Origin of the sequence: Aeromonas sp. R10-2 (assembly GCF_040908445.1) — a bacterium.
GTDB lineage: Bacteria > Pseudomonadota > Gammaproteobacteria > Enterobacterales > Aeromonadaceae > Aeromonas > Aeromonas veronii.
On record NZ_JBFODS010000102.1, the window covers coordinates 1 to 55,414 of the forward strand.

Annotated in this window: 51 protein-coding genes, 6 tRNA genes, 1 rRNA gene and 1 riboswitch (1 of these 59 cut by a window edge); of the genes, 29 read left to right on the forward strand and 29 right to left on the reverse strand. The window is 60.7% G+C overall.

The genetic code is table 11. The annotated features are described in order from the left end of the window. A 5S ribosomal RNA gene (rrf, locus tag AB5Y97_RS19890) occupies positions 1-88 on the forward strand; the annotation flags it as partial. 627 nt (positions 89-715) lie between these two features. Here rrf and AB5Y97_RS19895 read toward each other — a convergent pair. Beyond that, a tRNA-Ser gene (locus AB5Y97_RS19895) sits at positions 716-803 on the reverse strand. Between the two features lie 197 nt (positions 804-1,000). Between AB5Y97_RS19895 and AB5Y97_RS19900 the strand changes: the two genes are divergently transcribed. Together AB5Y97_RS19900 and AB5Y97_RS19905 are read left to right on the forward strand one after the other, a co-directional pair. Then, positions 1,001-1,750 carry a DsbA family protein gene (locus AB5Y97_RS19900; RefSeq protein ID WP_042084194.1) on the forward strand — a complete coding sequence of 250 codons (750 nt, stop codon included), beginning with the start codon at positions 1,001-1,003 and terminating at the stop codon, positions 1,748-1,750. Positions 1,751-2,046: 296 nt separating this feature from the next. Next, a complete protein-coding gene (locus AB5Y97_RS19905; protein ID WP_201946956.1) occupies positions 2,047-2,949 on the forward strand; it encodes a sulfite exporter TauE/SafE family protein in 903 nt (300 codons plus the stop codon). Here AB5Y97_RS19905 and AB5Y97_RS19910 read toward each other — a convergent pair. Continuing rightward, the gene (locus AB5Y97_RS19910) at positions 2,864-3,679 is read right to left on the reverse strand and encodes a hypothetical protein (RefSeq protein ID WP_216956498.1); all 816 of its coding nucleotides are present in this window, start codon (positions 3,677-3,679) and stop codon (positions 2,864-2,866) included. The genes AB5Y97_RS19905 and AB5Y97_RS19910 overlap by 86 nt on opposite strands. 217 nt (positions 3,680-3,896) lie before the next feature. Then, positions 3,897-5,183, reverse strand: coding sequence for a glutamate-1-semialdehyde 2,1-aminomutase (gene hemL, locus AB5Y97_RS19915; RefSeq protein ID WP_017787643.1), 1,287 nt, complete (start codon positions 5,181-5,183; stop codon positions 3,897-3,899). Positions 5,184-5,427: 244 nt separating this feature from the next. Between hemL and clcA the strand changes: the two genes are divergently transcribed. From clcA to erpA, 3 genes are all read left to right on the forward strand, one after another. Beyond that, complete coding sequence (clcA, locus tag AB5Y97_RS19920; RefSeq protein ID WP_201946961.1) at positions 5,428-6,816, forward strand: H(+)/Cl(-) exchange transporter ClcA; 1,389 nt, start codon at positions 5,428-5,430, stop codon at positions 6,814-6,816. Positions 6,817-6,907: 91 nt separating this feature from the next. Further along, positions 6,908-7,603: a DUF6776 family protein gene (locus AB5Y97_RS19925; RefSeq protein WP_201946964.1), complete on the forward strand. Its 696-nt coding sequence runs from the start codon at positions 6,908-6,910 to the stop codon at positions 7,601-7,603. Positions 7,604-7,690: 87 nt separating this feature from the next. Next, positions 7,691-8,041: an iron-sulfur cluster insertion protein ErpA gene (gene erpA, locus AB5Y97_RS19930; RefSeq protein WP_005340225.1), complete on the forward strand. Its 351-nt coding sequence runs from the start codon at positions 7,691-7,693 to the stop codon at positions 8,039-8,041. 138 nt (positions 8,042-8,179) lie between these two features. On the opposite strand, the gene nhaC is transcribed toward erpA, so the two are convergent. Beyond that, complete coding sequence (nhaC, locus tag AB5Y97_RS19935) at positions 8,180-9,589, reverse strand: Na+/H+ antiporter NhaC (RefSeq protein WP_005357819.1); 1,410 nt, start codon at positions 9,587-9,589, stop codon at positions 8,180-8,182. A 301-nt stretch (positions 9,590-9,890) separates the two neighbouring features. Here nhaC and AB5Y97_RS19940 point away from each other — a divergent pair, with 301 nt between their 5' ends. Continuing rightward, positions 9,891-10,100 (forward strand): hypothetical protein, encoded by a 210-nt coding sequence (locus AB5Y97_RS19940; protein WP_005357820.1) that lies wholly within the window; start codon positions 9,891-9,893, stop codon positions 10,098-10,100. Here AB5Y97_RS19940 and AB5Y97_RS19945 read toward each other — a convergent pair. The 9 genes from AB5Y97_RS19945 to rsmC form a co-directional block, all read right to left on the reverse strand. Beyond that, on the reverse strand, positions 10,095-10,367 hold the full coding sequence (locus tag AB5Y97_RS19945) for a late competence development ComFB family protein (protein ID WP_005343036.1): 273 nt from the start codon (positions 10,365-10,367) through the stop codon (positions 10,095-10,097). The two genes, AB5Y97_RS19940 and AB5Y97_RS19945, sit on opposite strands and share 6 nt — an antisense overlap. A 109-nt stretch (positions 10,368-10,476) precedes the next feature. Further along, positions 10,477-10,562: transfer RNA gene (locus AB5Y97_RS19950), tRNA-Leu, on the reverse strand. 71 nt (positions 10,563-10,633) lie between these two features. Next, positions 10,634-10,719 (reverse strand) — tRNA-Leu (locus AB5Y97_RS19955). Positions 10,720-10,765: 46 nt separating this feature from the next. After that, positions 10,766-10,851 (reverse strand) — tRNA-Leu (locus AB5Y97_RS19960). Between the two features lie 44 nt (positions 10,852-10,895). After that, a tRNA-Leu gene (locus AB5Y97_RS19965) sits at positions 10,896-10,981 on the reverse strand. 53 nt (positions 10,982-11,034) lie between these two features. Further along, a tRNA-Leu gene (locus AB5Y97_RS19970) sits at positions 11,035-11,120 on the reverse strand. 128 nt (positions 11,121-11,248) lie between these two features. Further along, a complete protein-coding gene (gene glgA, locus AB5Y97_RS19975; protein ID WP_058058561.1) occupies positions 11,249-12,709 on the reverse strand; it encodes a glycogen synthase GlgA in 1,461 nt (486 codons plus the stop codon). Then, complete coding sequence (gene glgC, locus AB5Y97_RS19980; RefSeq protein ID WP_201946966.1) at positions 12,699-13,916, reverse strand: glucose-1-phosphate adenylyltransferase; 1,218 nt, start codon at positions 13,914-13,916, stop codon at positions 12,699-12,701. Before glgC ends, glgA begins: the two co-directional genes overlap by 11 nt. A gap of 151 nt (positions 13,917-14,067) precedes the next feature. Then, positions 14,068-15,096, reverse strand: coding sequence for a 16S rRNA (guanine(1207)-N(2))-methyltransferase RsmC (gene rsmC / locus AB5Y97_RS19985; protein WP_368158847.1), 1,029 nt, complete (start codon positions 15,094-15,096; stop codon positions 14,068-14,070). Positions 15,097-15,376: 280 nt separating this feature from the next. Between rsmC and dapA the strand changes: the two genes are divergently transcribed. Continuing rightward, a complete protein-coding gene (gene dapA, locus AB5Y97_RS19990) occupies positions 15,377-16,249 on the forward strand; it encodes a 4-hydroxy-tetrahydrodipicolinate synthase (protein ID WP_368158849.1) in 873 nt (290 codons plus the stop codon). A gap of 91 nt (positions 16,250-16,340) precedes the next feature. Here the strand turns inward: dapA and AB5Y97_RS19995 are convergent, their stop codons facing one another. Then, on the reverse strand, positions 16,341-17,309 hold the full coding sequence (locus tag AB5Y97_RS19995; RefSeq protein WP_368158850.1) for an inorganic triphosphatase: 969 nt from the start codon (positions 17,307-17,309) through the stop codon (positions 16,341-16,343). Between the two features lie 169 nt (positions 17,310-17,478). Here AB5Y97_RS19995 and AB5Y97_RS20000 point away from each other — a divergent pair, with 169 nt between their 5' ends. Beyond that, positions 17,479-18,159 (forward strand): TIGR00153 family protein, encoded by a 681-nt coding sequence (locus AB5Y97_RS20000; RefSeq protein WP_005340244.1) that lies wholly within the window; start codon positions 17,479-17,481, stop codon positions 18,157-18,159. 25 nt (positions 18,160-18,184) lie between these two features. Further along, positions 18,185-19,450, forward strand: a complete 1,266-nt coding sequence (locus AB5Y97_RS20005; protein ID WP_005343043.1) for an inorganic phosphate transporter — start codon at positions 18,185-18,187, stop codon at positions 19,448-19,450. A gap of 92 nt (positions 19,451-19,542) precedes the next feature. On the opposite strand, the gene AB5Y97_RS20010 is transcribed toward AB5Y97_RS20005, so the two are convergent. Together AB5Y97_RS20010 and metB are read right to left on the reverse strand one after the other, a co-directional pair. Next, a complete protein-coding gene (locus AB5Y97_RS20010) occupies positions 19,543-21,999 on the reverse strand; it encodes a bifunctional aspartate kinase/homoserine dehydrogenase II (protein ID WP_368158851.1) in 2,457 nt (818 codons plus the stop codon). After that, on the reverse strand, positions 21,999-23,171 hold the full coding sequence (gene metB, locus AB5Y97_RS20015; protein ID WP_368158853.1) for a cystathionine gamma-synthase: 1,173 nt from the start codon (positions 23,169-23,171) through the stop codon (positions 21,999-22,001). The genes AB5Y97_RS20010 and metB overlap by 1 nt, the downstream gene beginning before the upstream one ends. Positions 23,172-23,376: 205 nt before the next feature. On the opposite strand from metB, the gene metJ reads away from it, so the two are divergent. The 3 genes from metJ (at position 23,377) to AB5Y97_RS20030 (ending at position 24,887) form a co-directional block, all read left to right on the forward strand. Beyond that, positions 23,377-23,700: a met regulon transcriptional regulator MetJ gene (gene metJ / locus AB5Y97_RS20020; protein WP_005340251.1), complete on the forward strand. Its 324-nt coding sequence runs from the start codon at positions 23,377-23,379 to the stop codon at positions 23,698-23,700. A 41-nt stretch (positions 23,701-23,741) separates the two neighbouring features. After that, positions 23,742-24,476 (forward strand): AraC family transcriptional regulator, encoded by a 735-nt coding sequence (locus AB5Y97_RS20025; protein WP_201946974.1) that lies wholly within the window; start codon positions 23,742-23,744, stop codon positions 24,474-24,476. Positions 24,477-24,548: 72 nt separating this feature from the next. Further along, positions 24,549-24,887: a tRNA-binding protein gene (locus tag AB5Y97_RS20030; RefSeq protein WP_033113988.1), complete on the forward strand. Its 339-nt coding sequence runs from the start codon at positions 24,549-24,551 to the stop codon at positions 24,885-24,887. A 69-nt stretch (positions 24,888-24,956) separates the two neighbouring features. Here AB5Y97_RS20030 and AB5Y97_RS20035 read toward each other — a convergent pair whose 3' ends face one another. Then, complete coding sequence (locus AB5Y97_RS20035) at positions 24,957-26,228, reverse strand: aromatic amino acid transport family protein (RefSeq protein ID WP_201946976.1); 1,272 nt, start codon at positions 26,226-26,228, stop codon at positions 24,957-24,959. Between the two features lie 123 nt (positions 26,229-26,351). On the opposite strand from AB5Y97_RS20035, the gene AB5Y97_RS20040 reads away from it, so the two are divergent. Then, a complete protein-coding gene (locus tag AB5Y97_RS20040) occupies positions 26,352-26,669 on the forward strand; it encodes a hypothetical protein (RefSeq protein WP_201946978.1) in 318 nt (105 codons plus the stop codon). On the opposite strand, the gene cysQ is transcribed toward AB5Y97_RS20040, so the two are convergent. After that, positions 26,666-27,478: a 3'(2'),5'-bisphosphate nucleotidase CysQ gene (gene cysQ, locus AB5Y97_RS20045; RefSeq protein WP_005357849.1), complete on the reverse strand. Its 813-nt coding sequence runs from the start codon at positions 27,476-27,478 to the stop codon at positions 26,666-26,668. The genes AB5Y97_RS20040 and cysQ overlap by 4 nt on opposite strands. Positions 27,479-27,515: 37 nt before the next feature. Continuing rightward, positions 27,516-28,124 carry an ADP compounds hydrolase NudE gene (nudE, locus tag AB5Y97_RS20050; RefSeq protein ID WP_198303860.1) on the reverse strand — a complete coding sequence of 203 codons (609 nt, stop codon included), beginning with the start codon at positions 28,122-28,124 and terminating at the stop codon, positions 27,516-27,518. Positions 28,125-28,268: 144 nt separating this feature from the next. On the opposite strand from nudE, the gene yrfG reads away from it, so the two are divergent. Continuing rightward, positions 28,269-28,949: a GMP/IMP nucleotidase gene (gene yrfG / locus AB5Y97_RS20055; RefSeq protein ID WP_279498995.1), complete on the forward strand. Its 681-nt coding sequence runs from the start codon at positions 28,269-28,271 to the stop codon at positions 28,947-28,949. An 85-nt stretch (positions 28,950-29,034) separates the two neighbouring features. Here yrfG and AB5Y97_RS20060 read toward each other — a convergent pair whose 3' ends face one another. The 4 genes from AB5Y97_RS20060 to AB5Y97_RS20075 form a co-directional block, all read right to left on the reverse strand. Beyond that, on the reverse strand, positions 29,035-29,247 hold the full coding sequence (locus AB5Y97_RS20060; RefSeq protein WP_041209029.1) for a hypothetical protein: 213 nt from the start codon (positions 29,245-29,247) through the stop codon (positions 29,035-29,037). Positions 29,248-29,361: 114 nt separating this feature from the next. Then, on the reverse strand, positions 29,362-29,700 hold the full coding sequence (locus AB5Y97_RS20065; protein WP_335828094.1) for a DUF1294 domain-containing protein: 339 nt from the start codon (positions 29,698-29,700) through the stop codon (positions 29,362-29,364). Beyond that, complete coding sequence (locus tag AB5Y97_RS20070) at positions 29,697-30,287, reverse strand: sugar O-acetyltransferase (RefSeq protein WP_335876341.1); 591 nt, start codon at positions 30,285-30,287, stop codon at positions 29,697-29,699. The genes AB5Y97_RS20065 and AB5Y97_RS20070 overlap by 4 nt, the downstream gene beginning before the upstream one ends. 86 nt (positions 30,288-30,373) lie before the next feature. Continuing rightward, positions 30,374-31,636: a DUF4010 domain-containing protein gene (locus tag AB5Y97_RS20075; RefSeq protein WP_335876342.1), complete on the reverse strand. Its 1,263-nt coding sequence runs from the start codon at positions 31,634-31,636 to the stop codon at positions 30,374-30,376. Between the two features lie 215 nt (positions 31,637-31,851). Here AB5Y97_RS20075 and AB5Y97_RS20080 point away from each other — a divergent pair, with 215 nt between their 5' ends. The 6 genes from AB5Y97_RS20080 (at position 31,852) to cbl (ending at position 37,645) form a co-directional block, all read left to right on the forward strand. After that, complete coding sequence (locus AB5Y97_RS20080; protein WP_201946985.1) at positions 31,852-32,853, forward strand: sulfate ABC transporter substrate-binding protein; 1,002 nt, start codon at positions 31,852-31,854, stop codon at positions 32,851-32,853. A gap of 56 nt (positions 32,854-32,909) precedes the next feature. Further along, entirely contained in the window at positions 32,910-33,485 is a 576-nt protein-coding gene (locus AB5Y97_RS20085; RefSeq protein ID WP_181269280.1) for an alpha/beta hydrolase, read from the forward strand. 271 nt (positions 33,486-33,756) lie between these two features. After that, entirely contained in the window at positions 33,757-34,596 is an 840-nt protein-coding gene (gene cysT, locus AB5Y97_RS20090; RefSeq protein WP_201946986.1) for a sulfate ABC transporter permease subunit CysT, read from the forward strand. Continuing rightward, the gene (gene cysW, locus AB5Y97_RS20095; protein ID WP_159164382.1) at positions 34,593-35,483 is read left to right on the forward strand and encodes a sulfate ABC transporter permease subunit CysW; all 891 of its coding nucleotides are present in this window, start codon (positions 34,593-34,595) and stop codon (positions 35,481-35,483) included. Before cysT ends, cysW begins: the two co-directional genes overlap by 4 nt. A 23-nt stretch (positions 35,484-35,506) precedes the next feature. After that, entirely contained in the window at positions 35,507-36,574 is a 1,068-nt protein-coding gene (locus AB5Y97_RS20100) for a sulfate/molybdate ABC transporter ATP-binding protein (RefSeq protein ID WP_201946990.1), read from the forward strand. A gap of 123 nt (positions 36,575-36,697) precedes the next feature. Continuing rightward, positions 36,698-37,645: an HTH-type transcriptional regulator Cbl gene (cbl, locus tag AB5Y97_RS20105; RefSeq protein ID WP_201946995.1), complete on the forward strand. Its 948-nt coding sequence runs from the start codon at positions 36,698-36,700 to the stop codon at positions 37,643-37,645. Positions 37,646-37,703: 58 nt separating this feature from the next. Here the strand turns inward: cbl and gbpA are convergent, their stop codons facing one another. Both gbpA and AB5Y97_RS20115 read right to left on the reverse strand, forming a co-directional pair. Then, entirely contained in the window at positions 37,704-39,125 is a 1,422-nt protein-coding gene (gbpA, locus tag AB5Y97_RS20110; protein WP_201946997.1) for an N-acetylglucosamine-binding protein GbpA, read from the reverse strand. A gap of 65 nt (positions 39,126-39,190) precedes the next feature. After that, a riboswitch (cyclic di-GMP riboswitch) is annotated at positions 39,191-39,276 on the reverse strand. A 264-nt stretch (positions 39,277-39,540) separates the two neighbouring features. Continuing rightward, positions 39,541-41,223 carry a methyl-accepting chemotaxis protein gene (locus tag AB5Y97_RS20115; protein ID WP_368158859.1) on the reverse strand — a complete coding sequence of 561 codons (1,683 nt, stop codon included), beginning with the start codon at positions 41,221-41,223 and terminating at the stop codon, positions 39,541-39,543. A 276-nt stretch (positions 41,224-41,499) separates the two neighbouring features. Between AB5Y97_RS20115 and AB5Y97_RS20120 the strand changes: the two genes are divergently transcribed. Continuing rightward, a complete protein-coding gene (locus tag AB5Y97_RS20120; RefSeq protein ID WP_201947001.1) occupies positions 41,500-43,365 on the forward strand; it encodes a M3 family metallopeptidase in 1,866 nt (621 codons plus the stop codon). An 84-nt stretch (positions 43,366-43,449) separates the two neighbouring features. Here AB5Y97_RS20120 and AB5Y97_RS20125 read toward each other — a convergent pair whose 3' ends face one another. Next, on the reverse strand, positions 43,450-43,887 hold the full coding sequence (locus AB5Y97_RS20125; protein WP_368158861.1) for a hypothetical protein: 438 nt from the start codon (positions 43,885-43,887) through the stop codon (positions 43,450-43,452). A 100-nt stretch (positions 43,888-43,987) separates the two neighbouring features. On the opposite strand from AB5Y97_RS20125, the gene AB5Y97_RS20130 reads away from it, so the two are divergent. Further along, positions 43,988-45,280: a ferric reductase-like transmembrane domain-containing protein gene (locus tag AB5Y97_RS20130; RefSeq protein WP_368158863.1), complete on the forward strand. Its 1,293-nt coding sequence runs from the start codon at positions 43,988-43,990 to the stop codon at positions 45,278-45,280. A 15-nt stretch (positions 45,281-45,295) separates the two neighbouring features. Here the strand turns inward: AB5Y97_RS20130 and AB5Y97_RS20135 are convergent, their stop codons facing one another. Beyond that, positions 45,296-48,463, reverse strand: coding sequence for a S41 family peptidase (locus AB5Y97_RS20135; protein WP_368158865.1), 3,168 nt, complete (start codon positions 48,461-48,463; stop codon positions 45,296-45,298). A gap of 279 nt (positions 48,464-48,742) precedes the next feature. On the opposite strand from AB5Y97_RS20135, the gene AB5Y97_RS20140 reads away from it, so the two are divergent. The 6 genes from AB5Y97_RS20140 to AB5Y97_RS20165 all read left to right on the forward strand — a co-directional run bounded on the left by AB5Y97_RS20140 (position 48,743) and on the right by AB5Y97_RS20165 (position 53,396). Beyond that, a complete protein-coding gene (locus AB5Y97_RS20140; RefSeq protein WP_042084254.1) occupies positions 48,743-49,222 on the forward strand; it encodes a murein L,D-transpeptidase family protein in 480 nt (159 codons plus the stop codon). A 120-nt stretch (positions 49,223-49,342) separates the two neighbouring features. Then, positions 49,343-50,050 (forward strand): AzlC family ABC transporter permease, encoded by a 708-nt coding sequence (locus AB5Y97_RS20145; RefSeq protein WP_005348822.1) that lies wholly within the window; start codon positions 49,343-49,345, stop codon positions 50,048-50,050. A 1-nt stretch (position 50,051) separates the two neighbouring features. Next, positions 50,052-50,387, forward strand: coding sequence for an AzlD domain-containing protein (locus AB5Y97_RS20150; RefSeq protein ID WP_005340292.1), 336 nt, complete (start codon positions 50,052-50,054; stop codon positions 50,385-50,387). A gap of 122 nt (positions 50,388-50,509) precedes the next feature. Next, positions 50,510-52,036, forward strand: a complete 1,527-nt coding sequence (locus tag AB5Y97_RS20155; protein ID WP_368158866.1) for a YjjI family glycine radical enzyme — start codon at positions 50,510-50,512, stop codon at positions 52,034-52,036. Positions 52,037-52,046: 10 nt separating this feature from the next. Continuing rightward, a complete protein-coding gene (locus AB5Y97_RS20160) occupies positions 52,047-52,934 on the forward strand; it encodes a YjjW family glycine radical enzyme activase (RefSeq protein ID WP_201947012.1) in 888 nt (295 codons plus the stop codon). A 138-nt stretch (positions 52,935-53,072) separates the two neighbouring features. Further along, complete coding sequence (locus tag AB5Y97_RS20165) at positions 53,073-53,396, forward strand: DUF1820 family protein (RefSeq protein WP_005340296.1); 324 nt, start codon at positions 53,073-53,075, stop codon at positions 53,394-53,396. Positions 53,397-53,459: 63 nt separating this feature from the next. On the opposite strand, the gene AB5Y97_RS20170 is transcribed toward AB5Y97_RS20165, so the two are convergent. Both AB5Y97_RS20170 and AB5Y97_RS20175 read right to left on the reverse strand, forming a co-directional pair. Further along, entirely contained in the window at positions 53,460-54,392 is a 933-nt protein-coding gene (locus AB5Y97_RS20170) for a LysR family transcriptional regulator (RefSeq protein WP_201947014.1), read from the reverse strand. A 162-nt stretch (positions 54,393-54,554) separates the two neighbouring features. Then, on the reverse strand, positions 54,555-55,414 hold the 3' portion of the coding sequence (locus tag AB5Y97_RS20175; protein ID WP_201947016.1) for an amino acid aminotransferase. Its footprint extends 337 nt past the window's final position; the window shows 860 of its 1,197 coding nt (coding positions 338-1,197); the start codon falls outside the window, past its right edge; its stop codon occupies positions 54,555-54,557.

Here is a 55,414-nt window from a genome sequence, read left to right on the forward strand (position 1 = left end):
CCTGATCCCATGCCGAACTCAGAAGTGAAACGCGGTAGCGCCGATGGTAGTGTGGCATTCGCCATGCGAGAGTAGGACACTGCCAGGCACCCAATACAAGAAACCCCGCTCATCGAGCGGGGTTTTTTATTGGCTGCAATTCAGTAAGTCGCCTGATAATTGACCCATCTTATCTCTTCTCCTCTGTTCTTATTGTTACTCGTCGCTGTTTTCTGGTTCCACAAATAGCCCGATGTTCCGCTTGGTACTCTTTCTTCGCTGAACCGCTGTCGCTTTTTTCGGTGGCTCTGGCGTCGTCATATCCCGTGCATCCCATGATCGCCTATACGTCATGATCTTTTGCTTGGGCTCTCTGCTTCCTGAGTTAGCTGCCCCCTCTTTTTAAGCCGCAACCCCATCGTCCCTGCTTTTCTATGACGGTGTTAACCGGCCCTGACTTTATTCCGAAGAGGGGTTATTGGCGGTAGCAACATGCAGGAGCCGTGGTCGCTGCGTTGGGTCGTTGTTGTTTGGGGTAATAAGGAATTGGGAAGGGATTCGCGCAGGAACGCAGAGGTTCGATGTTGATAGGTGATCTTGTGGCAGCTGTTGAGCCCACAGGTGAGAAGATCAAGAAAGGAGTTGAAGAAGACTAATGTGTTGAGCTCTATGAGGAGTGGCAAGTCGTAGGCAAATAAAAAGCCCACGCAACATGGTTGCATGGGCTCGGTATGAATGGCGGAGGAGGTGGGATTTGAACCCACGGATGGTCGCCCATCGCCGGTTTTCAAGACCGGTGCATTCAGCCGCTCTGCCACCCCTCCGCAGCAGTGCGGCGAATATTACCATGCTGATCCGGCTTGTAAATCCCCGTCCGGTTTGATTGCTGGTTAATTGCGCGAAATGACATGAAAAAGTGGCAGTCAGGGCGCATCAAGCGCTTTTTTGGCCAGATAACTTGACTTGAAAACAGACTCAACCACTATAGTGGCCTCTATCATATCCTCTGCAAGATAACGTTATGACTATTAAAAATGCCCTGTTTTGCGCGCTGGCTGGCGTGACCCTGCTGGCGACGCCGGTACATGCAAGCGAGCTGACCAAAAGCGATGTCGAGCAAATCGTTCGCGACTATCTGGTCAAGAATCCCGAGATCCTGGTCGAGATGTCCAATGCCCTGCGTGCCAAGCAGGAGAGCCAGCAGGCCGAGAGTGACAAGGCGCTGATCAAGGCTCACTCCAAGCAGCTTTATGCCAATCAGGATCCCGAGATGGGGAATCCGAAGGCATCTCTGACCATTGTGGAGTTTTTCGATTACAACTGCGGTTACTGCAAGCGTGCCCATCCGCTGGTCAAGCAGCTGATGGCGGAAGATAAAGACATCCGGTACATCTACAAGCAGTTCCCCATTCTGAGCGAGTCCTCCTACTTCGCAGCCCGTGCTGCGCTGGCGGTCCAGCTGGGTCAGCCTGACAAGTACCAGGCGTTCCACGAGAAGCTCTATACCCATCAGGGCCCGCTCGCTGATGAAGCACAGGTCAAGCAGTTGGCTGTGGCGGCCGGTGTGGACTGGAGCAAGGTGGAGGCCAAGATCAAGGATGGCAGCATTGACCAGAACCTCGGTACCAACCGTGCGCTGGCTGAAGCGCTCGGTATTTCCGGCACTCCCGCCTTTATCATCGGTGATCAGATCCTGCGCGGTGCCCCCCGTGATCTGGCCAGCCTGAAGGGATTTATCAAGGACGTGCGTGCCGGCAAGAGCATTCAATAAGCGGTTGTCATGGTCGAGGGCCCAGCGCCCCGGCCAGATACAGAAAGAGGGTCGGTATCACTACCGGCCCTCTTTTTTATTATGTCCTTTGGCACAAGTGGTCGTCGCGAAAGGACCATAACAACGTGCTCAGGACCCGGCCTGTTGGCCTCAGTAACAAGTATTAGCAGAGTCGTTCGGAGTCGATTGATAAATATTTCGCCTCGCAGAGGTGTGTCATGAGCATTGCTTAATTCCGGTCAAGATTTTTTCTGCTGCTTGCCTTAGAATCGCCGCCCGTTGCAGGAGAAACCCCTATGTTAGTTGATATTTTACGGCTGGTTTTTATAGCTGGAGGCCTCGTATTCATCTTTATGCTGGTGCAAGCCTGCTGGCGGAAGAAGCAGAGTGGATCCTTTGAGGCGACCCCCTTCTGGCCGGTGGCGTTGATCGGTGGGGTTGCCAACTTTCTCGATACCCTGGGGGTGGGCAGCTTTGCGGTAAAGACCGCCTGTTACAAGCAGTTCAAGCTGATCGATGATCGGGTGCTGCCGGGTACCCTAAATGGGCAGTGCGTGCTGCCGACCGTGACTCAGTCGCTGATCTTCGTCGGCGCAGTCGCAGTGGAGCCGCTGACGCTGATCAGCATGATGATGGCCGCCGCAGCTGGCGCAGCCTGGGGCGCTCGTCATGTGGCCTCGTTTGATCGGCAGACCATCCGGTTGGTGATGGCCATCTCCTTGCTGGTCGTCGCAGGGCTTATCTTTGCCGGTCTGCTGGGTCTTTTCCCTGTAGGCGGCGATGCGATGGGGCTCAGCGGCTACAAGTTGGCGATCGCCCTGCTCGGCAACTTCATCTTCGGAGTGCTGATGAATGTCGGTATCGGCCTGTTTGCTCCCTGCATGACGCTGGTTTATCTGCTGGGGATGAATCCGCTGGCGGCGTTTCCCATCATGATGGGCTCCACCGCCGTGCTTAGCGTTTTCTCCGCAGGCACCTTTATCCGCAAAGGGGCGTTTGATGCCAAGGCGGTGCTGGCGGTAGCCATCTTCGGTCCCATCGGTGTGGTGCTGGCAGCCATGCTGGTCAAATCCATGGATATGGCGATGCTGAAGTGGCTGGTTGCCTTTATCGTCATCTATACCTCCTGGACCATGTACGCCTCCTGGCGGGCGGCGCGTCGCTCCCCTGTGCAGCTGACGGTGGAGAGCGCAGGCTAGCCTGTACCAGTGCCGCTTCGGCCTTGGCCCCCAGAAAGACATAGAGGCCCAGCGCCAGCAGCAAACCCACCGCGCACCCCATCACTCCGACCGCAGGCCAGAGCAGCTCGCTCTGGCCGAGCGAGCCTTTGAACAGCAGCAACAGTCCCTCGATGGAGACCGCGATCAGGATGGCGGCGATAAAGCGGGTGATGGTGCGACGAATGGCGCTGTGGCGGAAGATATCCTTATGCAGCAGTACCTCCTCTTCCAGAATGGTCTTGCCCAGATCGAACACCGCCAGTGCCAGCGTCAGGAAGATGATGGCGCTAAAGGCGCCGAGCTGGTTCTGCTGCTCGCCGCACAATAGCTGGTAGAGCTGCTCCAGCCCGTGCCAGATGAGCGTCGCGACGATGAGAAACAGCGCCATGCTGAGCACCACATAGACCGCCTTGAACCAGGGCATGGCGCGGCGGCGCTCCCTGTCTCCCATCAACCAGCCAATCAGCTGATTCAGACAGACGGTGATCTCCCGTCCTTGCCCCTGCACGATAAGGTGCAACCGGTTATGGGCGGCCGGTGCCGCAGGCTGGATGCACATCGGCCCCTGATAATGGTCAATGCTGACGACAAAGGGATACCCCTTGAGCGAGACAAGGGGGGCGCTGAGCAGCCCCTGCAGTAGCGGGGTCAACTCCTCCTGATACTCCTGATAGCGCCGCAGCACATCGATGGGGCTCATCTCTGCCATATGGACCTCGGTGACGTGGGCTCTTGTGGTGAATGTGCAAATAGTGGGCCTACTTTATGACAGGGATGGCAGGGCAAGTTGCACCAGAGGATGACAAAACGACGGATGACGAGGGGGAATGCACCAGAACTGGGCGTATCGATGCCCTGTCTGGTGATCGCTGCACAGCAATAGATAAGGGCCCATGACGGGCCCTTCTGCGACAACCTGCGGCGATTTAGCCAGCCAGCTTGGCGAAGCTGCGCTCGGCGGCAGCCAGGGTATGTTCGATCTCCTTGTCGCCGTGAGCCAGAGACAGGAAGCCCGCCTCGTAGGCGCTCGGCGCCAGATAGACGCCCTCTTCCAGCATCAGATGGTAGAAGCGCTTGAAGCGCTCCATGTCGCAGCGGGTCACCTGCTCGTAGCGGGTGATCTCTGGCTCTTCGGTGAAGAAGAAGCCGAACATGCCGCCCACGTAGTTGATGGCGAGCGGGATGCCGTGCTTGGCGGCGGCGGCTTTGAGCCCTTCGGCGACCCGGGCGGTCTTGTCGCTCAGCTGTTCATAGAGGCCCGGCTCCAGCAGCAGATCCAGCATGGTGAGGCCGGCGGCCATGGCCACCGGGTTGCCGGAGAGAGTGCCTGCCTGATAGACCGGGCCGGTCGGAGCGATGTGCTGCATCACCTTCTTCTTGCCGCCGAAGGCGCCCACCGGCATGCCGGCACCGATGATCTTGCCGAGGGTGGTGAGATCCGGGTCGATGTTGTAGTGGCCTTGGGCGCCGCGCAGGGAGACGCGAAAACCTGTCATCACCTCGTCCAGGATCAGCAGGGCGCCGAACTCGTCACAGATGGTGCGTAGCCCTTCCAGGAAACCGGGCACCGGCGGGATGCAGTTCATGTTGCCGGCCACCGGCTCGACGATGATGCAGGCGATCTCGCTGCCGTATTGGCTGAAGGCTTCGCGCACCGAGTCCAGATCGTTGAACACGCAGGTGAGGGTGTGCTTGGCAAAGTCGGCCGGCACGCCCGGGCTGTTGGGTTGACCCAGGGTCAGGGCGCCGGAGCCGGCCTTGACCAGCAGGGAGTCGGCGTGGCCGTGGTAGCAGCCTTCGAATTTGACGATCTTGTCGCGGCCGGTGTAGCCGCGGGCCAGCCGGATGGCGCTCATGGTCGCCTCGGTGCCGGAGTTGACCATCCGCACCTGCTCCATGGAGGGGACGATCTGGCGTACCTTCTCGGCCATCAGCACTTCGATCTCGGTGGGGGCGCCGTAGCTCAGTCCTTTCTCGACGGCCTTGATGACGGCAGCCTTGATGGCCGGGTGGTTGTGACCCAGCAGCATGGGGCCCCAAGAACCGATGTAATCCACGTAGGCCTGGCCGTCCACGTCATAGAGGTAGGCGCCATCGGCGTGATCGATGAAGCGGGGTGTGCCGCCGACCCCATTGAAGGCGCGGACCGGTGAGTTGACGCCGCCCGGAATGGTCTGGCGGGCCTGTTCAAACAGCTGATCTGATTTTGACATGGATCATCCTTAATGGGATTTTGGTCGTCACACAAGGGATTGCAGCCGATTGAGACTCGGCAGGTCGGAGCATCAGGAGTATGCTTTGCGCTCTCGCCACCCGGACTCTCGGTCTGCTCCCGTGACAAAAATTTAACGGGCCGACTATAGCAGAAAGCCCCAGCCCTGGGCAGCCGAGCAACGCGCCGGGTGATCCTGATCTCAGCTAGCTGACGATATGGTTTTTCCAAGTTGGTGTAACAAGATGGCGCAACAAGCTCTCTCCTCTGAAGCCGATACCTCTGCGCGGGGGCCGCTTTCCCGCATTATCCGGCAAGACAAGATGCCCTTGCTGGTTCTGTTGCTGGCGGCGCTGGTCGGCACCCTGGCCGGACTGGTGTGCGGCCTGTTCGAATCGGGAGTCCACTGGCTGGCAGAGCAACGCATTGCCTTGCTGGCCGACCGTCCCTGGTGGCAGCTCGGTCTGCTCGGCTTTGGCTTCAGCGCCTTGCTGGGATTTGTCGGCTACTTCCTCACTCATACCTTTGCCTCGGAAGCGGGCGGTTCCGGCATTCCCGAGATCGAGGGGGCGATGGATGATCTGCGCCCGGTGCGGTGGTGGCGGGTGTTGCCGGTCAAGTTCTTCGGTGGCATCTGCACCCTGAGCTCCGGTATGGTGCTGGGGCGGGAGGGACCTTCGGTACAGATCGGCGGCAACCTCGGCAAGATGGTGGCGGATATCTTCCGGCTGCCCAAGGAACATGGCCATGCCCTGTTGGCCGCCGGTGCGGCGGGCGGTCTGGCTGCTGCCTTCAATGCGCCGCTGGCGGGCATCCTGTTCGTGATGGAGGAGATGCGACCGCAATTCCGCTACTCCTTTCTGGCCATCAAGGCGGTGGGGATCTCCGCCATCATGGCGACCCTGATGTTGCAGAACATGAAAGGGCAGGGAGCGGTGATCACCTTGCCCCACTACGATGCGCCAGCCCTCAAGGCGCTCTGGCTGTTCCTCTTTATGGGGGCCACTTTCGGGGTGCTCGGTTTTGTCTTCAACAAGTTGGTGCTGGCCTGTCAGGATGGCTATCTGGCGTTGCATCAGAACAAGCGCCACCGTTTCGTGGCCATCGGCATGCTGGTCGCCGGGACCTTTGGGGTGCTGTCGCTGTTTGCCCCCTCGGTGACGGGGGGCGGCACCGAGCTTATTCCCCATCTGATGGGGGATGAGTATGCGATGGCGAGCCTGTTCCTCATCTTCTCGGTGCGGCTGGTCGCGACCCTCATCTGCTTCTGTTCCGGTGCCCCGGGCGGGGTGTTTGCGCCGACCCTGGCGTTGGGCACTCTGTTTGGCGTGGTGTTCGGCCATCTGTTTCATGCGGCGTTTCCGGAGCTTGGCATCGAGCCCGGCGCCTTTGCCATCGCCGGAATGGGGGCGCTGTTTGCTGCCACAGTGCGTGCTCCCATCACGGGCATCGTGCTGGTCACCGAGATGACCGACAACTATCAGCTGATCCTGCCGATGATGATCACCACAGTCGGTGCGACTCTGGTTGCCCAGTGGCTGGGTGGCCGACCGATCTATTCCCAGATCCTAGAGCGAACTTTACGGCTCGCCGCGCGTCAAAAGCGGGGTGATGGCAGCGCCACGGCCAGTTAATTTTTCCCTTTATCGCCAGTGACCCCGGTCCGGGCGGTATAGTGAAGGGAGAGGCGCTGCCGTAAATGGCGTGATAACGGGATGAGGGGCTATGTCCAATCTATTGAAGTTATTGGTCGTGTTAGCCGTTGGCGGGCTCATCGGTTACTTTGTCGGTAACCGCCAGGAGCTGGCCCAGAGCAGCCTGTTGGTGGTGCAGCAGGAGACGCTGGATCGTCAGGGCAAGGCCATCGGCCAGCTCAAGACCGAATTGGGGGTGAAAGATACCCGGCTGGCGACCCAAAAAGCGGCCTTCGAGCAGTTGCAGACCACCTTGAAGAGTCAGGAGGCGCAGGTGCAGGAGCTCAAGCGCCAGCTGGCCTTTTTCGAGCGGATCATGCGCCCCACCGGCGAACAGGTGGGGGTGGTGATCGATAACCTGACCTTGCAGGAGACCAGCATTCCCGGTCGCTACCACTATCGTCTCGCCCTGACCCAGCCCGCCAAAAAGCGGGAGCTGTTTCGTGGTCAGGTGCAGATCCGGGTTGAGGGGAGCCTGGCTGATAAGCCGAAGACGCTGACCGGTCGCGATCTCGGAATGAAGGTGAGCGAGTGGCGTTATGCCCTGCGTTATTTCCAGCTGCTGGAAGGGAATTGGCAGTTGCCGGAAGGCTTTGTGCCGGATCGGATCCGTGTCACCATCAACAAGGATGGCAGGCAACCAGCGCAAGAGCTGCTGGTTGAGTGGGGCGAGGTGATCAAGCCGCTGGTCGCCACACCGCCTGCTCCGGTTCCCGCGGCCGGTTAAACGTGGTGAATACTTGAACTGAATGGTCGGGTATTGGATAATTTCGCGGTTTCCATGTTTGTGGATCTAATGGTTGTGAGGTCAGTAATGAGTGCAGTAGCAGAAGCCCCGCTGCCCATCCAGATGACGGATGCGGCGGCCAACAAGGTGAAGAACCTGATCACCGAGGAAGAGAATCCCGAGCTGAAGCTGCGGGTATACATCACGGGTGGGGGCTGCTCCGGTTTCCAGTATGGCTTTACCTTTGATGAGAAGATCAACGACGGGGACACCGTAGTCGAGAAGAATGGCGTCACCATGGTGATCGATCCCATGAGCCTGCAATATCTGGTAGGCGGCAGTGTGGATTACACCGAGGGTCTGGAAGGTTCACGCTTTACCGTGACCAACCCCAATGCCACCACGACCTGTGGCTGTGGCTCCAGCTTCTCCATCTGATCGGCGTATCGGTCTGATGAAACGGCTCTCGGCAACGAGGGCTGTTTTTGTTTGTGGTGATCAGTGTGCTCCATCAAACAGCATTTCTCTGAAACAACAAAGGCGCCTTGATGGCGCCTTTGTTGTTTGCAGGATGGCTTAGCGGGAGCTTGCCGCCGCGACCAGCGGGATCCGGTTCACCGCCTTGCCCATGTAGGCGAGGGTGATGGTCACAATGATGCAGGTGAAGCTCAGCCACATGTAGGGGAGGTAGTCGAGGGTGGCCACTCCCAGTACCCCGGCCATGAAGATGCCATTGTCGCTCCAGGGCACCATGCCGCAGGTGAGGGTGCCGCCAAACTCGGCGTTGCGAGAGAGGTTCTTGCGCGCCAGTCCCAGTCGGTCGTAGTTCTTGGCCATGATCTTGGGGGTCAGGATCAGCGACACATACATGGCTGAGCCGAACACGTTGGCCAGAAACGCGGTGCCGATGGTGTGGCTGGTCAGGCTGCCGACGCTATTGATGCGCTTCTCGAAGGCGCTGGCGATCACTTCCAGAATGCCAACCTTCTCCAGCAGGCCGCCAAACCCGAGACCGAAGATGATGACCGCGACCGAGCCCAGCATGGACTCCATGCCGCCGCGACCGAGAATGTTGTCGATAAAATCGATGCCGGAGGTGATGGCAAACGGACTATAAGCTGAGTGCATCGCTTTGACCGGATCCATGCCCTGGAAGGCGATGGCCCAGATCAGGCCCAGCAGGGCGCCGAAGCTGATCACCGGGAAGGCGGGCTTGCGGTTGGCCAGCAGACCCAGCACCAGCACCACGGGGACTATGGCCAGCGGGGTGATGTTGAACTGGTTGTCGAGAGCCTCCATCACCAGATTGACCTGCTCCAGGCTGACATTACCCGAATACTGCATGCCCACCACGGTGAACAGCACGGCGGTGATGACATAGGAGAGCAGGCTGATAGGCAGCATCCCCTTGATATGCTCCACCACGTCGACGTTGGACATGGTCGAAGCCAGCACTACTGAGTCGGAGAGCGGAGAGAGCTTGTCACCAAAATAGACGCCGGAGAGCACGGCACCGGCTACCAGCGGCGCAGGCACGCCGAGGCTGTGGCCGATCCCCATCATGGCGATACCGGCGGTGGCGGCAGAGCCCCAGGAGGTGCCGGTGGCCAGCGAGGTCAGGGAGCAGATGATCAGGGTCGCCAGCAGGAAGATGGACGGGTGAATCACCTTGAGGCCGAAGTAGATGATGCTGGGGACTATGCCACCGGCAATCCAGGTGCCGACCAGAGCACCGACGGAGACCAGGATCAGGATGGCCCCCATTCCCTTGGCAACGCCGTCAACGGCTGCCTGTTCCAGGGATTTGTAATCGTGGCCGAGTTTGATGCCAAGCCCCATAATGACGAACCAGGCGATGAACAACGCCAGCTGGATCGGCAGATCGAGCACGCTGGTGAACGAGAATGCCAGGGCCAGGAAAATGGCCAGACAGGCAAACACCTGTGCCATGCCCGGTAGTCGGATGTGGTTTTGTTGGTTTTGCATAGATACTTCCTAAACTCTTGCTCGCCAAGGTCACTCCCTCTCGTCCTGTGGATACATCGATCCCGAGGAGGCAACCCAAAAAGAGGCCGCAATCTACCACAAACCCGGCGGGTTAAAGCCCCATCAAATTGGCAAAAATGCACATTTGATTGAAAAAATCACAAATTAGTTGATCTCATAACCCGTTTTTGAGCGGCCTGTTGACACAAAGGGGCACATACGAAGCTTGCCTGTGACGCCACTTGCATCCCCATCAGATGAAGATGATAATTATTATCAATTGTTGATTGGGGAGAAAACAATGCGCTGGATATTGCGGGGGATGATGTTGCTGGTGGCGGTGGCCGTACTCGCATGGGGTCAGGATAAAGAGTACGGCACCTGGAGTGCCGGTTTTCTGCTGGCTGCCTGGGTGATGCTGGAGCCCGGATTGCGGCCCGCCTTGATCTTGCTGCCAGTGGCCGGGTTGACCGGTATCGTCACCCTGCTCTGGCAGCAGCCCTGGTTATGAGCTTTTGACGGGAGCCTGCTTGATCTTCTGCTGTGCCACCTTGAGCGATTCGACCACCAGTTTCTCCATTTCGGTACGCTTGGCGTCGGTCAGGAAGTAGATCATGTCGACATTGTGGCGAATATAGTGGGCCGGAAGCTGGTTGAGGGTGAGGCAGCAGAGGTCGGCCATCTGATCGCTGTTGAGCTTTTGCTGCAGCCCCTGTTTCTCAATCTCCTTGAGCACCAGATGTTCGTAAAAGTTGTGAATGTCGGTATCCAGTATCATATGCGTTCCTTGGCATGACGATGAGCGGGGAGTCGTCAAAAGCATAGCCATAACAAGGAGTAAAAACAAAAGGCCCATCACTTTCGTGATGGGCCTTTTGCGTAATGAATGGTGCGAAGAGAGGGACTCGAACCCTCACATCCGTGGGACACTAACACCTGAAGCTAGCGCGTCTACCAATTCCGCCACCTTCGCACACTGATTTTCTCCAGCTGGTTTTTAAATGCGGTTGGAGCGCATTGCTCTGTGTTTACATGTCAGAATCATGGTGCGAAGAGAGGGACTCGAACCCTCACACCCGGGGGGCACTAACACCTGAAGCTAGCGCGTCTACCAATTCCGCCACCTTCGCACATTCGGGTTTCCAGTCTGTATTTACATGCTGTCTGGATAAAGCATGGTGCGAAGAGAGGGACTCGAACCCTCACATCCGTGGGACACTAACACCTGAAGCTAGCGCGTCTACCAATTCCGCCACCTTCGCACATTGTGTTACCAGTTTTGATTTACATGCTGTCTGGAGAAGCATGGTGCGAAGAGAGGGACTCGAACCCTCACACCCGGGGGGCACTAACACCTGAAGCTAGCGCGTCTACCAATTCCGCCACCTTCGCACATTCGGGTTTTCTAGTTGGATTTACATGCTGCTGAATCAGCATGGCAGTATTGGTGCGAAGAGAGGGACTCGAACCCTCACATCCGTGGGACACTAACACCTGAAGCTAGCGCGTCTACCAATTCCGCCACCTTCGCATCACTGCGGAGGGGGATTCTATAGAGTTTTGGGGGGGCGTCAACAGCCAAAGGGGACTTTTTTCGCTGTTGACGCCCAAAGTGGCGCCAAGGGTACAAAACTTCAGCAATTAGCCGACGTCTGGCATTCAGTAACGGCCCAATGCGTTCTGATACATCCGTTCATACTGGGTGACTGAGTCAGGCCAGTTGAAGCGGGTGCTCATGGCATTGCGCTGCACCTTGGCAAAACGCTCTTTGTCCTGCAGGAAATAGAGCAGGCTGCGGCGCATGGTATCGAGCAGGATGGCGGCAGTCGGATCGTTAAAACAGAAGCCGGTGGCATGCTCGGGATCGGCATCCCAATCCACCACGGTATCTTTCAGACCACCCACGGCGCGCACTAGTGGCAGGGTGCCATAGGCGAGACTGTACATCTGGTTGAGGCCGCAAGGCTCGAACAGAGAGGGCATCAGGAAGAAGTCGGCACCGGCTTCGACCAGATGAGCCAGTCGATCGTCATAGGTGTTGATGAAGGCGAGCTTGCCCGGATAATCCCGGGCCATGGTTTGCAGTTGCGTGGCGAGCGCAGGATCGCCAGAGCCGACGATCACCACTTGTACCTGATGGTGGAGGAATTTCTCCAGCGCAGGGAGCAGCAGGGGAACGCCCTTCTGCTCGGTCAGGCGGCAAACCATGCCGTAGATGGGCAAGTCCGCCACGGCCAGCCCCGCCTCCTGCTGCAGGCTCTCTTTGCAGATCTGTTTGCCAGCCATGTTGTCGATGCTGTAGGTCGCAGGCAGGAATTCGTCGAACTCAGGATCCCAGTCCTTGTAGTCGCAGCCGTTGAGGATGCCGCAGAGATCTGCCGCCCGCTGCTGGAAGATATGCGCCATGCCGTGGGCGCCGAGGTGAGTCAACAGCTCCTGGGCATAGTTGGGACTGACCGCATTGATCTTGTCGGCGTAGAGCACCCCGCATTTGAGCAGATTGACGTGGCCGTAGTCGTAGTTGATGCGGCGTTCGTAGTCGGCGATCTCGGGCATGGCCCAGAACTGCTCCCGCCCGAATACTCCCTGAAACGCCGCATTGTGAATGCTGATCACGCTGCGAGTCTGCTGGAAGAAGGGGTTGTGGGCGTGACGGGTTTTAAGCAGCAGTGGCAGCAGGCCGGTGTGCCAGTCATTGCAGTGGGCGATATCCGGGGCAAAGCCGAGCTGCTCGCAGGCATGGAGGGCCGCGGCAGAGAAGAAGGCAAAGCGCTCGCCATTATCCGGATAGGCCTGATTGTTCTCGGCGTAGAGCTGGGGACGATCGAAATATTGCGGGCAATCGAGCAGATAGACGCAGACGCCATCCAGCTCCATCTGGTAGATGCGATAACCGATATCCGGCAGCCCGGGGTGGGTTGGCAACCAGCGAGAAGCGACCAGTCTGGCCTCATCCCGTCGCTTTATCGTCTTGTAGAAGGGGAGCATGATCCTGACATCATGCCCCTTCTGGGCCAGGTACATCGGCAGGGCTCTGGCGACATCGGCCAGGCCCCCGGTCTTGACCAGCCCCTCAACCTCCGAGGCAACAAACAGGATTTTCAGTGGGTTAATAGCCAACTCTTGCTCCCTTAGGTACCACCACGATACCGCCTTCGGATACGGTAAATCGCTCTCTATCGTGGTCGAGATTTTCACCGATAACGGTGCCGGGCGCAATTTCAACGTTTTTATCTATGATCGCGCGCCGGATGGAGCACCCTTCACCAATCTTCACATCCCCCAGCAGCACGGATTCACTGATATGGCTGCACGCGCCGATATTGCAGCGGAAACCGAGGATGGATCGCTGGATCTGGCTGCCCTGAATGAAGCAACCGGCGGAGATCAGCGAGTTGGCGATCTTCACCTTGCACTCGTCGCTGTCGATGAAGGTAGCAGGCGGCAGCGCCGGATAGTGGGTGTGCAGGGGCCACTTGCGGTTATAGAGGGAGAAGGGGGGATTGTCGGCCACCAGGTCCATGTGCGCTTGCCAATAAGAGTCGAGGGTGCCCACATCCCGCCAGTAGACGTGCGGTTTCTCGCCGGGGATGACGTTGGTGCTGTAGTCGTAGACATAGACGGGCGCGCGCGGGTAGAGGCTCGGGATCACATCCTTGCCAAAGTCGTGGCTGGAGTTCTCCTCGGCGGCATCCCGCTTCAACTCGCGGCAGAGGGCATCGGTCTCGAAGATGTAGTTTCCCATGGAGACCAGCGCCTGGGTCGGATCGCCGGGAATGTGCTTGGGCTGCTTTGGTTTTTCCTGAAAGCCGATCATCCGCCCTTCGGTATCCACCTCGATCACCCCGAAGGCGCTCGCCTCTTCGATGGGCATGCGAAGTGCCGCGACCGTCATGGCGGCGCTCTTCTGCTTGTGGAAGGTGACCATCTGACTCACATCCATCTTGTAGATGTGGTCGGAGCCGAAGATGCAGACGTGATCCGGTTCGGCTCGCTCGATAAAACCGAGGTTCTGGTAGATAGCATCGGCGGTGCCGTCATACCAGCGTTTGCCCATCCGCATCTGGGCCGGGATAGGGTCGATAAAGCGGTCGGTGATGCCGACGATATTCCAGCCCTTCTTCATGTGCAGGTAGAGGGACTGGGATTTGAATTGGGTCAGTACATAGATGCGCAGAAAGTCGGCGTTGACGAAGTTGTTGAGGACAAAGTCGATCAGCCGGTAGCTGCCACCAAAGGGGACGGAAGGCTTGCTGCGGGTAGTGGTCAGAGGCTGCAGGCGAGTACCTTCGCCACCAGCCAGGATCATGGTCAATATGCCTGCCATCGTATTTCTCTCCCTGAATGAACAACATGAAAAGGTTTTCAAAGCTCGGCATAAAAACACCCCTAAAGGGGTGGTTTTTGTCGTGCTCTTAGTACCTTACCAGATCCCGTATGGGGCTCTCTAGCTGTTTTCTTGTACTGCTTACACTTAATTACACTTTGCTCAGATAGACCTTGAATTTGGCATCACTGCTGATCACTTCAGTCCGTTTGAAGTGTGTCTCCAGTATAGGCTGGTAGCGCAAGAAGGCGTTGGCAACAATGGTCAGCGAACCATTTGGCAGCAAAAATTCCGGCGCCTTGGCCAAGAACTGTTCGGTTGCCGCATAGAAGGTTTTGAGACCCGCATGGAATGGCGGGTTGGAGACGATGTGCTGGAAACGGGTGGAGACATCCGAGTAGACATCGGAAGCGGTGACCTTGCCCTGCAGACCGTTGATCGCCAGGGTGCGGCGGCTCGATTCGAGTGCCAGTGCGCTGATATCCACCATGTTGACTTGCAGATCCGGATTGCGCTTGGCCAGCACAGACCCAATCACTCCGGCGCCACAACCGAAATCGAGCAGCTCGCCCTTCAGCGGCGGCACGGCGGCCAGCAGCATCTGGGTGCCGAGGTCCAGCTCGGCGGCGCTGAAGACGCCGGGCAGCGCCAGCACGGTCAGCTCGGTATCACCCGCCTTGCACTGATAGCGGCCAAACCAGCTATCCAGATCGAACGGGGCGACCGGTTGGCTCAGCTCACCGTGATAGAGGGAGCAGCGGCGCGCCGAATCGCGCTTGACCGGCTTTTCGCCATAGGGGGCCAGCAGCTTGTCGGCGCCATTGATGCCGCCGCGGTTTTCACCGGCGAGGAACAGATCTGCACCCGCTTCCAGCAAGGGGGTCATCATGGCCAGCAGATATTGTGCCTCGGCCTTGGCCTTGGGCATCAGCAGTAACAGGGCATCGAAGCGGGGGGCACCACCTAGCTGGTGGTCAAACAGGATCGCCTCGCCGAGGGCGGCCTGCTGGCTGCGGTAGTAGCAGTAATCGGTGGTAAAGACGGTCAGGGTCTGGGCCAGGCTCGCCAGCTGGCGGGGGTAGTCATCCTCCAGCGCGCCGCAGACAAGTAGCCGCTTGCCGACAAAGAGGGCTTGGTTTCGTTCCAGCATCTGGCTGACGGCACTGATAGGGCTGCTCATCGGGTCTCTCCACGCAATTTTGGGCGGCCATTATACATAGCCCCTTTCGCCTTGACATTTATGCCGTGTTCCCGAAATATGCCCAGACACCATTTTTTGACCAGAGATGACGAAATGCGGTTCAACGGGTTGAAACGAAAGCACAAAAAAAGCCTGAAATTCGGGCCTGCCGACGTTCGCGCGTAACCTCTCATCCCTGAGAAGCTTCAAACCCCGGTTGCGCACATCGTACCGGGGTTTTTTATTGCCATATGCGCGTCATTTAGGAGAAGGAGATCCCATGTTTCAAGGTTCAATCGTTGCGTTGATCACCCCGTTTCGACAGGGAAAGCTGGATGAAGAGGCGCTGCTGCGTCTGGTGGAATGGCATATCGAGCAGGGTACTCACGGCATTGTGCCGGTGGGTACCACGGGTGAGAGCCCGACCCTGACCCACGACGAGCACTGCCGGGTGGTGGAGCTGGTGGTCAAACAGGTCGCTGGTCGCATTCCGGTGATTGCCGGGGCCGGTTCCAACAATCCGGTCGAAGCCATCGAGTACACCCTCCATGCCGAGCGTGTGGGGGCTGATGCTACTCTGCATGTGGCCGGTTACTACAACCGCCCCAATCAGGAGGGGCTCTACCACCACTTCAAGGCGGTACACGATGCCACCGCCAAGCCGATCATCGTCTACAACATTCCGCCGCGCGCCATCGTTGACGTGCAACCAGCGACCCTAGCCCGTCTGGCTAAACTGCCGCGCATTGCCGGGGTAAAAGATGCCACCGGCGATCTGGCCCGCCCCTGGACCGAGCGCCAGCTGATCAAAAAGCCCTTCGCCTGGCTCTCCGGTGAAGATGCCACGGCTGTGGCCTATAACATCGGCGGTGGTCAGGGCTGTATCTCGGTGACTGCCAACGTGGCCCCCAAGCTGGTAGCCGAGGTGCAGAACCTCACGCTGGCCGGCAAGTGGCAAGAAGCACGCGAATTGCAAGACAAGCTGATTCCGCTTCATCAGGCGATGTTTGCCGAGCCGAGCCCGGCCGGTGCCAAATATGCCGCTTCCCTGCTCGGTTTCTGCAGCGAGGAGTGTCGCCTGCCGGTGATGCCACTGTCGGAAGCGACCCGCGAGCGCATTCGCAGCGCCATGCAGCAGCTCAACCTGCTGTAGTGCAAAACGGGTGAGCCAAGGCTCACCCGTTTTGTTTTCGGCTTTTGTTTCCGGTCTTTATTTCCGACCTTTAGTACCGGTATGGCCACGCTCAGGCTGCGTGATGCAGCCAGGCGGCGATGGCCAGCTGCAACTCGACATATGCCGGATAGAGGAAGAGATCGGCCAGTTCGGCAGGCCACTCGTTTTGCTCGCCCGATTGGGCTTGCAGATGTGCGTGCAGGCTGGTCAGTGCTGGCATCCAGGTGGCGGGTTGTGGCAGTGTGGCCGCACTGCGGGCGACCAGATCGATCCCCTGGCACAGGGCCGCGAGTGCCTGCTGTTGAGCATCTTCATCCTGCGGATGCTCCAGCCAGAGCTGCTCGTGATGCTGCCAGTGACGCAGCCCATCGCTTACCCCCGTTGTGCCATCCATACCTTCATGTTCGACCAGCGCCTGCAGGGCCAGCGGTTTGCCAAGACCAGCCAGTCGATAGCCGCGCTGGGCCTTGGATTGGGCGCCGAGACGCAGTCCACCAAGCTTGGCGAGGCGTTGGGCCAGTGCAAACAGCGCCGCGGTAGCGCCTGATTTGAGCTCCAGTTCCAGTTCGTTGATGGTGGTGCTGCCCTGACTGCCGACTATCTCTCCCTGATCCCAAGCCAGTTCAATCTCGGCCCCCTCGAAGGCGATCAGCCAATGGCGGCGCAGGAAGTCGGTACGAAACTGGGGGACCAGCTGCTGCTGAATGTGGTCACGCTCGGTCAGGGTCGGCCAAATTTCATCGGGAAAGGCCGAGAGGGTCGGCAGATCGCCGCTTACGGGAGCGTTGTACTCGGGTCTGGCATGCAGGCCGCCCACCACCTGGCCACGGCATTTGATGGTCTGCTCGGCGAAGGCGTCGCAGCGGCGAATGCGCAGCCCCATATCCAGCTGGCGCAGAGCCAAGGTCGGCGTATCGAAATAGACGTTGCCGAGCTGCTGTTGTGATGATTCTTTAATCTCAAGAGAATTCAGCAGGTTGGATAACTCGGGTTGAATGTCGCGGGCGACAAAAAACTTTATCTCGATCTCAGTTTGCATAGTCATTCCGGGCTGGCAGGCAACTTTGGGGGGCAGGATTCGGGTCGCGGGGATATAATGCCCGCGAGACGACTAGATTAATTCGCGGTTTAATTGAGGGCGCAGTTCGGTTACCATGCGCGCCTCATAAAATCGTATCGAGTGTTTTTTCACCGACACAGGTTTGGCCATGCCAGTAAATACTATTTTGGGGCTTTTTGCCAAGTCCCCCATCAAGCCGCTGCAGAAGCATATCGTCAAGGTTCACCAGTGCTCCCAGCAGTTGGTTCCTTTCTTTGACGCCGTTGCCGAAGACCGTTGGGAAGATGCCGAGAAGATCCGGCAGCAGATCGCCCAACTGGAAAAAGAGGCAGATACCCTCAAGCGTGAAATCCGTCTGAAACTGCCTCGCGGCCTGTTCCTGCCGGTTGCACGTACCGACCTGCTGGAGCTGTTGACCCAGCAAGACAAGATTGCCAACCGTGCCAAGGATATCTCCGGCCGCATGCTTGGTCGTCGCATGGAGTTCCCCGCCGAAATGCGGACGGATTTCATGGCTTACCTCAAACGTTGTATTGATGCGACCGCTCAGGCCGAGAAAGCGATCGGGGAGCTCGACGAGCTGCTCGAGACCGGCTTCAAAGGACGGGAAGTGGAAATGGTTGCCGAGATGATCCATCAGCTGGATCTGATCGAGGACGATACAGACACCATGCAGATCGGACTGCGCCAACAGCTGCAAGCGGTTGAGCACAATTACAATCCGATCGATGTGATGTTCCTTTACAAGATCCTCGAATGGGTAGGTGACCTGGCAGATCAGGCCGAGCGCGTAGGCGCCCGTCTGGAACTGATGCTGGCTCGTTCGTAATCGACTGACTGGGTAAACACTATTAATGGACATTATCGCGAATTACGGCACCACTCTGGTGCTCGTGGCGGCCTTGTTCGGCTTTTTGATGGCTTGGGGCATTGGTGCGAATGACGTAGCCAACGCCATGGGCACATCGGTCGGCACCAAATCCCTGACCATTCGTCAGGCGATCATCATTGCCATGATCTTCGAATTTGCCGGTGCCTATCTGGCCGGTGGCGAAGTGACGGCCACCATCCGTAACGGCATCATCGACAGCAATGCGTTTGTCGATAGCCCGGACCTGCTGGTGCTCGGCATGATCGCCTCCCTGCTGGCGGCAGGCGCCTGGTTGATCCTCGCCTCCTACTTCGGCTGGCCTGTTTCCACCACTCACTCCATCATCGGCGCCATCGTCGGTTTCGCTGTGGTGAGCATTGGCCCGGAAGCGGTGCAGTGGAGCAAGTTCGGCGGCATCGTCGGCTCCTGGGTCATCACCCCGGCCATCTCAGGTGTCATCGCCTACTTCATGTTCATCAGCGTGCAGAAGCTGATCTTCAACACCGATGACCCCCTGAACAACGCCAAGCGCTATGTGCCGTTCTACATGTTCCTGACTGCGCTGGTGATCTGTCTGGTGACCATCAAGAAGGGGCTGACCCACGTCGGTCTGCACCTGAGCGATGGTGAGGGCATTCTGCTCTCCATCGCCATCTCCATCGCAGTGGCGTTTGCCGGCTGGATCTACATTCGCGGCCAGAAGTACAACCCGCAGGATGACAGCAAGATGCACTTCGCCAACGTGGAGAAGGTGTTCGGCATCTTGATGGTGATCACTGCCTGTGCCATGGCCTTTGCCCACGGCTCCAACGATGTGGCCAACGCCATTGGCCCGCTCTCTGCGGTGGCCTCTATCGTGGCTTCCGGTGGCGAGATTTCCAGTCAGGCTGCCATTGCCTGGTGGATACTGCCGCTGGGCGGTATCGGTATCGTGATCGGTCTGGCGACCATGGGCGAGAAGGTTATGGCGACGGTCGGTACCGGCATCACTCACCTGACCCCGAGCCGTGGTTTTGCTGCCCAGCTGGCGACTGCCGCGACCGTAGTGATTGCCTCCGGTACCGGTCTGCCCATCTCCACCACCCAGACCCTGGTCGGTGCTGTGATGGGGGTCGGTCTGGCGCGCGGTATTGCGGCGCTGAATCTGGGGGTACTGCGCAACATCGTGGTCTCCTGGATCATCACCCTGCCTGCAGGTGCCATTCTGGCTATCGCCATCTTCTACGTGCTGCAGGCCTGCTTCTCCTAATCGAAGCGGCATTCAGCAAAAAGCCCGAGTCATCGACTCGGGCTTTTTTATTGTGCGAGGGAGCTGAGGTGCTGCTCCCTTTGCAATCTGCCTTAGAGGCTGTCGCAGATCTGCCACAGATCGTACTGGATAGCGGCGGCGGTCACTTCCCGACCCGCCCCCGGCCCCTGGATCACCAGCGGGTTGGTGCGATAGCTGTCGCTCTCGATGGCGAAGATGTTGTCGCACGGCAAGAGGTTGGCAAACGGGTGATGGGGCTCCAGCGCCTCCAGTCCGACCCGCGCCTTGCCGTCATGCTCGAAGCGGGCCACGTAGCGCAGTACCTTGCCGAGGCGCTTGGCCCCTTCGAAGGCGGTCTGGATCGGGCCATCCAGCTCTTTCAGTCTGTCCATGAACTGATCGGCGGTCACCTTGCGCAGCGTGACGGGTACCAGATTCTCCAGCTCGATATCGGCGGAGTCGAGCTCGAAGCCTGCTTCCCGCGCCAGAATAAGCAGCTTGCGCCGCACATCCTGACCGGAGAGATCTTCGCGGGGATCCGGCTCGGTCAGACCGTGCTGCCACGCCTCGTCCACCAGCTCGGAGAAGGGGCGTGAGCCGTCATACTGCTGGAACAGCCAGGAGAGGGTGCCTGAGAAGATGCCGGAGACCCCCTGAATGCGGTCGCCGCTCTGGCGCAGCATCTGGATGCTGGACTGGATCGGCAGCCCGGCGCCCACGGTGGCGTTGTAGCGCCACTGCACCTGATGGTCGCGACAGGTCTGCTTGATGCGCTGGTAGAACTCGCTGTCGGCGGCACCGGCAAACTTGTTGGCGGCGATGATGTGAATGCCGAGCTGGGCGAAGTCGGGGTAGTAGCGGCTCACCGTTTCGCTGGCGGTCATGTCTAGTGCAATCAGCGCATCGAAGCCGTGCTGCTCAAGCTGGGAGAGCAACTCCGGCCAGATCAGCGGCTTGGGGTTGAAGTTGTCCTGTACCTTGAGGGGGTTGAGCCCCTCTTCATCGAGCAGGCCCCCTTCCGAGCTGAACACCCCGTAGAGGGTGAGCGCCAGATTGAGCTCATGTTCCAGCCGTGCCTTTTCACGGGCGTAGAGGCTGAGCCAGTGGCCGCCGATATTGCCCTTGCCGAACACCACCAGTCCGACCCGGGTCGGGCGGCTGAAGAGGGCGCTGTGCAGGGCGATGAGCAGCGGCTCCAGCACTACCTGACGCAGCACGGCCACCAGACTTAGGCCATCTCTGGCCACCTGTACGAACTCCAGCGGTTGATCTGCCAGCAGCTGATAGAAGCGGTGACACTGCTCCGCGTTGTCGGTGACACCGGCACCGACCAGCGCCACCAGACTGTACCCCTCTTTCTGGATGAGGCCAGTGAAGCTCCCTTGCAGCTGGAAGTCGCGCAGCAGCTCGAAGGCGCCTTGTGCTACCTCAAGGGTGTAGGCGAGGCGCAGGATCCGGCGATCCGGCTGGCGCTGCAGGGTGAGCGGGTTGAGGCGGTGGCGGGCCAGATGGGCCTCGATGGTGGCCACCGTCTGCTCGTAGTTGGTCTGCGGCAGCACCTTCAGCTCGATGAGGGCGATCTGATCCACCGAGGAGACGATGCGGGCGCCACCGGAGCGGGGGGCGCGGCGCAGGATATGGGTGCAGCCCTCGTCCGGGTTGTAGCTGCAGCGCAAAGTGAGGCGCTGGCGGCTGTCGGCCACCGGTTGCAGGGTGCGCGAGTGCAGCACCGAGGAGCCAAGACGGGCCAGCTCGTTGGCTTCCGCGAGGCTCAGGCGTTCCAGCAGACGCGCTTCTTTCACCCGACGCGGGTCGGCGCTGTAGACCCCGGCCACGTCGCTCCAGATGGTGGTGGATTCGCCGTCCGCCAGCAGCGCCAACAGGCTGGCGCTGTAGTCGGATCCATTGCGACCGAGCAGCAGGGAGCGCCCCTCCATGTCGGCAGCGATAAAGCCGGTTACCACGATACGACCGGCATGTTCGGCCAGTCGCGCCTTGAGCAGCTCGCTGGAGAGCGCAGTATCTACCTTGACCAGAGCGCCATCCTCGGCGCGCAGGAAGCTGCGGGCATCGAGCCAGATAGCCTTGTCGCCGCGGCTGGTGAGCAGGGCAGCCAGCAGGCGAGCCGACCACACTTCGCCAAAGGCGAGCAGGCCGTTGCGGGCGAAGCGGTCAAACTGCCCCTCCAGCGTTTTGGCGATCAGCTGCATGTCGTCGGCCAGCTGCTTGCTCAGATCGAGCTGCAGCTCGCCCTCCAGCAAGCCGTCGATCAGGCTCTGCTGATAGGCCTGAAGGGCGGAGATGGCTTCACCAGCGGCTTCATCACCCGCTTCGGCCAGCTCCACCAGCTGGATCAGTCGGTTGGTGGTCTTGCCGGCGGCGGAGACTACGATCAGCTCGTCGCCACCCACCTGTTGTTCAACGATGCTGGCGACCCGGCGATAACAGACCGGATCCGCCAGACTGCTGCCACCAAATTTGTGGACGTGACGCCGCTTCAATCCTGCATCTGTGGCCACCGCGATCTCTCCTTGTTGCTGCTGTTCCATTACTTCGCTACCTGTTCTGCCTGCTGCGCCTGTTCAAAAGCCTGAGCCAGATCGGCCACCAGGTCTTCACCGTGTTCAATACCGACCGACAACCGCAGCAGCTGGGCGCTGATACCTGCTGCCTGTTGCGCGACCGGGGTCATGGCCCTGTGGGTCATGCTGGCCGGATGGGCCACCAGACTCTCCACCCCGCCGAGGGACTCGGCCACCGAGAAGAGGGTGAGGGCCGCGAGGAAGGCGCGAATGCCTGCCTCGCTGCAATCGAGTTCAAAACTTAGCATGGCGCCGAAGCCGGACTGTTGACGGCGCGCAATGTCGTGGCCCGGATGGCTCGGCAGGCTGGGGTGATAGATGCGTTTCACCAGCGGCTGCTGTTGCAGGAAGGCGAGGATGCGGTCGGTGTTCTCCTGATGGGTGCGCAATCTGGGGGCCAGAGTGCGCAGACCGCGCAGGGTGAGGTAGGAGTCGAACGCCCCGGAGGTGAGCCCCAGACAGTTGGCCCACCACACCAGCGACTCGGCCAGTGCCGCCTCTTTGGCAATCGCCACCCCGCCCACCACGTCGGAGTGGCCGTTGATGTACTTGGTGGTGGAGTGCACCACCACGTCGGCACCGAGGGCCAGGGGTTGTTGCAGCAGGGGGGAGAGGAAGGTGTTGTCCACCACCACCTGCGCACCCACCTCGTGGGCGGCGCTGGCGATGATACTGATATCTACCACTCGCAGCAGCGGGTTGGAGGGGGTCTCGACCCATACCAGTGCAGGCTTTTGCGCCAGCGCGGCGGCCAGTGCTGCCTCATCCCCCTGATCGACAAACTGTACCCGGTAGTGGCCCTTGGCCGCCAGATACTCAAACAGACGCCAGGTGCCGCCGTAGCAGTCGTGGGGGGCGAGCAGCAGATCCCCCGCCTTGAGCAGGGCAGTGGTGACCAGATGGACGGCGCCCATGCCGGTGCCGGTGACCACGGCGCCAGCGCCCCCTTCCAGCGCCGCCAGCGCGTCCGCCAGATTGGTGCGGGTTGGATTGCCGGAGCGGGCATAATCGTATTGACGGGGCTCGCCAAAGTCGGCAAAGGTGTAGTTGCTGGAGAGGTAGATGGGGGGCACCACGGCACCGTGCTGTGTGTCTGTCTCAATCCCGGTGCGAACCGCCAGGGTGGCCTTGTGGGTCATATCACTCTCCTTGATGTCTCTTTACACGCAGGCATCTTGCTGCCACGCGCCATCCCGCCATTGCGGGCTCATGGTCAACCACACTACGCCAGCTTAAAAAAGCCGTCAACACTTCCAGACGTCCAAATGGCTTTGCTGTTGGATTGCCATTAATTTCCTTAAGGGTTAAAATCCGCGCTCACGGCTAAATGAGAACAGGTGAGTCATGGGAACAGAGTGGAACGGCGACTACGTCAGCCCCTACGCGGAACACGGTAAGAAGAGCGAACAGGTCAAGAAGATTACCGTCTCGATCCCGCTCAAGGTGTTGAAAGTGTTGACCGATGAGCGCACCCGCCGTCAGGTGAACAACCTGCGTCATGCGACCAACAGCGAGCTGCTCTGTGAAGCCTTCCTGCACGCTTTCACCGGCCAGCCGCTCCCTTGCGACGAAGACTTGCGCAAGGATCAACCGGACAGCGTCCCGGCCGAAGCGCGTGCCATCATGGAAGCGCTGGGCAAAGAGATCGAAGATTTCGACAAGGAATAATCCCCAATGACGCGGCCCTGGCCGCGTCATTGCTATCTGCCATGTCCCGCTTCAGCCTGCGCCACTATCACCACCACGTCTGCAGCCATAGCCACGACTTTGCCCAGCTGGTGATCCCCCTCGACGGCCCCCTCGAGATCGAGGTGCAGGGCCGGGGGCGCAGGCTTGCCCCCGGTTCTGCCTGCGTCATCGCCCCCGGCGAGCGGCACGATTATGCCGCCGATCCCGCGCTTTCGTTTCTGGTGCAGGAGAGCGACTGGCTACCCGGGGATCTGGCGGCCTGCCCCTTTATCGAGCTGGATGAGCCCCAGCGCCACTACCTCGCGTTTCTGCACCGCATGGTGGCCGAGGGGCGGCAGGTGGCGGGCATGGAGCAGGTGTGGCTCTCCCTGCTGGCTGAAGGGCAGGGGATGCAGAGAGCAGCCATTCCACGCCTTGCCGCTCGCATCCTCAAGGTGCAGCGCCATATCGATGCCAACCTCGCCGCCCCGCTGACCAATCAGCAACTCGCCGCCATCGCCTGCCTTGGCCAGAGCCAGTTCAAGCTCGCTTTTCGCCAGCAGTTGGGGGTGAGCGTCTCCCACTACATTCGCAGTCGGCGCATGGCGCGGGCGCGCACCCTGCTTGCCGGTACGCAACTGCCCGTTGGCGAGATTGCCAGCCGCTGCGGCTACCAGAATCAGGGGGCCTTCGGCGAGCGCTTCCTGAGTGAGACCGGGCTCACTCCGTCCCTCTGGCGCCAGCAAAACGGCCACCTGCCGCAACGAAACGGCTGATCGCCGAAGACGGGATGCTCTATTTGGGCCATGCTGCGGGTCATGCAAGGTGCACGATAAACAGGAGCCAAAATGGAGACGATTAGCTGGCAGGATTTCGAGATGGTGGAGCTGAGGGTGGGCACTCTGGTGCGGGTCGAGCCGTTCCCCGAGGCGCGCAAACCGGCCTACAAGGTGTGGGCGGATTTTGGCCCCGAGCTGGGGATACGCAAGAGCAGTGCCCAGATCACCGCGCTCTACCAGCCAGAGCAGCTGGTGGGCCGCCAGATCATCGCCGTAGTCAACTTCCCGACCAAGCAGATCGGCCCGTTTCAGTCGGAGTTTCTGCTGACCGGTTTCTATCGGCCGGATGGCGCCGTAGTGATGGCTATTCCCGAGCAGGCCGTGGAGAACGGCGCCAAGCTGGGCTGAGTTCACACCCGAACAGAGACAAGAGAGGCGACCCCGGGGTCGCCTCTCTTTTTTGCTTGTTGCTCGCCGTTACTTCAACAGGCTGAAGATCAGCGCCGATACCGCCAGCGAACCGGTCAGCAGGATAAAGCCGTTGGTCCATCCGTGACGGAAGCGGGCCAGCGCCTCCACCTTGTAGATGGCAATCACCGGCATGATGAACAGGATCATGGCGATGACCGGGCCGGAAAGGGTCTCCATCAGCCCCAGAATGCCCGGGTTGATGACTGCAGCACCCCAGATGGCGAAGAACATCAGGGCGATACCCAGCTTGTCCGCCTTGGCCAACGGCAGGCCGGTGGGCTTGGCGATCAGGCTTTTCAGGCTTTCACGGGCACCGAGGAAGTGGCCGAGGAAGGAGGAGCTGATGGCGATAAAGGCAATGAGCGGCCCCAGAGTCACAATCACCGGGTTGTCGGTGATGTTGGCGAGATAGGAGAGCACGGAGACGTTCTGGGCCTTGGCTTCAGCCAGTTGGGCTGGCGAGAGGCTCAGCACGCAGGAGAAGACGAAGAACAGCACGAAGCCTACCAGCATTACTGTGGTGTTGCGCAGGATCAGGCCGCTCTTGGCTTCTGCCTGCTCGCCATATTCACGACGCTGCACGTTGGCAAAGCCGGAGATGGCGGCGGCGTGGCTGAAGGCGAACACGGTGACCGGCAGCGCCAGCCAGACGGTATTGAGGAAGCTGACTCCCTCAAACGCGGTCACTTCCGGCCACTGCCACTGAGGGATCAGGTAGCAGGAGAGGGCCGCCAGAATGGCCGCCAGCGGATAGACCATAAAGGCGAAGGCGCGCAGCATCGCTTTCTCACCCGCCAGCATCACAGCGATCATGGCGAACACCAGCACGCCGGAGAGCATCACCCGATCCGGGGTCGCCATGCCGAGCTGGTTGACCATGAAGCTCTCCACCGTGTTGGTCAGCCCGACCCCGTAGATGAGCAGGATCGGGAAGATGGAGAGGAAGTAGAGCGCCGAGATGAGGCGACCGGCCATTTTGCCGAAATGCTCCTCCGCCACTTCGGTGAAGTCGGCGTGGGGGCGTGACGAGGAAAGCACGAAGCGCGCCAGCCCGCGGTGGGCGAGGAAGGTCATGGGACCTGCCAGTACCGCGACGATGACGAGAGGCCAGATGCCGCCCAGGCCCAGATTGATGGGCAGGAACAGGATGCCGGCGCCAACGGCGGTGCCAAACAGACTGATGACCCAGTGGGTGTCGTGACGGCGCCAGCGGGTGGTGCTGGACGTGGTGGAGCCGGAACCGGATAGCTCCTTGGTAGCCTCTACAGATAAACTCATTACTAATTCACTTTTTGTTAGTGTTTTAATCTGAGTTCATTGTGGTTTATCGGGATTTAATTCTCAAAAAGCGAGACTGAAACATATCACTGCCATTGCGGGGTTTAGCCAGCGAGATTGGGAATGGAATCTGGATCGCAGAATGAAACAAAACTGATATTGGTGATTTTTGTGAAATATAAAACCAAAATTTTATCCACTGTCATTTTTTTATTTTGGCTAATCAGGTGTTTTCAGAATTACGTGAAAAATCGTACCATTTCTCGCCGACCGATTGTGATGTTTCACTATCATTTTGCCGCTTTGCCAGCGTATCACGCTGTTCAAGAGCGCCTTGACCAGCGGATCACACCGGCCATCACCCGGGGCAACTTCCCTGAAAAAGCAGGTGGCCATCGGGCCGCCTGCTTGTCTGGTGTGATGATATCGCTATCCGCCTAGTGGGCCAGAATGTTGCCCCAGGCGAGATCCGGATCTCCCATCACGATAAAGTCAGGGTTCTCCAGCGATTCGGTTTCGTTGTAACTGAGTGGCTGCAACGCCAGGCTGAGGATGCGGCCACCGGCCGCCTCGACGATGCACTGGGCGGCGGCGGTGTCCCACTCGCCGGTGGGGCCGAGCCTTACGTAGCAATCGGCTGCCCCTTCCGCCACCAGACAGGATTTGAGGGAGCTGGAACCAAGCGGGATCAGCTCGTAGTTGATGGCCGGGTTGAGGCGGCGGGTGAGGTTCTCCAGCTTCTGGCGGCGGCTGATGGCGACCACCAGCGAGTCGGGCTGGTCATGCTCGTGGTGCATGGCGCTGATGGGCAACACCTCGCCATTCACCTCCTTGAAGGCGCCGTAGCCGCGCACTGCCCAGTAGAGCACGTTGGACTCGGGAGCATAGATGACCCCGAGCACCGGCACATTGTCCCGCACCAGGGCGATCAGGGTGGCGAAATCGCCGCTACCCGCGATAAATTCGCCGGTACCGTCGAGGGGATCCACCAGCCAGTACTGCCGCCAGTTGGATCGCTGACTGAAGGGGATGTCGGCCGCCTCTTCGGTCAGCACGGGAACGTGGGGAGTGAGCGCCGAGAGCGCCTGTTTGAGGTAGGCATCGGCAGCAAGATCGGCACTGGTGACCGGGGTCGCATCCTCCTTCAGCTGACGCTCGAACTGACCGCCATGATAGATGTCGTGAAGGATCCTTCCGGCTTCGCGGGCAATCTCCTTGACCCCCGGCACCCAGGCCAACAACTCCTGCATCTCGTTATCCTCTGTCTGTTAACTGCCCGTCTGCGGGCTACTCTGCCTGCTCCGCCAGCCACTTTTGGGCCAAGAGCAGGGCACTGATGCTGCGCGACTCGGTGAAGTCGGGTCGCGCCAGCAATTCGTCGATCCGGTTCAGCGGCCAGGGGATCACCTCCAGCGGCTCCGGTTCGTCGCCGATCCGCTGCTCGGGGAAGAGATCCCGGGCCAGCAAAATGTCCATCCGGCTGGAGAAGTAACCGGGCGCCAGCGACACCTGCTTGAGCAGGGTCAGGCTGTTGGCGCCAAAGCCCGCCTCCTCCATCAGCTCCCGGTTGCCTGCCTCGAAGGCATCTTCGCCCGGGTCGATCAGCCCCTTGGGAAAGCCCAGCTCGTAGGAGTGGGTGCCCGCGGCATATTCGCGCACCAGCAGCAGGGTGTGGGCATCGAACAGCGGCACCACCATGACTGCACCCCGGTTGCCGCCGCGCATCCGCTCGTAGACCCGCTCTTCGCCATTGGAGAACTTGAGGTGGAGGGACTCCACTCTGAACAGCCGACTCTCGGCGACGATCTCGGCCTTGAGGATCTCCGGTTTGCTCTTGGGGTGATCCAGTTGGTCGGCTGAGATGTGCTCGGGTTTGCTCTTGTGGGGGTCGCTCATCGGACGCTAGCTGCTCGTTAAAAAATCGTGCTTCAAGAGTAAACGACTCTCACACCGAACACCACGGGCCAGGGATGGCAAAGGGGGAGGAAAAATCCGTTATACTGCCGCCCCGTTTTCCGAGATCCGCGATCAAGAGGCCCGATGCCACACTCCCGCTCCATCACCTTGCCCTGGCACCAGATAAATACCGTCTTGCTCGATATGGATGGCACCCTGATCGATCTGCATTTTGACAACCACCTCTGGCAGCAGCTGGTGCCGGAGCGTTACGCCGAGCGGCTCGGTCTGCCGCTGGATGAAGCCAAAGCGCAGATCGACGTCCACTATCACGCCGTCAACGGCACCCTCAACTGGTACTGCGTGGATTACTGGAGCGAGACCCTGGGGCTCGATATTCGCGCCCTCAAGCAGGAGCTGCTGGCGAAGATCCAGTGGCGTCCCCATGCCATCCCTTTTCTGGCCGAGCTGCGCGCCGCGGGCAAGCAGCTGGTGCTTTTCACCAACGCTCACCCCGCCAGTCTGTCGGTGAAGGATGCGCAACTCGGTCTTGCCGACCATCTGGATCTGATGGTGAGTACCCACGAGCTGGGCTGGTCGAAGGAGAGCCAGCACTGCTGGCAGGCGCTGGCCGAGCGGCTGGCGTTCGATCCGGCCCGCACCCTGTTTGTGGATGACAGCGAGCGGATCCTGCGGGCCGCCGCCGACTATGGTATCGGCTATCAGCTGGCGATCCAGAATCCGGATAGCTGCAAGCCGGAGCAGAGCATCACCGCTTTTCCGGCGATCCGCGACTATGCCGAGTTGCTGCCGCTGGCAATCTGAATTTGTTGAAACGAGAGAGGGCTGCATCATGCAGCCCTCTTTCTTTGATTTGAATTTTGGTTATCTGACGCCTGATGGCGAAAAATCACAGCTCCCGGAACGGGCGCCGTTTCTCTTCCTCGATGACGATCGCCTCCAGATTGGCGATCCGCTCCTGCAACTCTCTGATGATCATATCCTGCCTGCCGAGGCGGTCGGTGATGCGGGCATCCCCCATCTGATAGCGAGCCCGCTTGCCGAGATATCCGAACAATACGCTGATAAATACGATCAGGACTATGCCTGTCCACATGGTCATGTCACGACTCCTTGTCGTCTATAGACGGCGAAAACGCTGATGAGATCTGCTCTGTTTTCTCACAGCCGCCGGGCGGCCGCAATGGGGCCCATTGTCCCTTTGTGACGTAGACAGCTATTGCTGCCAGAGTGGCCGACCGACCCAGAGCGCCCACAGGGTGAGGTGCAGCAGCACGATAAACCAGAAGATCAGCCGGTAGCTGCGCTTCTGGGTCTTGTGACGCAGCCACTGGCGGGCCACCAGTGCACCCGGCCAGCCGCCGCACAGCTCCAGCAGGTGCAGGCGGGATTCGGGAATGCGCCACTCGCCCCGCACCGCCTGTCGCTTGTCCCAGGCGTAGGCCGCCAGCGTCAGCAGACTCATGGTCAGCAGTGCGGCCAGTGGCCACCACTGCTGACCATCCAGGCCGAGCCAGAGGGTCCAGCCCAGTGGCAGCAGCGCCAGCGCCATCATTGAGCCAGCTCCCAGCAGCGCTCCTCATCCTGCTTGAGGGTGCGGATCACCCTGGCCGGATTGCCCACTGCCACCGAGTCGGCCGGGATGTCGCGGGTGACCACGGCGCCGGCACCTATGATGGAGCGCGGCCCTATGGTGACGCCGGGGCAGATGATGGCGCCGCCGCCGATCCAGCAGTCATCGCCGATCCGTACAGGCTTGTTGTAGGCAGTCCAGTTGCGTCGTTCCAGATAGTTCATGGTGTGGGTGGCGGTGTAGATCTGCACGTTGGGGGCCAGCAGCACATGGCTGCCGATATGCACTTCACCCAGATCGAGAATGGTGACGTTGAAGTTGAAGAAGGTCTTCTCGCCGATATGAATGTTGCGACCGAATTCGCAGGTGAACGGCGTGCTGATCCAGCAGGAGTCGGGGCAGTGGCCAAAGAGCTCGCGGCAAATCTGCTGGCGCAGAGGGCCATCTCCCGCCGATGAACTATTGAGCCGGGCCAGCAGCGCCTGACCGCGGATCCGGTCGTTGGCTATCTCCTCGCTCTGGCTATCCAGTGCCCCGCCTGCCAGTACCTTGTCCCAGTCGCTCGCCATTGCTACCTCCTCATGCTGCAAGAGCAGGCAGTATACGTGACTCTCAGGGGCGCCGTCAGTCTGTCACTTGTTGCAGGTGATCCCCGTCAACCTGTGGGCCAGACGAGGGGCAGGATCAGCAGGGCCGAGACGAAGTAGGGCAGCAGCACCCGCAGCCCCAGACTGCGACCGCCGATGCCAAGGGCCAGCAGCCCCTTCACCAGCGAGTTGACCAGCCCGGCTAGCAGAATGCCGCGAGCGGCGACCTCCAGCGCCAGCTCCTTGTGGGAAAGCTGGGAGAGCGACAGCGTGATGGCGTCCACATCGGTGATCCCCGACACCAGCGACAGCAGATAGACCCCGGAGTTGCCCACCTTGTCTTGCAGCAGCGTTGCCATAAAGCCGATCAGCGCCAGCAGCAGGCCGAACTTGATGGCGGTGGCAAGATCGAGCGGGTTGCTGGTTTCCGGCTGTACCGGGCCGTCAGTCAGCTCCTCGCGCTGGCGCCAGAACCAGAAGGCAAAACCGTAGACCGTGGTCGCCAGCAACACGAGCGGGGCGGCGAGGCGCATCGCCAACTCGTTGTGGATGAGCAACACCAGCACCAGCAGTCGCAACCACATGGTGGCCCCCGCCAGCAGGATGCCGGTAGCCAGCAGTCGCTCCAGCCCCCCTTGTTCCTTGTTGAGGCGGGCGAACTGCAGGGTGAGGGCGGTGGAGGAGGCCAGTCCTGCCAGTATGCTGGTGAGCACCAGTCCGGCACGGGTGCCGAGCAGCCGCACCGCGAAGTGGCCACAAAACGAGATGCCGGCGATCACCACCACCATCAGCCAGATCTTGAAGGGGTTGAAGGCATCAAGCGGCCCCATCTCTTCGTTGGGCAGCACCGGCAGCAGCACCAGCGAGATGAGCAGAAAGCGCAGGGTGGCGTGAAACTCGGTTTCGCTGAGAAACAGCATCCCCTGCTGGATCTTGCCCTTGAGCCCCATCAGCAGGGCCGCCAGTACGGCGCAGGCCACCGCCTCGCTCGGGCTCAGCAGCACCGACATCAGACCGAGCAGGTAGGTGAGCAGCATGGCCACCGAGCTGGTGAGGCCAAACTCCCCCTGCCAGCGCTGGGCCAGCCAGACCGAGAGGCCGCAGCCGATCACCACCGCCAGCAGGCCGAGCAGCGGCAGCCAGGGGCCCAGGGTGGGCAGCAGCAAACCGCACACCCCGCCGAGCAGGCCGATGAGGCCGTAGGTACGCATCCCGGCGATGCGCTGGTTATCCCCCAGCTGGCGCACCTGCCAGCCCCGCTCCAGTCCGATAATCAGGCCGATGGCCAGCGAGACCAGGGCTCCGTTGACCGGTTCTGCATTGATCCACATGGCGGCTTCCTTTCGCATCGTTGCAGCCTGATCCCATGATGGCACAGCGAGCAAGGGGGCAGAGGGGCATGGCTCACAGAGTCTGCGTCCGGCTCCCGGTGCGGGTAGCTGAGCTGATATGAGCAAAAGAGATAAGCAAAGAGTTATTTCTTTCTTCTGGGCATAACAACTCCACGGCATGCTGTTCTCAACCCAACAAGATATGGAGTATCACCATGAAACTGCGAATGACCGCCCTGACCCTGTTCTCTCTGCTGGCATTTGGTCAGGCCAATGCCGCCGAGATCCGCCTGCTCAACGTCTCTTACGATCCGACCCGCGAGCTGTTTCAGGAGTACAACGCCGCCTTTGCCAAGGAGTGGAAGGCGAAGACCGGCGACGACGTGGTGGTGAGCCAGTCTCACGGTGGCTCCGGCAAGCAGGCCCGCGCTGTGGTGGATGGACTGGAGGCCGACGTGGTATCGCTGGCGCTGGCCTACGATGTCAACGCCATCGCCAAGGAGGGGCTGACCGCTGCCGACTGGCAGAGTCGCCTCGGCAACAACGCCTCGCCCTATACCTCCACCATTGTCTTCCTGGTGCGCAAGGGCAATCCCAAGCAGATCAAGGATTGGGATGATCTGGTGCGCAAGGATGTCGCCATCGTGACCCCCAATCCCAAGACCTCCGGCGGTGCCCGCTGGAACTATCTGGCCGCCTGGGGTTATGCCCTGAAGAAGAGCGGCAGTGAAGAGGGGGCCAAGCAGTTTGTCGGCGATCTCTTCAAGAACGTGAAGGTGCTGGACTCAGGCGCCCGCGGTGCCACCACCAGCTTTACCGAGCGTGGTCTCGGTGACGTGCTGCTGGCGTGGGAGAACGAAGCCCTGCTGGTGCTTGGTCAGGCGGGTGCCAGCGACAAGTTCGAGCTGGTGGTGCCTTCGGTCTCCATTCTGGCGGAGCCGCCGGTCGCGGTGGTGGACAAGGTGGCCAGGAAGCACGGTACCGAAGCGGTGGCCAAGGCCTATCTCGATTATCTCTACTCTGACGAGGGGCAGCATATCGTCGCCAAACATCACTATCGCCCCAGCAACCCGGCGATCCTGAAGGAGACGGCAACCCAGTTCCCGCAGCTTGCCTTCTTTACCGTCAAGGATCTGGAAGGGGATTGGGAGAAAGCCCAGAAGAAACACTTCGCCCAGGGCGGTCTGTTTGACCAGATCTATCAGCCGGGTCGTTGATAGCTTCGTTATCCATCACTGAACTGGCCCCTGTGCCAGCCGATAGGAGCACCAAGATGAACAAGATCCTCCTGGTTCCCGGTCTGCACAACAGTGGGCCGGATCACTGGCAGAGCCGCTGGCACGATCATTTTCCCCAATGGCAGCGGATGACAGGGCTGCCGTGGGACAAGCCGGACCTCAGGGTCTGGAGTGCCAAGCTGGCGAGCAAGCTGAAACGTCGCCGCAGTCGGGTCCATCTGGTGGCTCACTCCTTCGGCGCCCTGACCGCCATCGCGGCGGCCCGCTTGCAGCCGGAGAAGGTGGCCTCGATCTTTCTGGTGGCGCCCGCCGATCCTGACCGTTTTGGTATTGCGGATGAGGCCTTGGCCGGGCCGCTGCAGGTATCGGCCCAGCTGGTGGCCAGCCGCAATGATCCCTGGATGAGCTTTGAACGGGTCGAATACTGGAGCCGTCAGTGGCAGGTGCCGCTGTTCGATGCCGGTGAGGCGGGCCATATCAATGCCCAGTCAGGTCATGGGGACTGGCATCAGGGGCTGCATTTGCTGGGGGCACTCTACCGCCGTGGTGAGCTGGTGGTGGCACCGGTCAAGACCGCATCGTCCCGGCCGGTCGTACTGGGCTTTCGCTAGGTATCTGTGAAGTGGTTGGAGGGTTGGCGAGCGCGCTGTTCGCTGGCTACTCCATGCCCCCGTTCTTTGAATGCTCCGCTCCGTATTGCTCCATTTCTTAGGTCTTTTATTTATATAAAAGACCTTTTTTTATTTGGAGTGCGCCAAGAGCCTTGTGACTCTGCGGTTAGACAAAAAAGTGATTAGCAAAGTCGCAATTGATGTTTGTTGCCGATGAGGGGAGTGAGCAGAATCACCATATCGAAAATTATTCATAACAGATGGATGTGTTATGCGATTTGGTTCTTATTCTGTCCTGCCCGGTTTTGGCCCCACCTTGGGGTTCAGCCTGCTCTATCTGGGCCTGCTGGTGCTGTTGCCGCTCTCGGCGCTGGTGCTGTTCGCGGTGAACAATCTGACCCTGGCCGAGTTCTGGCAGGTGATCGGTTCGCCGCGGGTGCTCGCCTCCTTTCGTCTGAGCTTCGGGGCTGCCCTGGTGGCGGCGCTGCTCAACGCCCTGTTCGGTCTGATCCTGGCCTGGGTGCTGGTGCGCTACACCTTTCCCGGTCGTCGTCTGGTGGATGCGCTGATCGACCTGCCATTCGCCATGCCGACCGCCGTTTCCGGCATCGCCCTGTGCGCCATCTTCGCCCCCAATGGCTGGATCGGCCAATTGCTGGCGCCGCTCGGCATCCAGCTCGCCTACAACCCCATCGGCGTCGTTATCGCACTCACCTTTATCGGATTGCCGTTTGTGGTGCGCACCCTGCAGCCGGTGTTGCGGGAGGCTGAAACCGAACAGGAGGAGGCCGCTGCCAGCCTCGGCGCCGATCGCTGGCAGACCTTTATCCGGGTGCTCTGGCCGACCCTGATCCCGGCCCTGCTCACCGGCTTTGCGCTGGCGTTTGCCCGCGGGGTAGGGGAGTACGGTTCGGTCATCTTTATCGCCGGTAACCTGCCGATGGTCTCCGAAATCGCGCCGCTGATGATCATGAGCCACCTGGAGGAGTATGACTACGCCGGTGCCTCCGCCATCGCCGTGGTGATGCTGCTGATTTCGTTCATTTTGTTACTGCTAATCAACAAGTTGCAGGCCTGGAGCTGGTCTCGCATCGGAGGGAGCCGGATATGAGTTCATCTGCTATCGCTATTGAGGCGGCCTCTGTGGAGGTGACCCCCGCTCGCAAGGCGCCGGTCGTGATCCGTGAACCCCAGTGGGTCAAGTGGCTGCTCATCACGGTTGGTCTCTGCTGGTTTGCCGCCCTGTTGCTGCTGCCGTTGGCAACCGTCTTTATTCAGGCGCTGACGCCGGGGCTGGCTTTTTTCTGGCACGCCATCAGCGAGCCGGACGCTCTGAGTGCCCTCGGTCTGACCGCGCTGGTGACGCTCTGCGCCGTCCCCCTCAATCTGCTGTTCGGGATTGCTGCGGCTTGGGCCATCGCCCGTTTCCGCTTCCCCGGTCGGCAGCTGCTCATCACCATCATCGATCTGCCCTTCTCGGTGTCACCGGTGATCGCCGGTCTGATGCTGGTGTTGATGTTCGGCAGCCGCGGCTGGTTCGGTGACTGGCTGAGCGAACACGACATCAAGATCATCTTCGCCACCCCGGGGATCATCCTGGCCACCACCTTCATTACCGTGCCCTTCGTAGTGCGCGAGCTGCTGCCCCAGATGGAGGCGCGCGGCCCGGAAGAGGAAGAAGCCGCCATCATGCTGGGGGCGAGCGGCCTGCAGATGTTCTGGCGCGTCACCCTGCCCGGCATTCGCTGGAGCCTGATGTACGGCCTGCTGCTCTGTACCGCCCGCGCGGTCGGGGAGTTTGGCGCGGTGTCGGTGGTTTCCGGTCATATTCGCGGCCAGACCAATACCCTGCCGCTGCATATCGAGATCCTCTACAACGAGTACCAGACCGGCGCCGCCTTCGCGGTGGCAAGCCTCTTGGCTCTGTTCGGGATCTTCACCCTGCTGGGTGAAACCCTGTTGGCCCGGCTGCGTGCCCAGCCCACCAAATCTCACTGAATCACCGTTTTAAAGAGGCAGCCATGAGCATTCAGGTTCAACAACTCAACAAGCATTTCAATCAGTACGCGGCGCTGGCAGACATCAACCTCGACTTTCACGACGGTGAGCTGGTGGCCCTGCTTGGCCCCTCCGGCTGTGGCAAAACCACCCTGCTGCGGATCATCGCCGGGCTGGAGCAGGCCGACAGTGGCAGCGTGATCATCCGCGGTGAGGACGCCTCGGATCTCCATGTGCGCGAGCGCAACGTCGGCTTCGTGTTCCAGCACTATGCCCTGTTTCGCCATATGACGGTGTTCGAGAACGTGGCGTTTGGCCTGCGGGTCAAACCGCGCAGTGAGCGCCCGGCCGAGGCGGCCATTCGCGCCCGGGTCAAGGAGCTGCTTGATCTGGTACAGCTTAGCCACGTGGCCGAGCGCTATCCGACCCAGCTCTCCGGCGGCCAGCGTCAGCGGGTCGCGCTGGCCCGCGCGCTGGCGGTACAGCCCAAGGTACTGCTCTTGGACGAGCCCTTCGGTGCCCTCGATGCTCAAGTGCGCAAGGAGCTGCGCCGCTGGCTGCGCGAGCTGCACGACGAGCTGCACGTCACCAGCCTGTTTGTGACTCACGATCAGGAAGAAGCCTTGGAGGTAGCGGATCGGGTAGTGCTGATGAACGCCGGACGGGTCGAGCAGATCGGCACCCCGGCCGAGGTCTACGACCAGCCTGCCAGCTCCTTCGTCCACAGCTTTCTTGGCAGCGTGAACCAGTTCCGCGGTCGGGTGGCGGAGCAGGGATTCGGTGTCGGCGAGCAGCTGCTCGGCGGGCCGTCGGCTTCTCATCTTGCTCACGGCAGTGCCGCCATCGCCTATGTCCGTCCCCATGAACTGGATATTTTGCCAGCCGATGCGCCGGGCGGGATCCGCGCCACCATCACCCGTCTGCTGCCCATGGGGCCACGCATTCGGGTGGAGCTGCGTGGTGACGGTGAGACCAAAGGTGCCCATTACGAGGCGGAGCTGACCAAAGAGGCAGCCAAGCTGTTTGCGCCGGGGCAGGGGGTGAAGCTGGTGGCCAGACAGGCGCAGTTCTATCCCGACTACCAGATTTGATGCTGTGTTGCGGGCGGTGTGGCCGCCCGGTTCAGGCTGTTAGCTGGGCGTGATCCCGGCCATATAACAAAAATGAGGGGGGTGACCAGCTTGTGTCGCCCACCCTTCGCAGGAGGCGACAAGGTGAATTTTCAGCAGTTACGTATTATCCGGGAGGCAGCGCGGCGGGATTACAACCTGACCGAGGTGGCCAATGCCCTTTTTACCTCGCAATCCGGGGTGAGTCGCCATATCCGCGAGCTGGAAGAGGAGCTCGGTATCGAGCTCTTTATCCGCTACGGCAAGCGGCTGCTCGGTATGACCGAGCCTGGCAAGGAGCTGCTGGTGATTGCCGAGCGCATTCTCAATGACGCCAACAACATCCGCAAACTGGCCAGCACCTTTGCCAACCGCGACTCGGGCCGCTTGCTGGTGGCGACCACCCATACCCAGGCCCGCTATGCCCTGCCGCGGGTGGTGAAGGCGTTTCGCGAGCAGTTCCCGCTGGTACAGCTGGAGCTTCGTCAGGGCAGCCCGGAGGAGATAGTGCGGCTGGTACAGACCGGCGAGGTGGATATCGGCATCAGCAGCGAGCAGCTCGACAAGAGCGAAGGGGTGGTGGCATTTCCCTACTACCGCTGGCACCACAATATCGTGGTACCCGAGCAGCACCCTCTCGCTGGCGAGAGTGAGCTGACGCTGGCGGCGCTGGCCAACTGGCCCATCATCACCTATCAAGCAGGGTTGACCGGGCGGGTGCGGGTGGACGAAGCCTTTGCCGAGGCGGGCATCGAGCCGCAGATCCTGTTGACGGCGCAGGACTCAGATGTCATCAAGACCTACGTCGAGCTGGAGATGGGGGTCGGCATTCTGGCCGATATGGCGTTCGATGCCCTGCGGGATCAGGGACTGGTGCAGCTTGACGGCAGCCATCTGTTTGCCCCGCACACCGCCTGGATTGGCCTCAAGCAGGGGCAGTTCCATCACAACTTCGCTTGGCAGTTTATCCAGCTCTGTAACCCCGAGCTGGCGCTGGCGGATATACAGGCCCGCGCCATGGGCTGCGAGCCCGCCCTCGACTTCCAGATTTGAATCGGAAGAGATGACAGAAGGGGAGCCAATGGCTCCCCTTTTGCTATCCGGTGGCGAGTTACTTCACTTCATCCCACGCCATCTGCCAGTGGGAGCCGATACCCGGCTCGTACTGGGTGGCAGTGGTGGTCCACTGCTGGCAGTAGCCGCTGTAGGGGAAGGGCTTGCACTGATAGACCTTGCCATTTTTCGGCTGCTGAACCTTGGTACCGGCGGTGTAGGACTTGATGTTGTTCGGGAAGACGAAGTCATATTCGCCGCTGCTCTGATCCTTGAACATCAGATCCATGGTCTGCTGGATGGTCTCGCCGCCCGCTTTCGGGGTGGCCTTGATCACCAGCTGGTGGTGACCTGCCTTGAGCCCTTCCAGCGCCATGGTAAAGGAGTGGCTGCTGTCTTGGATATCTGCACTGCTTTCACCCTTGGCCACGCCGCCGTGGTCATAGAGGGTGTTGGAGACGGCCAGATCGCCCTGTGCGGTGACGGTGAAATCGAGAGTTGTCTTGCCGTTTTCCAGCACATAGTCGCTGGCCAGACCGCTGACGCTGATGCTGTCCACTACCGGCGGCTGCAGCTGTTGCAGGTCAATCTCGACTCGATCCAGTTTGCTGTCTCGATGCAGATAGACGGGGTTCATGCCGTAGATCGGATTGAACTGGCCATCGGCTCCTTGCTGACCGGCGCGGATCAGGCTCTGCTCGGCGTTGATCTTGCTGGCGAGGGCATGGGCCCAGTTGTTCTTCTGGCCCTGCTCGGCGGTGGTGATGGTCAACACGGTCTGCAGATCGGGGCGCTCGCCGTTGGCATCGAATACCCGGGTCATCGCCTTGTCACCCACTGCGAGGTCGATGGAGGGGTAGATGGTGCCTGCCTGGCTCCACTCCAGCGGCGGCTGACTACCATCTTTGAACTTGGCATCGATGATGTTGTAGAAGCTGTTGCTGGTGTCGCCCACTTCCCACACGCCGAGGATCACTTGATAACTGGTGCGCTCCGGCAGGATACAGTTATGGGTCACCTGCTTGGGCGGCTGTACCATGTTGCCATCGATGACGCAGAAGGGATTAAGGTCAAACGAGGCACGGGTGAGCGGCTGGTTGGGGTTCCAGTCCTGCTTGGTGAGGTAGTAGCGCCAGTTGCGGGTGACGTGGTTTGCGGTGAAGGTCCAGCTGATGGCGAAGGGGCCGGGCTGTACTTCACGCTTGGTCCAGCGGTCGCTGGTCTGGATGTTCAGCTCGCTCCAGCGCGGGCTGCCCGCCGAGGCGATTTGACCATCCTGCGGGCCGGTTTGCGGGAAGCCTGATGGGCCCTCCACGCTCTGGGGTTCCCACTGCACGCCGCCACACTGGCTGTTGCCGCCGGTTTTGCACAGATAGTTGCGGCTCTCTGGCTGGCTGATGTAGCCATGAGCCAGGGCGCTGCCGCTGGCCAGCAGAGCCAGCACCGCTGCGATGTGATGGAGTTGGATTTTTGCTGCCATACATTCCTCTGTTCGATAGATGTGGGCAGTCAGTTGGCCGGGGAGTTCCCCGATGCACACTTGCGTGTGGCAACCCCGCTATCCTGGACAAAACGTCTGTAGACCGGAGGCTTTGCGTCCCGACCTTTCGGTCAGTTTGCCAAATGACTAGATGGTTAGTGATGGGCCAAATGTTCGGCCATCAGCATTGTGCACCGCATTGATTAATTATTTGAAGTTAAATGTTTAAACGCATCATCAAATGGCGCGCAAATCATTCTAACTGGCTGTTTTTAAATTGTTCTCTTATCTGTGAATGGCGCCGATTAACGTTGAAGATGCCGATAAGATGCATGCTGACTGCGTGTTAGCGGCGTAAAAAAACCTGCCAGCTGGGCTGGCAGGTCGGGTGGCAAGGCGACACGGGTTGACGCCATCAATGACGGGCGCGCTGTTCTCCAGAGGAGGGAGATACGGGAGCCATCATTGGCGCTGTAGCTGACTCCTTGCCCAGTTTGAACACCGCAAGCCGCTCATCCAGGCTGCGGGAGAGACCGGCCAGCAGCTCGCTCTCCTGCGCCAGTTGCGAGGCGGACTGTGACATCTCCAGCGCCGAGTCGTTGATGCCGCTGACGTTGCGGTTCATATCCTCGGCCACCATGCTCTGCTGCTCGGCGGCGGTAGCGATCTGGGTCGCCATGTCGCTCACATGCTGGATGTGGTTGACGATCAGGGTGAGATCCTGCCCCGCCTGCTGGGACTGGTTGACGCTGCTCTCTGCCAGTTTGCGGCTGGTATCCATGGCGTTGGCGGCGGTGACGGCCCGTTGCTGCAGCTGGGCAATGGTGCTCTGGATCTCCTCGGTGGATTGGCGAGTGCGGCTGGCCAGCTGGCGCACCTCGTCGGCCACCACGGCAAAGCCGCGGCCCTGCTCACCGGCACGGGCTGCCTCGATGGCGGCGTTGAGGGCCAGCAGGTTGGTCTGCTCCGAAATGGCGCTGATGACAGCGGTCACTTCGCTGATCTGCATCACCCCCTCCTTGAGCTGGTTGACCTGCTGGGTGGCCTGCTCCACCTCGGTAGCCAGCGCCTTGATGCCGTGCACGCTGGCGTGAACGTCGCGGTTGCCGAGCCCGGCTTCACCGGTCGCTTCCTGGGTATCCCGCGCGGTATTTTCGGCGTGTCCGGCCACATCGGAGATGGTGGCGCTCATCTCGTTCATGGCGGTAGCGAGCTGGGCCAGCTGATCCCGCTGGCTGGTGACCGCCTGATTGGTCTGCTCGGCAGAGGCGGCGATGCGCAGGGCGGCATCCGCCACGTTGCGGGCCCCTTGGCTGGCCTCCAGCAGGGCGTGACGGATGGCATCGAGACTCTGGTTGGTGCAGCGGGCGACCACTCCCAGCTCATCCTTGCCCTGTACCGGGATGCTCACCACCAGATCCCCCTTGGCGACCCGTTGCATGGCGTGGTTGATCTGGCTGAGGGGGGAGACGATGGAGTGGGTGATGCGCCAGCCCAGCAGCCCCATCAGCAGGATCACGATAGCGGTGGCGGTCCCCATCTTCATGTACTGGGCCCAGATAGTCTGCTGAATATCCTGCAGCAGCATGCCGGAACCGAGGATCCAGCCCCAGGGCTGATAGCCGGATACCATGGAGAGCTTGTCGGCGGTTTCGCCCGATGGGCCTGTCCAGACATATTGCAGGGTGCCCTGTTTGCCCCCTTTGGCGATATCCACCATCTGATACCAGAACTGCCCGGTGGTGGCGGCACCCCCTTCACCCATCTTCTGCCCGACCAGTTCGGGGCGGATGGGGTGAACCACCATGGTGCGGTTCTCGTCGATGACGAACAAATAGTTGTTGCCATCAAAGCGGGTGTTGGTCAGCAGCTTGCGAGCCTCCTGCTGAGCCTGCTCTGCTGGCAGGGTGCTGGCCAGAAACTGGATCTGGCTCATGGCCTGCTCCAGTACCGCATTGAGCCGCGCCTCTCGCTCGCTCATCAGATTACGCTGGAGCGCGTTGGCCGAGATAAGCAGCAGCGAGACAAAACCGACAAACGCCAGTGCGAGCAGCAAAATCAATTTGCGGCTCACGGTAATATCACCGAGCTTGAACATGACTAAACCCTCATTTCCCTGTTGATTTTATGTGGCTCTGTACCGCGGCAGCCAGTTCGTAAGAGTTAACAACTCATTTACTTTCAGTCTCTTGCCGAGCTTTCTCAAATGAGCGTTTTAACATCAGTATAGTCAGCAGACAGCAACCCCCACTTTTTGGTAGCGTGTTGATGCGCATCCCAGCGCAATTTTTGCCAAAGAGTGTGAATGGTTTGGCATTTCTTCAAAAAAAGGAGTGGGCCCCGCTGCGGGTGACCCTATAACAAGAGGGAATTTATGAGTTCCATTGCCAGGAATTACTTCAACCAGCTCAACGCCGACTACCTGCAGGAGCACAGGCGCAAGGAGGATCTCTTCTGGTCCACCTATATGGGCACCAGCGACGATCAGGCCGGTTTCACCGCGGCCGAGCAGGCCTACAAGGCCTTTTGTGCCAATCCGGCCCGTCTGCCCAAATTGCGGGAGATGTTGGCGCAGGCCGACGAGGATGATCTCAAGCGCGGCCTGCAAGGCTGGATCGCCTTCTTCGAGTGCAATGTGATTGAAGATCCCGCCGCATCCGCCCTGATGGATGAGCTGGTAGCTGCCGAGGCGGCGCTGTTCGCCCGCCGCAAGGGGCTGAAACTGACCCTGCTGGATGAGCAGGGCCAGCAGGTCGCAGGCAGCCTGCCTGCCGCCAGTACTTCCCTTGCCGCCAGCCCGAACGAGGCGGTGCGCCAGAGCGCGCTCGCCATGTTCCGAACCCTGGAGCAATGGGTGGTCGGCAACGGTTTTCTCGAGGTGGTGGCGATCCGCAACCGCTTTGCCCGCGCCATGGGCTATCGCGACTACTTCGACTACAAGGTGCGCAAGAATGAGCAGATGAGCCCGGAGCAGCTGTTCGCCATCCTCGACGACTTTATTGCCCGCACCGACGCCCGGTTGCAGCAGAGTCTGGAAGAGCTGAAGATTGCCAAGGGTGAGGCGGCCCTGCTGCCCCATAACCTGCGTTACAGCGTGAGCGGCGATGTGACCCGCCAGCTAGATCCTTATGTGCCTTTCTCGCGGGCACTGCGAGATTGGGTCGAGAGCTTCCGCCGGCTCGGCATCCAGTATCGCGGGGCGACCCTGACGCTGGACTTGCTGACCCGGGAGGGGAAATACGAGAACGGCTTCTGCCACGGCCCGGTGCCGAGCTTCTTCCAACAGGGGGAGTGGGTGCCGGCGGTGGTCAACTTCACCAGCCTGGCCGATCCGGCGCAGGTGGGCAGCGGCTGGAGTGGCCTCAACACCCTGTTCCACGAGGGGGGCCACGCCGCGCATTTTGCCAATGTCACCGGCAACGCCCCCTGCTTCTCACAGGAGTTTCCGCCTACCTCCATGGCCTATGCCGAAACCCAGTCGATGTTCTGCGACAGCCTGCTGGACGATGCCGACTGGCTCAAGCGCTACGCCAGAAATGCGGCGGGAGAGGCTGTTCCCGACGCCCTCATCAAGGAGATGATTGAAGCGCGTCAGCCGTTTCGCGCTTTTAACGAACGCCAGATCGCGCTGGTGGCCTACTTCGAGCGGGATCTCTACGCCATGGATGAGGCCGAGCGCACCCCCGAGGCTGTGTTGGCGCTGGCCCGCCAGTGGGAGCGCAAGATTGTCGGGGTCGAGAGCCCGCGTCCGTTGCTGGCCATTCCGCACCTCCTTAATCAGGAGTCGGCCTGCGCCTATCACGGCTACCTGCTGGCGCTGATGGCGGTGGAGCAGACCCGCGCCTTTTTCCTCAAACGTGATGGCTACCTCACCGACAACCCGCGTATCGGGCCGGATCTGGCCGCCCACTACTGGGGGCCAGGCAACGGCATGAGTCACGATGAGACCCTGCGCAGCCTGACCGGCGAGGGATTCAGCGCGGTGCCGCTGGCCGAGGCATGCAACCTGAGCGCCGCCGAAGCGTGGCAACAGGCGCAAGCCTGCATGGCCGCCGCCCAGCAGCGCCCCACGGCTGGCGAGGGAAGCCCGCTCGATGCCCATATCCGCGTGGTACACGGCGCCGAGCTTATCGCCGACAACAGCGAGTCGGAAACCCGCATGCTGGCTGATTTCGAAGCGTGGATTACCCGGCGCTACTTTGCTGGAGATGTCAGAGAGGAGTTGAGCTGCGTGCAGTAAGTGATGTGATGAAGGCAGGCTTGTTATGAATAGGCAATTGGCAGGAGGGGAAACCTTCCTGCCATTCTTTTTGCTCATTGTTTACTACTCATCGATGACCTTTTTTCCACAATTTTCACAGATGGCATGTCGTTCAAAGCGATCCATGTTGGCCAGAAAGGGGCCGGCTGCCCAGCCGGTAATGAAGTCCTTGATAAAGGCTTTGCGCTTTTGCTCTGGTTTCACCTCTTTTCCATAGGATTTGTCGACCAGCACCACGACATGGTTGGTCTCGCGCTGACAACTCGGGCAGACGCGTTGTTCGGTGGATGAAAGCAAGGGGGACTCCTTGTCCGGAAGAGTGGGCAGCAGGTTGTTCGCCGCAGATATATACCGTCCCCATTTGATCCCTTTTTCTGGCAGGTCGTCAATCACGGCAGAGGTGGATTGTGCGCCATCTCCTGTGAAGAGGGGCGAGCCAACAAGGGTGACCAGAGGGGCCGATAGTCCCCTCTGCTGTTGCCGTTTGTCACACATTGCCACACAAGCTTCCCCCTCTGGCAAAGTCTTGTGACCGGACGGGGTTGTAATGGAGCCATGAGCAGGGGTGAGGCCCTGCCGCGATGGAACCAGGGAGCATGTTATGACGGGTAAACGGGTGTGGTGGCTGTTGCCGCTGCTGGCGGTCGGGGTCTGGTGGCTCGGTTATGCGGGGGATGCCAACGGGGTGTGGCCCTGGCGCCATGAGATGTTGCTGCTGACGGGCCTGCTGGGGATGGCCTATATGGCCATTTCGCTTTTGCTGGCGTTGCGCCTGCCGCAGTTGGAGGCGTGGTTTGGCGGTCTGGACCGGATGTTACGATTGCACCGTCAGACGGCCATCGGCGGTGCATTGGCACTGACCGCTCACTGGCTGCTGGTGGAGGTGCCCAAGTGGGCAGTCTCGGCGGGTTGGCTGAGTCGTCCCGCCCGGCGTGGGGCCAGTGCAGCTGGAGCTGGTGCAGGCAATGGCATTTCGCTCCATGCCCTTGGCAATACCCTGGGTGAGTGGAGTTTTTATCTACTGATCGCGTTGGTGGTAGTGAGCTTGCTGGCGCTGGTTAGTTATGGCCGTTTTCGGCTGATCCACCGGCTGGCGCCGCTCATCTATCTGGCGGGGTGGGGGCACGGGCTCTGCCTGTTGCCTCAGGTGGGAGCCATGACGCCTGTTGGGGTATCGATCTGCTTGATCGGCGGGATCGGTGCTATAGGGGCCCTCTACTCCCTGCTGGGACAAGTGGGGGCGCGGGATCGCCATCCCGGCCGGGTCATTGCGGTGCGGGCGCTGGCGGATCAGACCTGCGAGCTGACCATGGAGCTGGATCGGCCGCTCGCCCATTACCGCCCGGGCCAGTTTGCCTTCTTCGAATTTGATGCCAAGGAGGGGCCGCACCCCTTTACCCTGGTGCGGGTGTCAGCGGATCGGCGCCAGCTGGTGATCGCGGTGCGTGCACTCGGGGATCATACCCGTCAGCTGGTGGCAGAGGCGCGCGTCGGGGATGGGGTGGTGGTGACCGGCCCCTATGGCGCTTTTGTCGCCCCGCAAGGGGGAGGGCGAGCCCTCTGGCTGGGGGCCGGGATCGGTATCACGCCGTTTGTAGCCTGGCTGGAGGGGCTGGCTGCCCGTGGCGAGCGCGGCGAGGGGATCACCCTGATCCAGTGCGCGCCGGATCTGGCGGGGGCCGTTTACCATCGGCGGTTGGTGGAGCTCTGTCATCGCACCGGCGTGCGCTATCAGCTGCATCTGGACAAGGCAGCCGGGCGGCTGGATCTGGCCCGCATCGCGCAGGATGCGCCCGAGCAAGTGTGGTTTTGCGGGCCGGAGGGGATGGCAGATGCCCTGACCCGGCTGTTGCCGGACGGGCATCTGCATCGCGAGCTGTTTCGCTTTCGTTGAGCTAGATGGGCGCCGTTATTTGGCGCTGGCTGGCAACTGCTTGAGGGCGGCTTGTACCGCCGCCTCCAGCTGCGGGTCGCGCCCGGCCACCATGTCAGCCGGAGTGAGGGGCACCTGCAGATCCGGGAGCAGCTCCTGATTCTCGTAGAAGGTGCCGTCCGGTTTGCGCAGCCCCAGGGTCGGAATGCCGTAGGAGAGTCCCGGGATCAGCCGGGAGTCGTGGCTGTAGACCATGGTGCCGGTGCCGGGCACCGGATCGCCGACGATGGGGCCGACCTTGAGGGCGCGGTAGTACTCGGGGAAGGCGGAGCCTTCCGAGTAGCTGGCGGCGTTCACCAGCACCACCGAGGGCTTGGTCCACTGGCGAGTGGCGGCGTCGGTTTCACCCTTGCCCTGACGGGGCCAACTGCTGGCCATTCCCTTGGTACTGCCGCTGCCGGTCAGAAACTCCACCAGGGTATTGGCGAGATAGCCGCCGCTGTTGAAGCGGACATCGACGATCAGCGCATCGCGATTGCGCTGTCTGCCGAGGGCATCCGCCACCACCGCATCGTAGACCTCGCTATTCATTGCCGGCAGATAGACGTAGCCGACCCGCCCTCCGCTCAGGCTGGCCACCAGCTCCCGCCGTTTCTCAATCCAGCGATCCTGTTGCAGCTGGTACTCCTGCTGCTTGTCGATGGCAGTGAGCACTACCTCGTCAGTTTGCTTGTTGCCCTCCTGCTGGAAGGTGAGGGCGAGCCGGGCACCGGCCTGATGGTTGAGGGCCCGATCCAGCTCGGCCAGATTGGCAATCGGGCTGCCGTTGATGGCGAGCAGGCGGGCGCCCGGGGCGATATCGCTCTCCTGATCCAGCGGGCCGCCAGAGAGCATGGCGGTGAGCATCACCCCTTGCTCGCCATCCTGCCAGTAGCCGCCAAGGCTGGCGGTCTCGTCCGCCATGCGCGGGAAGGGGGCGGGGCCGCTGCCCCAGGTGTGGGAGACATTGAGCTCGCCAGCCAGCTCCGCCAACAGGTTGCCAAAGTCCCGCGGGTTGCCGATGCCCGGCAGCAGGCGGCGATAAGCGGCGACATAGCTATCCCAGTTCACCCCGTTCATATCGTCCAGATAGAACTCGTCCCGGGTGAGCCGGGCGATCTGATCGAAGGCGGCGGTCATACGTGCCTGCCAGCTGCTGGTGGGTTGCAAGGCGAAGGGGGCGCTGGTGGCTTCGCCGGAGTCGAGGTGGATCCGGGTGATCTCCCCATCCCGCACCAGGGTCGCCAGGGTGCCCTGCTGGTTGAGGCTTGCCAGCGCTGGGCCGGCCTGCTCGCCAAACAGTTCGCTGGTTTTGCCCTTGCGCAGATCCTGGCTGTAGCCCTTGATCTCGCTCTCGCTGTTGACCCCCATCTCTTCCACCAAATAGATCAGCTGGTCGCCGATGATGCGGCTGGCGAGCAGGGTGCCGGTGGGTTGCAGCAGCAGCGCTTCGCGATGGTTGAGACGATCGCTCTCAAAGCCGTATCCCCCTTTCGGCGGCTCCAGCTCGGCAATGGCATCGGCTCTGGCGGCGCGGCTGCTGTAAATGCCGAGCAGGTTGGTGACGAGGGGCTCGCCATCGGGCCCCAGTGCGCCAAATCGGGTCGATTGCCAATAGAGGATGGCGCCATCCTGGCTCCAGCCCGGTTGCCCATCCTGATAGCCGTTGAGGCTGACATTGACCGGTTTGGCCTTGGGATTGGCCGTGTCGATCACCGCGATCTCCTGCTCTGCCGCATCGGGGCGGAAGGTGAGCGCCAGATGGCGGGAGTCGGGGGCAAAGGCGAGATGCACCTCGTGGCGCGAGGGGTTGAAGCTGGCAGGCACCAGCTCCCGCTGCTTATTGCTCGCCAGATCCAGCAGATGGATGGCCTGGCCATCCACCACGAAGGCGAGCTGTTTGCCATCGGGGGAGAGCACCGGACGGCTGATCCCCTTGTCGGGAATCGCCAGCAGCAGACTCTCGGTCAAAGTGCCGGGATCGCTGAACAGCAGATCAGGGTCCCCCTTGCGCAGGCGATAGAGGGCGGGGTGCCCCTGCTGCTCCGACAGATAGATGAGGGCGCGCCCCTGCTCGGCAAAGAGAGGGCTGGATTGCTCGCTCGGGTCACGAGTCAGCTGGCGCACCCGCTCCCGCTCGGGGTCAACGGCAAACAGGTTGCCCTCGCTCACCAGGATCAGCTCGTCCGCCCCTTCGCTGACCAGCGCTTCGTCTGCCAGGGTCAGGGCCTCGCTCGCCTCATCCGGCGTGCTCGCCACTTGCGGTGTGAGGGTCAGCTTGCGTGGCTCGCTGCTACCGGCATCGAGGCGATAGAGCTCGCCCAGCCATGACCAGACCAGATCGCCACTGCGAGAGGCGCTGAGCCCCCTCACCGGATGGCCCTGATAGTGGGTCAGCTGTTGCTCCTTGCCGCTGGCGAGATCCCGGCGCCAGACGTTGAAATCGCCGCTGCGCTCGCTCAGGTAAAAGAGGCTGTCCCCCTTGTCGCTCCAGACCGGATCGGTAGCCGCCACCCGATCTTCGGTCAGCTGCTTGTGCTGCTTGCCATCAAACAACCAGAGACGGGGCACCGCGAACGAGTGCTGATGCTTGCGAAAGGGTTGATCCGCCGCGGGCATCTGATAGGCGATCCGCTCCCCGTGGGGGCGGGCCAGGGGCGCAGGCAGCGGCAGATCGGCCTGCAAGGTGCCGCCGGTGATCGGGGTCCAGTAGAGCTCGCCCCATTGGTAGCCTTCCGCGACAAAATGGTCGGCATCGGGCGCCCCCAGGCGCTGGCTGCTCAGCAGCAGCCGTTTGCCATCGGCGCTGAAGGCTTGCGGCAGATCGGTGCGCGAATCGCGGGTGAGGCGCACCATCTCGCCGCCGTTGGCGGGTACCACGAACACATCCTCGTTGCCGTAGAAATTGGCGGCAAAGGCGAGCTGTTTGCCATCCGGCGACCAGATTGGCCGCTGGCTCAGGTAGTCGCTGCCGGTGAGCGCCGTAGCGGGGCCACCCTCGGCACTGGCGACAAAAATGCGCCCCTGCCAGGTGAAAGCAAGCTGCTTGCCATCGGGGGAGAGGGCGGGCTCGCGCAGCCAGAGTGCATCGGCGGCGACACTGGCGGGCAGCCAGAGCAGAAGTGGCGAGAACAGCAGGGTGGCGAGGCGGCACGAAGAGCGCATGGCATGATCCTGTCGGGGAGTGGAGTGTTATCTTCGCCGATCATTGCCCCGGGTGCCAGCGCGATAATTTTTTGTATCTTGTTGTTTTAACTGTTAATTACCAATGAAAAATGACAGCGTTCAAGGAAGATGGCCTGGCTGCTGCAAGATATGTTTTGCCGGGCATATTGAGTATTGATGGCGATCCAATATCATGGCGCTCGCTCGCCGCTCGGCGGGCATCGTTCAGATGATCTGGTAACAAGAAAAGCCCGCACCAGAGGCTTGTCGAGGGATGGAATGAGAGCCGTATTACTGTGTTTGTTGGGGCTTTGGCCCGCATTGAGTTTTGCCTTTACCGAAAAAGCCGATTTGGTGGTGGTCAAGAAGTCGACCTATAGCCTGACCCTGATGAAGGATGGCAAGGAACTGAAGCGCTACTGGATTGCTCTGGGCCCGGCGCCCAAGGGGCACAAGCAGCAGGAAGGGGATCAGCGTACGCCGGAAGGACGCTACACCCTCGACTACAAAAAGACCAATTCCGGCTACTACAAAGCCATCCATATCAACTATCCGAACCTGGATGACATCAAGCGCGCCAATGAGCTGGGTGTTCGTCCGGGTGGCATGATCATGATCCACGGCCAGCGCAACAGCATTGGCAACCGCAGGGTTCAGCCTTCCAACTGGACCAATGGCTGCATCGCCATGCTCAACCACGAGCTGGATGAAGTGTGGGACGCGATTGATCCGGGTACGCCCATCGTCATCGAGCCCTGATCCCCTTGTGCACGCCCGCGACTCCGCGGGCGTTTTATTTCCCGCCAGTGATGACGTGACAGCGCTTGCTGTCCCGTGCTAGTTTTTTCGGCTCGCTTTGGCTGTGACAAGGAAGATCACATGATGTCAGTAACGAGCGTGCCCGAGCGAACGGGGATGCTCTGGTGGCGTGCCACACTGGATATGCTCCCGCTCTCCATTTCGGTGATCCCCTGGGGGATCCTGTGTGGCGCTTTGGCGTTGCAGGCAGGGCTGAGTCCGCTTCAGGCTCAGCTGATGTCGTTGCTGGTCTACGCCGGAGCCGCCCAGCTCTCGGCCACGACCCTGTTCGGGGCGGGCACGCCCCTGCTGCCCATCATGGGCTCCACCATGGTGATCACTTCCCAGCATCTGCTATACGGCTTCACCTTCCGCCGTGACGTATTGCCGCTCTCCCTGCGCTGGCGGGCCAGCCTTGCTTTTTTCCTGACTGATGAGATGTTCGCTGTGGCGCTGAAAGACCGGGAGCGCAGCGGCCACTTTGATCCGGCTTACGCGCTCATCGCGGGATTCGTCTTCTATCTGTTCTGGAATCTGGCGACCCTGCTCGGCATCGCGGCCGGTCAGTACATCGATGGACTGGACAGCATGGGGCTGGATTTTGCCATCGCGGCCACCTTCATCGCTATGACCATTCCCGCCATGAAAAACTTGCCCATGGTGGCGGCCACTCTGGTGAGCGGCGGCACAGCGTTGCTTACCAAGCCGCTGCTGGCGGAGATCCACATCATCGTCTCGGCTCTGGCTGGTATGGTGGTGGGCTATGTGCTGCACCGGATGAGGAGGTAGCGTGAGCTGGCTGATGATTGGCCTGCTGGCCCTGATCACCTTTTTCAACCGCTTCGCCTTCTTTTCTCGGTTGACCCGATATCAGCCGGGTGCCGAGATGGGGGCGTTTCTCGGCTTCTCGGCCCAGTCGGTGCTGACTGCAATCTGGTTGCCCATCGTCTTTAGCTACGAGCCGGGGATAGGTCTTGACTGGGATCCTGACTACCTGACCGCCACCCTGTGGGTGATGCTCTTGACCCTGTTGCGGCTGCCGACTCTGGTTGTGGTGGTGGGTGGAATGGGGGGCTTCTTCCTGCTGCGCTGGCTGGGAGGCATAGCCGAGCTCTTGCCTTGGTGAAGCGCGAGCCGTGATCTTGTGTAATGGATGTCATTATTCGACATCCGTCATGTCATGAATGTCACTTCAAAAAAAGCCTGCAAATGGTAAGGATATGGGCTCTATCCGTGAAGGAGTGTCCCATGTCTTTGATCGAAACCTGTCAGCGCATCGTGCGCGATCCCCATCTCTCCGCCGCCCAGAAGAGCCACGCACTGGCGCTGGCCGCCGAGAATGCGTTGCCCTACCCCGACCTGCCTGCCGCAGTCGCCGAGGCGATGGAACAGGGATTTATCTGCGACATGTTCGAAGGGCACGCCCCCTACAAGCCGCGTTATGTGTTGCCGGACTATGAAAAATTCCTGAGTCAGGGCTCTGCCTGGCTGGAGCTGGCGCCGCCGCAGGATTTCGACGAGGCGCTCAACGCCCTGCGCATCCTCTATCACCATGTCCCCTCAGTCACAGGCATGCCGGTCTGGCTGGGGCGGCTCGACCATCTGCTGTTGCCGTTTGTCGGCGCACTGGATGACGAGACCCTCTATCGCAAGCTGAAGGGGTTCTGGGTCTATCTGGATCGGGTGCTGCCGGACGCCTTCATGCACGTCAACATCGGGCCGGATGATAACCGCATCTGCCGTCTGCTCCTGCGCATCGACAACGAGCTCAAGCAGGTGGCGCCGAACCTCACCTTCTTCCACGATCCGGAGCAGACCCCGGACGATCTGCTGCTGCAGGCGGTGAAGAACATCGCCGAGTGCAGCAAGCCGCACATCGCCAACTACCCGATCCACCGCGATACCTTCGACGCTCGTGGTTTTGGTATCGTCAGCTGCTACAACGCCCTGCCGCAGGCCGGTGGCGCCAATACCCTGGTGCGCATCTCCCTCAAGCGGGTCGCCGAGCAGTGTCAGGGGATCGATGACTTCCTCGGCTGCCTGCTGCCCCACTACTGCCGTTTGGCCTCCCAGCTGATCGAAGCGCGGGCCGCATTCCTCCACGATGAGTCCGGTTTCTTCGACAGCTTCCTGGTCAAGGAGGGGCTGCTGGATGAGGACCGTTTCGTCCCCATGTTTGGCATCTACGGCATGGCGGAAGCGGTCAATATCCTGATGGATAAAGAGAATCTGCCGGATCGCTACGGCCATGGCGAGGAGGCGAACCAGCTTGGCTATCGCATCTCGGCCCAGCTTTCCGCCTATGTGACCACGACCCCGCAAACCCATGCCTGGGGTGGCCGCGCTTTATTGCATTCGCAAGGTGGCCTCAGCATCGATGTGGCTGTTACCCCCGGGGTGCGCATTCCCTACGGGCATGAGCTGGATCCGGCCAGCCATGTGCTGGCACTGGCACCGCACCACACTTATTACCATTCGGGGATCAGCGAGATCCTGACGCTGGATCCCACCATCCGCCAGAACCCGCAGGCGCTGTTGCAGCTCTGCAAAGGGGCGCTCGCCATCGGTATGCGCGAGTTCACCGCCAACGTGGCCGACAGCGATCTGGTGCGGGTGACCGGCTACATGATCCGCAAGAGCGACGTGGCCCGCTTCGCAGAGGAGGGGTCGCGCTTGCAGACCACCTGTCTCGGTGCCGAGGCGAGTGAAGTGACCGCCATTCGTCAGCGGGCACCGCGAGTGGTCGCCCACGAATCGACTATCGGCGAGTATTGAGTTCGCACCGATGGCTGATGTTTTGCCAACACGCAGCGCCCTGGTAAGCAGGGTGCTGCCGTTCTCCTGTGTCGATGGGCCGGGCAACCGGCTGGTGCTGTTTCTGCAAGGGTGCAACTTTCGCTGCCCCGGCTGCCACAACCCGCACACCATAGGGCTGTGCGACGATTGCGGTGACTGCCTTGCGGTCTGCCCAAGCGGCGCCCTGACCTTGAGCGAAGGCAAGGTTCATTGGCAGGCAACGCTCTGCACCGATTGCGACGCCTGTCTGGATGTCTGCCCGCGCAGTGCCAATCCCAAGACCACAACCATGACGGTGGCCGACGTGTTGGCCCTGCTGCGCCGTTACGGCCCACTGCTGAGCGGGATTACCGTCTCCGGCGGCGAGGCGACCACCCGGCTCCCCTTTGTGGTTGCGCTCTTTACCGCCATCAAGGTCGCGCCGGATCTGGCCCATCTCACTTGCCTGCTCGACAGCAACGGCTCGCTGGCCGAAACCGGCTGGCAGCGGCTGCTGCCGGTGCTCGACGGCGCCATGCTCGATCTCAAGGGGTGGCGTGACTCGGTGCATCACTCCCTGACCGGCTATGGTCGCGAGCGGGTGCTGGCATCGCTGCAACTGCTGGCACGCCACGGCAAGCTGACCGAACTGCGGCTGCTCCATGTGCCTGGCAAGAGCGATTTTCTGGATGCGAGTGGTGAGCTGGACGTGGATCTCGCCGCCTTCTTGCAGCGGCTGGGGCCTGTGCCCATTCGCCTCAACGGCTTTCGCCATCACGGGGTACGGGGGGAGGCGGCGCAATGGCCAGAGGCTCACCAAACCGAGCTGGAACAGCTGGCCAGCCGTTTGCGTGCAGCGGGATTGGGGCCGGTCTCACTGCCTGCCTTGATGGGCTGAGTGGTTGCGTCATCCGGTGACCGTCATTGCGTGAGATGCGGCATGGAAAGGCCGCAACTGTGATTTCTGTCTATTGGTGGGGGCGAGAACGGCGGCTAGAATAATGGCCATCTTCTTACCCCTCAATGACAGATAATCATGAGTGAAAGCAAGGCGTTATATCGGGTTCAGTTTATTTGCCACAGCGAGCGCTACGAAGTGTATGTGCGCGAAGTCAATCAGGGCCAGCTGTTCGGTTTTATCGAGATTGCCGACTTTGTCTGGGACAACCATACGGCGCTTATCGTCGATCCCAGTCACGAGAAGCTCAAGAGCGAATTTGCCGATGTGCGCCAGACTCTTATTCCCATGCATCAGGTGCTGCGCATCGATCAGGTGAAAAAGCAGGGGGCTGCCCGCATCACGGATCTGGGCAGCAACGTCGCCTCCTTCCCCAGCCCCATCTATACCAAACGTCCCTGATCCCTTATTGCCGTTGATGTTTCGCCGCGGTGAAACATCAATCATTGCTCTCTGTCGTCCGGCTCAGGGCTCAATCAATTCGCGACCCAGTTGCAGGATCCGATGGCGGAACCAGTGGCGGGCCGAGCCATCACCGGCCGGGCCATACCAGACCAGACTGTGACTCACCTTGCCGTAATCGAACGGTGCCGGACGCATCACCAGATCCGGCTGACTGGCCATGCAGGCCGCCCAGCCACCGATGGCGGTGAGGATCAGGTCGGTCTGGGGGAGCAGGGCCGCCGCGCTGGCAAAATCGGGCAGGGTGGCGCCAATCTGGCGACGCACCTGCTGCTGGGCCAGGCTCTGTTCGAAGAAGGGGTTGGCCAGCTCCTGATCCCGGATGGCGATATGGCGCCAGCTCAGGTAGGCATCGAGATCCCAGGGCTTGGCTAGCGCGGGATGGTTTTTGCGCAGCAGGCAGACCAGTTTTTCTTCCCGCAGGGTCTCCCACACCAGCCCGGGCTGGCGCGGCAACGGCTGGCTCTGGTCATGGGGCAGGATCACGAAGTCGAGTTTGCCCGCTGCCAGCGCCTCCAGCCCCTGCTCATCCTTGTTCCAGATCTCCGGCACCATGCCCGGCACCTCCTGCATCAGCTGACCCAGAATGGGGCCCACCGGCCAGGTCATCACGCTCTCGCGCAATCCCAGCCGCAAGCTGCCCTGCCACTGCTGCGGGTTGAAGGCATTCTGGCGAGTGAGGCCGTTCAGCTCCCCCAGCAGTCGATGCAGGGTGGGAGCCAGTCGCTCGGCCATGGGGGTGAGCAACAGCTGGTTGCCCTGACGGTAGAGCAGTTGATCCCCCAGCAGATCTCGCAGTTGGTTGAGGGTTTTGCTGACGGTGGAAGGCGTGGTGCAGAGCCGCTCGGCGGTGCGGGTGACGCTCTGGTTGTCGAGCAGCAGGTGCAGGGTGACCAGATGGCGACCTCCCAGCCGAGAGAGAGCGATCAGATCCATAGTGGCTCCTGAAATTGATGAAGATAAACAGGCTTGGAATCAGAAAGATTCAACGTGACCTGCTGGCATTCTCTCACAGCAGGGGGAGGGTGAGCAGACTCCTCAAGAGGTGACTGCGAACGCAACAGACAAAAAGCCCCGCCAAAGCGGGGCTGATGCGGATTAGCCCTTGAGCACCGCCGCCATGGCGTCAGCCACATAGTCGACGTTGCGGCTATTGAGGCCCGCCACGCACATGCGGCCGGAGCGTACCAGATAGACGGCGAACTCCTCGCGCAGGCGATCTACCTGCTCCGGGGTGAAGCCGGTGTAGCTGAACATGCCGCGCTGGTTGATGAAGTAGCTGAAATCGCGGCCCGGCACCTTGGCGCTCAGCACCTCGAACAGCTTCTGGCGCATCGCCTTGATGCGGGTGCGCATCTCGGTCACTTCATCGACCCACATGGCGTGCAGCTCGGGCTGGCTCATCACCGCCGCGGTGATCTGGCCACCGTGGGTGGGAGGGCTTGAGTAGTTGCGACGCACGGTGGCCTTCATCTGGCCCAGCACACGGCTGGCCTCTTCGGCATCCTGACAGATGACCGACAGACCACCGCAGCGCTCGCCGTAGAAGGAGAGGTTCTTGGAAAACGAGTTGCTGACGAAGAAGCTGACGCCGGCGGCCACCATGGCGCGAATGGCGTAGGCATCCTCTTCCAGCCCGTCACCGAAGCCCTGATAGGCGATATCCATAAAGGGGATCAGGTTCTTCTCGACCACCAGCGCGATCACCCGATCCCACTGGGCGCGGGAGAGATCCACCCCGGTCGGGTTGTGGCAGCAGGGGTGCAGCAGCACGATGCTCTTCGCCGGCAGGGTGCTCAGGCAGTCGATCATCGCATCGAACTGCACGCCGCCGGTGGCCGCATCGTAGTAGGGGTAGTCGTGCACCTTGATGCCGGCCCCCTCGAACATCGCTTTGTGGTTGTCCCAGGTCGGATTGCTGACCCACACCTCGGAGGTCGGGAAGTAGCGCTTGAGCA

Coding starts and splice junctions, on each gene's coding strand:
- AB5Y97_RS19900 (WP_042084194.1), top strand. CDS start 1,001: ATGACTATTAAAAATGCCCTGTTTTGCGCGCTGGCTGGCGTGACCCTG.
- AB5Y97_RS19905 (WP_201946956.1), top strand. CDS start 2,047: ATGTTAGTTGATATTTTACGGCTGGTTTTTATAGCTGGAGGCCTCGTA.
- AB5Y97_RS19910 (WP_216956498.1), bottom strand. CDS start 3,679: ATGGCAGAGATGAGCCCCATCGATGTGCTGCGGCGCTATCAGGAGTAT.
- hemL (WP_017787643.1), bottom strand. CDS start 5,183: ATGTCAAAATCAGATCAGCTGTTTGAACAGGCCCGCCAGACCATTCCG.
- clcA (WP_201946961.1), top strand. CDS start 5,428: ATGGCGCAACAAGCTCTCTCCTCTGAAGCCGATACCTCTGCGCGGGGG.
- AB5Y97_RS19925 (WP_201946964.1), top strand. CDS start 6,908: ATGTCCAATCTATTGAAGTTATTGGTCGTGTTAGCCGTTGGCGGGCTC.
- erpA (WP_005340225.1), top strand. CDS start 7,691: ATGAGTGCAGTAGCAGAAGCCCCGCTGCCCATCCAGATGACGGATGCG.
- nhaC (WP_005357819.1), bottom strand. CDS start 9,589: ATGCAAAACCAACAAAACCACATCCGACTACCGGGCATGGCACAGGTG.
- AB5Y97_RS19940 (WP_005357820.1), top strand. CDS start 9,891: ATGCGCTGGATATTGCGGGGGATGATGTTGCTGGTGGCGGTGGCCGTA.
- AB5Y97_RS19945 (WP_005343036.1), bottom strand. CDS start 10,367: ATGATACTGGATACCGACATTCACAACTTTTACGAACATCTGGTGCTC.
- glgC (WP_201946966.1), bottom strand. CDS start 13,916: ATGGCAGGCATATTGACCATGATCCTGGCTGGTGGCGAAGGTACTCGC.
- rsmC (WP_368158847.1), bottom strand. CDS start 15,096: ATGAGCAGCCCTATCAGTGCCGTCAGCCAGATGCTGGAACGAAACCAA.
- dapA (WP_368158849.1), top strand. CDS start 15,377: ATGTTTCAAGGTTCAATCGTTGCGTTGATCACCCCGTTTCGACAGGGA.
- AB5Y97_RS19995 (WP_368158850.1), bottom strand. CDS start 17,309: ATGCAAACTGAGATCGAGATAAAGTTTTTTGTCGCCCGCGACATTCAA.
- AB5Y97_RS20000 (WP_005340244.1), top strand. CDS start 17,479: ATGCCAGTAAATACTATTTTGGGGCTTTTTGCCAAGTCCCCCATCAAG.
- AB5Y97_RS20005 (WP_005343043.1), top strand. CDS start 18,185: ATGGACATTATCGCGAATTACGGCACCACTCTGGTGCTCGTGGCGGCC.
- AB5Y97_RS20010 (WP_368158851.1), bottom strand. CDS start 21,999: ATGGAACAGCAGCAACAAGGAGAGATCGCGGTGGCCACAGATGCAGGA.
- metB (WP_368158853.1), bottom strand. CDS start 23,171: ATGACCCACAAGGCCACCCTGGCGGTTCGCACCGGGATTGAGACAGAC.
- metJ (WP_005340251.1), top strand. CDS start 23,377: ATGGGAACAGAGTGGAACGGCGACTACGTCAGCCCCTACGCGGAACAC.
- AB5Y97_RS20025 (WP_201946974.1), top strand. CDS start 23,742: ATGTCCCGCTTCAGCCTGCGCCACTATCACCACCACGTCTGCAGCCAT.
- AB5Y97_RS20030 (WP_033113988.1), top strand. CDS start 24,549: ATGGAGACGATTAGCTGGCAGGATTTCGAGATGGTGGAGCTGAGGGTG.
- AB5Y97_RS20035 (WP_201946976.1), bottom strand. CDS start 26,228: ATGAGTTTATCTGTAGAGGCTACCAAGGAGCTATCCGGTTCCGGCTCC.
- AB5Y97_RS20040 (WP_201946978.1), top strand. CDS start 26,352: ATGGAATCTGGATCGCAGAATGAAACAAAACTGATATTGGTGATTTTT.
- cysQ (WP_005357849.1), bottom strand. CDS start 27,478: ATGCAGGAGTTGTTGGCCTGGGTGCCGGGGGTCAAGGAGATTGCCCGC.
- nudE (WP_198303860.1), bottom strand. CDS start 28,124: ATGAGCGACCCCCACAAGAGCAAACCCGAGCACATCTCAGCCGACCAA.
- yrfG (WP_279498995.1), top strand. CDS start 28,269: ATGCCACACTCCCGCTCCATCACCTTGCCCTGGCACCAGATAAATACC.
- AB5Y97_RS20060 (WP_041209029.1), bottom strand. CDS start 29,247: ATGACCATGTGGACAGGCATAGTCCTGATCGTATTTATCAGCGTATTG.
- AB5Y97_RS20065 (WP_335828094.1), bottom strand. CDS start 29,700: ATGATGGCGCTGGCGCTGCTGCCACTGGGCTGGACCCTCTGGCTCGGC.
- AB5Y97_RS20070 (WP_335876341.1), bottom strand. CDS start 30,287: ATGGCGAGCGACTGGGACAAGGTACTGGCAGGCGGGGCACTGGATAGC.
- AB5Y97_RS20075 (WP_335876342.1), bottom strand. CDS start 31,636: ATGTGGATCAATGCAGAACCGGTCAACGGAGCCCTGGTCTCGCTGGCC.
- AB5Y97_RS20080 (WP_201946985.1), top strand. CDS start 31,852: ATGAAACTGCGAATGACCGCCCTGACCCTGTTCTCTCTGCTGGCATTT.
- AB5Y97_RS20085 (WP_181269280.1), top strand. CDS start 32,910: ATGAACAAGATCCTCCTGGTTCCCGGTCTGCACAACAGTGGGCCGGAT.
- cysT (WP_201946986.1), top strand. CDS start 33,757: ATGCGATTTGGTTCTTATTCTGTCCTGCCCGGTTTTGGCCCCACCTTG.
- cysW (WP_159164382.1), top strand. CDS start 34,593: ATGAGTTCATCTGCTATCGCTATTGAGGCGGCCTCTGTGGAGGTGACC.
- AB5Y97_RS20100 (WP_201946990.1), top strand. CDS start 35,507: ATGAGCATTCAGGTTCAACAACTCAACAAGCATTTCAATCAGTACGCG.
- gbpA (WP_201946997.1), bottom strand. CDS start 39,125: ATGGCAGCAAAAATCCAACTCCATCACATCGCAGCGGTGCTGGCTCTG.
- AB5Y97_RS20115 (WP_368158859.1), bottom strand. CDS start 41,223: ATGTTCAAGCTCGGTGATATTACCGTGAGCCGCAAATTGATTTTGCTG.
- AB5Y97_RS20120 (WP_201947001.1), top strand. CDS start 41,500: ATGAGTTCCATTGCCAGGAATTACTTCAACCAGCTCAACGCCGACTAC.
- AB5Y97_RS20130 (WP_368158863.1), top strand. CDS start 43,988: ATGACGGGTAAACGGGTGTGGTGGCTGTTGCCGCTGCTGGCGGTCGGG.
- AB5Y97_RS20135 (WP_368158865.1), bottom strand. CDS start 48,463: ATGCGCTCTTCGTGCCGCCTCGCCACCCTGCTGTTCTCGCCACTTCTG.
- AB5Y97_RS20140 (WP_042084254.1), top strand. CDS start 48,743: ATGAGAGCCGTATTACTGTGTTTGTTGGGGCTTTGGCCCGCATTGAGT.
- AB5Y97_RS20145 (WP_005348822.1), top strand. CDS start 49,343: ATGATGTCAGTAACGAGCGTGCCCGAGCGAACGGGGATGCTCTGGTGG.
- AB5Y97_RS20155 (WP_368158866.1), top strand. CDS start 50,510: ATGTCTTTGATCGAAACCTGTCAGCGCATCGTGCGCGATCCCCATCTC.
- AB5Y97_RS20160 (WP_201947012.1), top strand. CDS start 52,047: ATGGCTGATGTTTTGCCAACACGCAGCGCCCTGGTAAGCAGGGTGCTG.
- AB5Y97_RS20165 (WP_005340296.1), top strand. CDS start 53,073: ATGAGTGAAAGCAAGGCGTTATATCGGGTTCAGTTTATTTGCCACAGC.
- AB5Y97_RS20170 (WP_201947014.1), bottom strand. CDS start 54,392: ATGGATCTGATCGCTCTCTCTCGGCTGGGAGGTCGCCATCTGGTCACC.